The 55,956-nt window shown below is 60.1% G+C and carries 53 protein-coding genes (1 of these 53 only partly in view); 19 read left to right on the top strand and 34 right to left on the bottom strand.

Annotated elements, in window-relative coordinates; translation table 11 throughout:
* The 5 genes from AC27VO_RS07515 to AC27VO_RS07495 all read right to left on the bottom strand — a co-directional run.
* Window positions 1-562: the 5' portion of an ABC transporter ATP-binding protein gene (locus AC27VO_RS07515; protein WP_488666092.1), read on the bottom strand. The gene continues 152 nt to the left of window position 1, outside the view; only the first 562 of its 714 coding nucleotides appear in the window; its start codon is at window positions 560-562; the stop codon falls past the left edge of the window.
* The gene (locus tag AC27VO_RS07510) at window positions 555-1,307 is read right to left on the bottom strand and encodes an ABC transporter ATP-binding protein (RefSeq protein ID WP_488666091.1); all 753 of its coding nucleotides are present in this window, start codon (window positions 1,305-1,307) and stop codon (window positions 555-557) included. Before AC27VO_RS07510 ends, AC27VO_RS07515 begins: the two co-directional genes overlap by 8 nt.
* On the bottom strand, window positions 1,304-2,233 hold the full coding sequence (locus AC27VO_RS07505) for a branched-chain amino acid ABC transporter permease (protein ID WP_488666090.1): 930 nt from the start codon (window positions 2,231-2,233) through the stop codon (window positions 1,304-1,306). The genes AC27VO_RS07510 and AC27VO_RS07505 overlap by 4 nt, the downstream gene beginning before the upstream one ends.
* On the bottom strand, window positions 2,230-3,105 hold the full coding sequence (locus AC27VO_RS07500; RefSeq protein WP_488666089.1) for a branched-chain amino acid ABC transporter permease: 876 nt from the start codon (window positions 3,103-3,105) through the stop codon (window positions 2,230-2,232). Before AC27VO_RS07500 ends, AC27VO_RS07505 begins: the two co-directional genes overlap by 4 nt.
* Window positions 3,106-3,326: 221 nt before the next feature.
* On the bottom strand, window positions 3,327-4,547 hold the full coding sequence (locus AC27VO_RS07495; RefSeq protein ID WP_488666088.1) for an amino acid ABC transporter substrate-binding protein: 1,221 nt from the start codon (window positions 4,545-4,547) through the stop codon (window positions 3,327-3,329).
* Window positions 4,548-4,803: 256 nt separating this feature from the next.
* On the opposite strand from AC27VO_RS07495, the gene AC27VO_RS07490 reads away from it, so the two are divergent.
* From AC27VO_RS07490 to AC27VO_RS07480, 3 genes are all read left to right on the top strand, one after another.
* The gene (locus tag AC27VO_RS07490) at window positions 4,804-5,781 is read left to right on the top strand and encodes an AraC family transcriptional regulator (RefSeq protein WP_488666087.1); all 978 of its coding nucleotides are present in this window, start codon (window positions 4,804-4,806) and stop codon (window positions 5,779-5,781) included.
* A 114-nt stretch (window positions 5,782-5,895) separates the two neighbouring features.
* Entirely contained in the window at window positions 5,896-7,023 is a 1,128-nt protein-coding gene (locus AC27VO_RS07485) for a JmjC domain-containing protein (RefSeq protein ID WP_488666086.1), read from the top strand.
* 177 nt (window positions 7,024-7,200) lie between these two features.
* Window positions 7,201-7,509 carry a hypothetical protein gene (locus AC27VO_RS07480; RefSeq protein WP_488666085.1) on the top strand — a complete coding sequence of 103 codons (309 nt, stop codon included), beginning with the start codon at window positions 7,201-7,203 and terminating at the stop codon, window positions 7,507-7,509.
* Between the two features lie 227 nt (window positions 7,510-7,736).
* Here the strand turns inward: AC27VO_RS07480 and bamC are convergent, their stop codons facing one another.
* From bamC to AC27VO_RS07460, 4 genes are all read right to left on the bottom strand, one after another.
* Entirely contained in the window at window positions 7,737-8,846 is a 1,110-nt protein-coding gene (gene bamC, locus AC27VO_RS07475) for an NlpB/DapX family lipoprotein (protein WP_488666414.1), read from the bottom strand.
* A 49-nt stretch (window positions 8,847-8,895) separates the two neighbouring features.
* Window positions 8,896-9,792: a 4-hydroxy-tetrahydrodipicolinate synthase gene (gene dapA, locus AC27VO_RS07470; protein ID WP_488666084.1), complete on the bottom strand. Its 897-nt coding sequence runs from the start codon at window positions 9,790-9,792 to the stop codon at window positions 8,896-8,898.
* Window positions 9,793-10,121: 329 nt separating this feature from the next.
* A complete protein-coding gene (locus AC27VO_RS07465; RefSeq protein ID WP_488666083.1) occupies window positions 10,122-12,275 on the bottom strand; it encodes a DUF6630 family protein in 2,154 nt (717 codons plus the stop codon).
* A gap of 183 nt (window positions 12,276-12,458) precedes the next feature.
* On the bottom strand, window positions 12,459-13,016 hold the full coding sequence (locus tag AC27VO_RS07460) for a class I SAM-dependent methyltransferase (protein WP_488666082.1): 558 nt from the start codon (window positions 13,014-13,016) through the stop codon (window positions 12,459-12,461).
* 144 nt (window positions 13,017-13,160) lie between these two features.
* On the opposite strand from AC27VO_RS07460, the gene AC27VO_RS07455 reads away from it, so the two are divergent.
* Window positions 13,161-14,072: a hypothetical protein gene (locus AC27VO_RS07455; RefSeq protein ID WP_488666081.1), complete on the top strand. Its 912-nt coding sequence runs from the start codon at window positions 13,161-13,163 to the stop codon at window positions 14,070-14,072.
* 76 nt (window positions 14,073-14,148) lie between these two features.
* On the opposite strand, the gene AC27VO_RS07450 is transcribed toward AC27VO_RS07455, so the two are convergent.
* The 3 genes from AC27VO_RS07450 to AC27VO_RS07440 form a co-directional block, all read right to left on the bottom strand.
* A complete protein-coding gene (locus AC27VO_RS07450; protein ID WP_488666080.1) occupies window positions 14,149-14,625 on the bottom strand; it encodes a type III secretion system chaperone in 477 nt (158 codons plus the stop codon).
* Between the two features lie 124 nt (window positions 14,626-14,749).
* Window positions 14,750-14,917 (bottom strand): hypothetical protein, encoded by a 168-nt coding sequence (locus tag AC27VO_RS07445; protein ID WP_488666428.1) that lies wholly within the window; start codon window positions 14,915-14,917, stop codon window positions 14,750-14,752.
* Window positions 14,918-14,927: 10 nt separating this feature from the next.
* Window positions 14,928-16,169 (bottom strand): MFS transporter, encoded by a 1,242-nt coding sequence (locus AC27VO_RS07440; RefSeq protein WP_488666079.1) that lies wholly within the window; start codon window positions 16,167-16,169, stop codon window positions 14,928-14,930.
* A 170-nt stretch (window positions 16,170-16,339) separates the two neighbouring features.
* Between AC27VO_RS07440 and AC27VO_RS07435 the strand changes: the two genes are divergently transcribed.
* From AC27VO_RS07435 to parC, 3 genes are all read left to right on the top strand, one after another.
* Window positions 16,340-18,319, top strand: coding sequence for a DNA topoisomerase IV subunit B (locus AC27VO_RS07435; protein ID WP_488666078.1), 1,980 nt, complete (start codon window positions 16,340-16,342; stop codon window positions 18,317-18,319).
* Window positions 18,320-18,458: 139 nt separating this feature from the next.
* Complete coding sequence (locus tag AC27VO_RS07430) at window positions 18,459-19,331, top strand: lytic transglycosylase domain-containing protein (RefSeq protein ID WP_488666077.1); 873 nt, start codon at window positions 18,459-18,461, stop codon at window positions 19,329-19,331.
* A gap of 82 nt (window positions 19,332-19,413) precedes the next feature.
* Window positions 19,414-21,819, top strand: a complete 2,406-nt coding sequence (parC, locus tag AC27VO_RS07425; RefSeq protein ID WP_488666076.1) for a DNA topoisomerase IV subunit A — start codon at window positions 19,414-19,416, stop codon at window positions 21,817-21,819.
* 103 nt (window positions 21,820-21,922) lie between these two features.
* Here parC and AC27VO_RS07420 read toward each other — a convergent pair whose 3' ends face one another.
* Genes AC27VO_RS07420 through AC27VO_RS07410 form a run of 3 tightly spaced genes read right to left on the bottom strand, consistent with a single transcriptional unit; the run spans window position 21,923 to window position 25,740 of the window.
* The gene (locus tag AC27VO_RS07420) at window positions 21,923-22,867 is read right to left on the bottom strand and encodes a hypothetical protein (RefSeq protein ID WP_488666075.1); all 945 of its coding nucleotides are present in this window, start codon (window positions 22,865-22,867) and stop codon (window positions 21,923-21,925) included.
* A gap of 2 nt (window positions 22,868-22,869) precedes the next feature.
* The gene (locus tag AC27VO_RS07415) at window positions 22,870-24,990 is read right to left on the bottom strand and encodes a hypothetical protein (RefSeq protein WP_488666074.1); all 2,121 of its coding nucleotides are present in this window, start codon (window positions 24,988-24,990) and stop codon (window positions 22,870-22,872) included.
* Window positions 24,991-25,008: 18 nt separating this feature from the next.
* Complete coding sequence (locus tag AC27VO_RS07410) at window positions 25,009-25,740, bottom strand: phospholipase D family protein (RefSeq protein ID WP_488666073.1); 732 nt, start codon at window positions 25,738-25,740, stop codon at window positions 25,009-25,011.
* 707 nt (window positions 25,741-26,447) lie between these two features.
* Between AC27VO_RS07410 and AC27VO_RS07405 the strand changes: the two genes are divergently transcribed.
* The 3 genes from AC27VO_RS07405 (at window position 26,448) to AC27VO_RS07395 (ending at window position 28,519) form a co-directional block, all read left to right on the top strand.
* A complete protein-coding gene (locus AC27VO_RS07405) occupies window positions 26,448-26,606 on the top strand; it encodes a hypothetical protein (protein ID WP_488666072.1) in 159 nt (52 codons plus the stop codon).
* A gap of 352 nt (window positions 26,607-26,958) precedes the next feature.
* Window positions 26,959-28,038 carry a porin gene (locus AC27VO_RS07400; protein WP_488666071.1) on the top strand — a complete coding sequence of 360 codons (1,080 nt, stop codon included), beginning with the start codon at window positions 26,959-26,961 and terminating at the stop codon, window positions 28,036-28,038.
* A gap of 106 nt (window positions 28,039-28,144) precedes the next feature.
* Window positions 28,145-28,519 (top strand): RidA family protein, encoded by a 375-nt coding sequence (locus tag AC27VO_RS07395; RefSeq protein ID WP_488666413.1) that lies wholly within the window; start codon window positions 28,145-28,147, stop codon window positions 28,517-28,519.
* Window positions 28,520-28,639: 120 nt separating this feature from the next.
* On the opposite strand, the gene AC27VO_RS07390 is transcribed toward AC27VO_RS07395, so the two are convergent.
* From AC27VO_RS07390 to AC27VO_RS07355, 8 genes are all read right to left on the bottom strand, one after another.
* Window positions 28,640-29,374: a hypothetical protein gene (locus tag AC27VO_RS07390; protein ID WP_488666070.1), complete on the bottom strand. Its 735-nt coding sequence runs from the start codon at window positions 29,372-29,374 to the stop codon at window positions 28,640-28,642.
* Between the two features lie 39 nt (window positions 29,375-29,413).
* Window positions 29,414-29,902, bottom strand: a complete 489-nt coding sequence (locus AC27VO_RS07385) for a type III secretion system chaperone (protein ID WP_488666069.1) — start codon at window positions 29,900-29,902, stop codon at window positions 29,414-29,416.
* 102 nt (window positions 29,903-30,004) lie between these two features.
* On the bottom strand, window positions 30,005-30,955 hold the full coding sequence (gene lhpI / locus AC27VO_RS07380) for a bifunctional Delta(1)-pyrroline-2-carboxylate/Delta(1)-piperideine-2-carboxylate reductase (protein ID WP_488666068.1): 951 nt from the start codon (window positions 30,953-30,955) through the stop codon (window positions 30,005-30,007).
* A gap of 263 nt (window positions 30,956-31,218) precedes the next feature.
* Complete coding sequence (locus AC27VO_RS07375; RefSeq protein WP_488666067.1) at window positions 31,219-32,241, bottom strand: tripartite tricarboxylate transporter substrate-binding protein; 1,023 nt, start codon at window positions 32,239-32,241, stop codon at window positions 31,219-31,221.
* Between the two features lie 52 nt (window positions 32,242-32,293).
* A complete protein-coding gene (locus AC27VO_RS07370; protein ID WP_488666066.1) occupies window positions 32,294-32,581 on the bottom strand; it encodes a hypothetical protein in 288 nt (95 codons plus the stop codon).
* A 150-nt stretch (window positions 32,582-32,731) separates the two neighbouring features.
* Window positions 32,732-33,736, bottom strand: a complete 1,005-nt coding sequence (locus tag AC27VO_RS07365; RefSeq protein WP_488666065.1) for a dioxygenase family protein — start codon at window positions 33,734-33,736, stop codon at window positions 32,732-32,734.
* Between the two features lie 220 nt (window positions 33,737-33,956).
* Window positions 33,957-34,706, bottom strand: a complete 750-nt coding sequence (locus AC27VO_RS07360; protein WP_488666064.1) for an SDR family NAD(P)-dependent oxidoreductase — start codon at window positions 34,704-34,706, stop codon at window positions 33,957-33,959.
* 125 nt (window positions 34,707-34,831) lie between these two features.
* Window positions 34,832-35,476: a YiaD family glycine zipper/OmpA-like lipoprotein gene (locus AC27VO_RS07355; protein ID WP_488666063.1), complete on the bottom strand. Its 645-nt coding sequence runs from the start codon at window positions 35,474-35,476 to the stop codon at window positions 34,832-34,834.
* A 190-nt stretch (window positions 35,477-35,666) separates the two neighbouring features.
* On the opposite strand from AC27VO_RS07355, the gene AC27VO_RS07350 reads away from it, so the two are divergent.
* On the top strand, window positions 35,667-36,359 hold the full coding sequence (locus AC27VO_RS07350) for a P-loop NTPase family protein (protein ID WP_488666062.1): 693 nt from the start codon (window positions 35,667-35,669) through the stop codon (window positions 36,357-36,359).
* Between the two features lie 40 nt (window positions 36,360-36,399).
* Here the strand turns inward: AC27VO_RS07350 and trhA are convergent, their stop codons facing one another.
* From trhA to AC27VO_RS07310, 8 genes are all read right to left on the bottom strand, one after another.
* Complete coding sequence (trhA, locus tag AC27VO_RS07345) at window positions 36,400-37,032, bottom strand: PAQR family membrane homeostasis protein TrhA (RefSeq protein WP_488666061.1); 633 nt, start codon at window positions 37,030-37,032, stop codon at window positions 36,400-36,402.
* A gap of 101 nt (window positions 37,033-37,133) precedes the next feature.
* Window positions 37,134-37,850, bottom strand: coding sequence for a hypothetical protein (locus tag AC27VO_RS07340; protein WP_488666060.1), 717 nt, complete (start codon window positions 37,848-37,850; stop codon window positions 37,134-37,136).
* A gap of 69 nt (window positions 37,851-37,919) precedes the next feature.
* Entirely contained in the window at window positions 37,920-38,273 is a 354-nt protein-coding gene (locus AC27VO_RS07335; protein WP_488666059.1) for a hypothetical protein, read from the bottom strand.
* Window positions 38,274-38,387: 114 nt separating this feature from the next.
* Complete coding sequence (locus tag AC27VO_RS07330; RefSeq protein WP_488666058.1) at window positions 38,388-38,759, bottom strand: nuclear transport factor 2 family protein; 372 nt, start codon at window positions 38,757-38,759, stop codon at window positions 38,388-38,390.
* A 189-nt stretch (window positions 38,760-38,948) separates the two neighbouring features.
* The gene (azu, locus tag AC27VO_RS07325) at window positions 38,949-39,404 is read right to left on the bottom strand and encodes an azurin (RefSeq protein WP_488666057.1); all 456 of its coding nucleotides are present in this window, start codon (window positions 39,402-39,404) and stop codon (window positions 38,949-38,951) included.
* A 344-nt stretch (window positions 39,405-39,748) separates the two neighbouring features.
* A complete protein-coding gene (locus AC27VO_RS07320; RefSeq protein ID WP_488666056.1) occupies window positions 39,749-40,330 on the bottom strand; it encodes a plasmid pRiA4b ORF-3 family protein in 582 nt (193 codons plus the stop codon).
* Window positions 40,331-40,554: 224 nt separating this feature from the next.
* Window positions 40,555-41,526 (bottom strand): Bug family tripartite tricarboxylate transporter substrate binding protein, encoded by a 972-nt coding sequence (locus tag AC27VO_RS07315; protein ID WP_488666055.1) that lies wholly within the window; start codon window positions 41,524-41,526, stop codon window positions 40,555-40,557.
* A 227-nt stretch (window positions 41,527-41,753) separates the two neighbouring features.
* Entirely contained in the window at window positions 41,754-42,791 is a 1,038-nt protein-coding gene (locus AC27VO_RS07310) for a CDP-6-deoxy-delta-3,4-glucoseen reductase (protein ID WP_488666054.1), read from the bottom strand.
* Window positions 42,792-42,909: 118 nt separating this feature from the next.
* Here AC27VO_RS07310 and AC27VO_RS07305 point away from each other — a divergent pair, with 118 nt between their 5' ends.
* Complete coding sequence (locus AC27VO_RS07305) at window positions 42,910-43,848, top strand: SDR family oxidoreductase (protein ID WP_488666053.1); 939 nt, start codon at window positions 42,910-42,912, stop codon at window positions 43,846-43,848.
* A gap of 28 nt (window positions 43,849-43,876) precedes the next feature.
* Here the strand turns inward: AC27VO_RS07305 and AC27VO_RS07300 are convergent, their stop codons facing one another.
* On the bottom strand, window positions 43,877-44,392 hold the full coding sequence (locus AC27VO_RS07300) for a DUF4124 domain-containing protein (protein ID WP_488666052.1): 516 nt from the start codon (window positions 44,390-44,392) through the stop codon (window positions 43,877-43,879).
* 191 nt (window positions 44,393-44,583) lie between these two features.
* On the opposite strand from AC27VO_RS07300, the gene ppk2 reads away from it, so the two are divergent.
* Entirely contained in the window at window positions 44,584-45,735 is a 1,152-nt protein-coding gene (gene ppk2, locus AC27VO_RS07295; RefSeq protein ID WP_488666051.1) for a polyphosphate kinase 2, read from the top strand.
* A gap of 172 nt (window positions 45,736-45,907) precedes the next feature.
* On the opposite strand, the gene AC27VO_RS07290 is transcribed toward ppk2, so the two are convergent.
* The gene (locus AC27VO_RS07290; RefSeq protein ID WP_488666050.1) at window positions 45,908-46,825 is read right to left on the bottom strand and encodes a LysR family transcriptional regulator; all 918 of its coding nucleotides are present in this window, start codon (window positions 46,823-46,825) and stop codon (window positions 45,908-45,910) included.
* A 108-nt stretch (window positions 46,826-46,933) separates the two neighbouring features.
* On the opposite strand from AC27VO_RS07290, the gene AC27VO_RS07285 reads away from it, so the two are divergent.
* The 3 genes from AC27VO_RS07285 to AC27VO_RS07275 all read left to right on the top strand — a co-directional run bounded on the left by AC27VO_RS07285 (window position 46,934) and on the right by AC27VO_RS07275 (window position 49,888).
* Window positions 46,934-47,596 carry an NAD(P)-dependent oxidoreductase gene (locus tag AC27VO_RS07285; protein WP_488666049.1) on the top strand — a complete coding sequence of 221 codons (663 nt, stop codon included), beginning with the start codon at window positions 46,934-46,936 and terminating at the stop codon, window positions 47,594-47,596.
* Between the two features lie 99 nt (window positions 47,597-47,695).
* The gene (locus AC27VO_RS07280; RefSeq protein ID WP_488666412.1) at window positions 47,696-48,592 is read left to right on the top strand and encodes an MBL fold metallo-hydrolase; all 897 of its coding nucleotides are present in this window, start codon (window positions 47,696-47,698) and stop codon (window positions 48,590-48,592) included.
* Window positions 48,593-48,709: 117 nt separating this feature from the next.
* On the top strand, window positions 48,710-49,888 hold the full coding sequence (locus AC27VO_RS07275; protein WP_488666048.1) for a sugar transporter: 1,179 nt from the start codon (window positions 48,710-48,712) through the stop codon (window positions 49,886-49,888).
* 79 nt (window positions 49,889-49,967) lie between these two features.
* On the opposite strand, the gene ppsR is transcribed toward AC27VO_RS07275, so the two are convergent.
* A complete protein-coding gene (gene ppsR / locus AC27VO_RS07270) occupies window positions 49,968-50,801 on the bottom strand; it encodes a posphoenolpyruvate synthetase regulatory kinase/phosphorylase PpsR (protein ID WP_488666047.1) in 834 nt (277 codons plus the stop codon).
* 218 nt (window positions 50,802-51,019) lie between these two features.
* Between ppsR and ppsA the strand changes: the two genes are divergently transcribed.
* From ppsA to AC27VO_RS07255, 3 genes are all read left to right on the top strand, one after another.
* The gene (gene ppsA / locus AC27VO_RS07265) at window positions 51,020-53,410 is read left to right on the top strand and encodes a phosphoenolpyruvate synthase (protein ID WP_488666046.1); all 2,391 of its coding nucleotides are present in this window, start codon (window positions 51,020-51,022) and stop codon (window positions 53,408-53,410) included.
* Window positions 53,411-53,494: 84 nt separating this feature from the next.
* Window positions 53,495-53,722, top strand: a complete 228-nt coding sequence (locus AC27VO_RS07260; RefSeq protein ID WP_488666411.1) for a DUF4212 domain-containing protein — start codon at window positions 53,495-53,497, stop codon at window positions 53,720-53,722.
* A 29-nt stretch (window positions 53,723-53,751) separates the two neighbouring features.
* Complete coding sequence (locus AC27VO_RS07255) at window positions 53,752-55,842, top strand: VC_2705 family sodium/solute symporter (protein WP_488666045.1); 2,091 nt, start codon at window positions 53,752-53,754, stop codon at window positions 55,840-55,842.
* Window positions 55,843-55,956: the final 114 nt, after the last annotated feature.

Genomic DNA, 55,956 nt, shown 5'->3' with positions numbered 1-55,956 from the left:
CGCCCATGCCCAGGGTTTTGATTTGGGCCAGTGAGGCAAACAGTTCTTTGCACATCAGCGGGGACAGGCCCAGTGACGGCTCATCCAGCAGCAGCACATCGGGCTGGCTCATCAGCGCGCGGCCCACGGCCACCATTTGCTGCTCGCCACCGCTCATGGTGCGCACACTCTGGTGCAGCCGGTCGCGCAGCTTGGGGAAAAGCTGAAAGACGCGTTCCAGATTGTGCGCCTCATGGGCACGGGCGCGCTGCGGCTGGGCACCCAGGCGCAGGTTTTCCTGCACGGTCAGCTCACCAAACACCCCGCGCCCCTCCGGCACCAGGGCCAGACCGGCCTGCACGATGCGGTGGCTGGGCAGCTGCATCAGCTCTTGATCGTTGAGGCGGGCGCTGGCACCGGGGGCGGGCGTTACCATGCCGCCCAGCGCCTTGAGCAGGGACGACTTGCCGGCACCGTTGGCCCCCAGCATGACCACCAGTTCACCCGGGCGCACCTGCAGATCCACGCCGTGCAGTGCGGCGTGCTTGCCGTAGTGCACGGACATATTGCGCACATCAAGCATGGGCCACCTCGCTTTCGCTGTCTCCGCCCAGGTAGGCGCGTACGACTTCCGGGTCTTTCAATACTTCGGCCGTGGGGCCGTCGGCAATGGGGCTACCCGCATTCATCACCACGCAGCGGCTGCACAGGGCGTGCACCGCGTCCATGACGTGTTCCACCATGACCACGGTCAGCCCGCTGGCGTGCAGCTGGCGGATCAGGGCAATGCCCTGCTGCAGCTCGGTCGGGTTCAGCCCGGCCAGCCACTCGTCGAGCAGCAGCACCTGGGGCTGCAGCGCCAGGGCGCGGGCCAGCTCCAGGCGTTTTTGGTCGATATAGGTGAGTTCAGCAGCGGGCAGGGTGGCCTGTGCGCCCAGGCCCACACGCTCCAGCAGGGCCTGGGCCACGGGGATGGCGGCCTTGCCAAACAGCGGCTGGGGCTTGAAGGCCATGCCTGCGATCACGTTGTCCAGGCAGCTGAGCGTGCCCAGCACCTTCACCAGCTGGAAGGTGCGGGCGATGCCCATGTGGGCAATCTGGTGGCTTTTGCGTGTGTGGATGGGCTGGCCGTTGAGCAAGATGGCGCCGCCATTGGCGGGCAGGGCGCCCGAGATCAGGTTCATGGCCGTGGTCTTGCCCGAGCCGTTGGGGCCCAGCAGGCCCACCACTTCACCGGCATGCACATCGAAGGACAGCTGGTTCACAGCCACCAGGCCGCCAAAGCGCTTGCTGACGTTGCGTACGGAAAGCAAAGGCGTGCTGCTCATGGCTGACCTCCGGTTTTGCGCGTGTGCTGCTGTATCCAGCCGGCAATGCCTTGCGGCACCAGATACACAATCACGATGAACACCAGCCCCAGCAGGATGGAGAAATGGTTGGGGAAGTTGGCGCCCAGGTACTCAAACAGCAGCACCAGCGGCACGGCACCCAGGATGGGGCCAAACAGGGCGCCTGCCCCGCCCAGCAAGGCCATGATCAGGGTCTGGAACGAGATGACGGGGGCAAAGGCAATGCTGGGGTCAATGTACGTCCAGCGCGGCGCCATGATGGCTCCCACGACGGTCATGAACACGGCGCTCACGGCGAACAGCACCACCTTGGCGATGGTGATGTTGATGCCCACGTGCGTGGCTACGGTTTCGTCTTCGCCGATCACGCGCAGGGCCAGGCCCAGGCGGGAGCGGTTGATCAGCGCGCGCAGCACCAGCACCAGCACGAGCAGCGCCAGCAGCTGGAAATAGATGTCCAGCTGCGTGATTTCGACAAACACATAGCGGCCCAGGTCTTTGGTGATGTTCACCTCCCACCAGGTCACGAGCTGCTTGACCAGCTCGGCCAGGCCAAAGCTGAAGATCACAAAGTACACGCCAGACAGGCGCAGGGTGGACAGGCCCACCACCAGCGCCATCACTAGGCCAATGCCCGCGGCAATGCCCAGCACGGCGGGCCAGGGCAGTTGCTCGCCCAACACGGCCGTCACATAGGCGCCCACGCCAAAGAAGGCGGCGGTGGCCAGCGAGACATAGCGCGTAGGCCCGGAGAACAGGGCCCAGGCCGTGGCCAGCGTGCTGTACATCAGGACGCTGATCAGCAGCGAGAGGTAGTACTCATCCTTGAGCCACAGCGGCAGCAGGGCCAGCGCCAGTGCGGCGGCGGCACCCAGGCTCCAGCCCAGTATTTCGTTGCGGCTCATCGGGCAGCCCTCCCGAACAGGCCGGTGGGCTTGAACAGCAGCACCAGCAGGAAGACGGCGTAGTTGACGGCCAGCGTCAGCCCGGGGTCTAGCAAAGAGGCCACCAGGGTTTCGGCAAAGCCCAGCAGCATGCCGGCCGCCAGGCAACCCATGAGGTTGCCCACGCCGCCCATGATGACGACGATCAGCGCCTTCATCGCAAACATGGTGCCCATGCTGGCCGAGAAGGGCAAAAACATGCTGACCAGCACGCCGCACACCGCCACCATGGCACCGCCCAGCCCAAAGGCCAGGGCAGCGGTGTGGCGCACATCAATGCCGACCAGGTGGGCAAACTGCGGCGCGACCGAGACGGCACGCACCACCGCGCCAGCACGGGTGCGGGTGAGCAACAGGTACAGCCCACCACCCAGCACCAGGGCCACCACCAGCACCAGCAAGCGGTTGGCGGCGACCTTGCTGCCCAGAATGTCGATGGGCTCCGACAGGAAGGAGTAGCTGTGGTAATCGCCGCCAAAGTTCACCAGCATCAGCCCTTGCACCACAAACAGCATGCCGAAGGTGGCGAGGATGGAGTCCACCTCCAGCGAAGCCCCACCCTTGGCGCGGCGCACCAGCGGGGTGAGCAGCACCTGGTAGATCAGCCACTGCACGGCAAAACCCAGCGGCACCACCAGCAGCAGCAAGAGCAGGGGCGAGATGCCCCAGGCCGTGACGGCGAAAAAGGCCAGAAACGCCGGCGCAATCAGAAATTCGCCGTACGAGAGATTCATGATGCGGGCCACGCCGTACTGCAGCGTCAGCCCCATGGCGATCAAGCCATACAGCCCGCCGAGCATGCTGCCCGCTAAAAGGATGTCTATAAAGTTCATAGCTGCTAGCGCTGGTGTTTGCTAGTTCTTAGGTGCTAATCAATGCAAAATGCAGGCACTGCGTGCGCAAGGTGCTTTGGTTTTTGAAAATAACTGGGGGCGCTGCGCCCCACGCCGCACAGGGCATGGGGTGGCGCTGCTGCGCAGAGAAAGGCAAAGCGGGTGTGCCCACGCCTTCATCTGCAGGGCATGCGCGCATGGCCATGCCCCAACGGGCGCGATTACCAGACCGGTTTGGGGATGACCGCTGGCTTGGCACCCGCACGGGCGGCAGGGGCCACGGCATTGAACTGGCCGTTTTGCCACTGGCCCACGTGCCACAGTTGCTTGAGCATCTGGTTCTCCAGCTTCACCGTGCCCAGCACCGTGTCAAAGCTGCCAGTTTTCAGCTCTTCGGTGATGGCGGCTCGGTCGATCTTGCCCACGCGCTCCACCGACTGCTGCAGCATCTGCAGCGAGGTGTAGACGATGGAGCTGGCAAAACCGTCGGCATCGTGGCCCGCCACTTCCTTGAAGCGCTTGAGGTAGTCCTGCATCTTGGGATTGCTGTAGTCCAGGCCACCGGGGGCCATGATGCCCTCGGCTGCCGCACCAAACTTGCCCTTGTACATGGGGAACTGCGTGCCCACACCGGTAAACATGACCTTGGGCGCCATGCCCAGGGTGCGCGCCTGTTCGGTGATCAGCATGGTGTCTGGCGGGTAGGAATAGGCCACAAAGGTGTCGGCTCCCTTGCCCTTGGCTTCGTTGATGACCGGCGTCATGTCCTGGGTGCCAATCGGGTAGCTCTTGTCGTAGACTAGCTCAAAGCCATGCTGCTTGGCCGCCTTGCGGGTGGCATTGGCCAGCTCCACACCAAAGCCGTCGGCAATGTTGACCATGGAAATCTTGTTGTTGATCTTGCCCTCGGCCTTGGCTTTTTCCAGCAGCGCCACCAGGTCTTCCGCGTATTCACCGCCGGTGCCCAGGAAGAAGAAGGCGTGCTTCCAGCGCTTGACCAAGTCCGGTGCCTTGTCGGTCACCGAGGTGGACGCCAGCAGCGGGAACTTGTATTTCTCGTAGGTGGGGCCGACGGCCAGGTTGGAGCCCGTGCTCCACGGCGGCAGCAGCAGATCCACCTTGTCCTGGGTGATCAGGCGCTCGGTGGCGCGCACGGCTTCTTCGGTGCTGGAGCGGTCGTCATACTCCACCACTTCAATCGGCACACGCTTGCCGTATTGCTTGAGCATGATGCCGCCGGCATCGTTGATTTCCTTGACCCAGAGCTTGTAGTTCGGGGCGGTGGTCACCGAGGTGCCGCCGGCATTGATGCCGGTCTTGGCAATGGCCCAGCCAATGCGGATGGACTTGGGGGCCTCTTGGGCCCAGGCGGCGGTGCCCAGCAGGCCGAGTGCGCAAGCACCGGCAATCTGGCGCAACCAAAAGCGTTTGGTCATTGGCATGGTCTTGTCTCCTTGTCGCCCTTGGTATCGGTTTCTGCAGGGATGGGCGTGGGATTGATCCTAGGAGCGCAGCCCCACCTTGGCGTGACCAGCAGTGCACAAACTGTTTGATGGTTTGCGCACAGAGGGCGGGGTTTTCCCTTGATTTGGCGCAAAGTCAGGGAAAACAGTGGTTTCACCCAGGCAGATGCGCACAATGGAGCGCTTGCTAGACCCGCACTGCAGCGGGGGCTGAGCACAGCGAAAGGATGCGTGAATGACCCAGGGCTTGGCTTTGAGCACGGATGGACTCAGCGGGCGCGAGGCAGCCCAGGCCTGGCGTGACTGGATGGCCGACGTCTTCCATGGCCTGCACAGCGATTTGTATGGCGACGCTGCGTTTGAAGGCCATTTGCGTGTGGCCCATGCGGGCAGCGTGGTCATGACCCGGCTGGAGGCCAGCCGCCACCGAGTGATGCGCAGCGTGCACGGCGTGCACGACCGCAGTGGCGACTATTTGAAAATCGTGGCCCCGTGGGAAGGCATTGCGGCGGTGCGGCAAAGCGGCCAGGAATCCTGCGCGCGCGATGGCAGCTGGGTGATTTATGACACCTCCTTACCCTATGAGGTTGCCAACCCCGTCTGGTCAGAGCACCTGATCGTCATGCTGCCCAAACAAGACATTGTGGAGCGCGGCATTCGCCTGGAAGGATTGATGGGGCGCAACGTGGGGGGCAGCAGCGGCATGGCCCGGATTGCGCTGGAGACCATGCGCAGCACCTACCAGGAGCTGCCGGCCATGGCTCCGCACGTGGCGCTGCGTGCCGGGGATCTGCTGGTGGACATGGTGTCTCTGTCCTTGCAGGAGCTGATGGGCCAGTCCACCGCCATGACACAGCAACTGGCGCTGAAAGACCGTATCTGCGCCCATGTGCGCAGCCATCTGCGCGAGCCGGATTTGTCGGTCGAGAGCGTGGCTCTGGCCATGAATTGCAGCAAACGCCATGTGCACAATGCGTTTGCCGACAGCCAGACCAGCTTGGGTAGTTTTATCCAGCAAAGCCGCCTGGAGCTGTGCATGCGGGAGCTGCTGTTGCCAGCGCTGAGCGCGCGCACCATCACGGAAGTGGCCATGGGCTGCGGCTTTGTCAGCAGCGCGCATTTCAGCCGTGCGTTCAAGGCGTATACCGGCCTGTCACCGAGCGAATTTCGCGCCATTCGGGTCAAGGTTAGCAAGGCCGCAGCAGCGGCTTGAGCGCGGGCCATAGGCCGGGTGCTTCTATGGTTGAGCTGTGCTGGGTCAAGCCGCCGGGAGGTGGGCATACGACAATACGGGCTGTTTCTTTGAATCTTTGCTTGCTTTACATCCATGGACACCACACTTCCTATCGCTTTGCTCGGTGGTATTTCGCCTGAGAAATTCATGCGGACATACTGGCACAAGAAGCCGCTCTTGATCCGTCAGGCCATTCCCGGCTTCAAGCCTCTCCTGAACCGTGCACAACTGCTGGCTTTGGCAGGGGAAGAGGGCGTGGAAGCACGTTTGATCGAGCAACTGGGTGGTGGGCAGTGGAAGCTCTCGCACGGCCCGTTCCCCCGCCGCAAGCTGCCTTCGCTGGCCAAGCCAGGCTGGACAGCCCTGGTCCAAGGGGTGGACTTGCACAACGAAGCGGCCCACCAGTTACTGCAGCAATTCCGTTTTGTTCCCGATGCACGCATGGATGATCTGATGATCAGCTTCGCCACCGACCAAGGTGGCGTGGGCCCGCATTTCGACAACTACGATGTGTTCTTGCTGCAGGCCCACGGCAAGCGCCGCTGGCGCATTGGCCGCCAGAAGGACTTCAGCTTGCAGCAAGGTGTGCCGCTGAAGATTCTGACGAACTTCGAGCCTGAAGAAGAGTTTGTGCTGGAGCCCGGTGACATGCTGTATTTGCCCCCTAAGTGGGCGCACGACGGTATTGCCGAAGGCGAGTGCATGACGTATTCCGTTGGTTTCCGCTCGCCCAAACAGGACGAAATGGCGCGTGAGATCTTCCTTCGCATGTCGGACGCCCCTGACGAATGCCCCAAGGATGTGGTCTACAAGGATCCCAAGCAAGCCGCGGTGGCCACTCCTGGTCTGATTCCGGCTGACATGTATGACTTTGCCCGCGAAGCACTGAAAAAAGCCCTGGCAGAGCCCCTGGCGCTGGAGCGTGCATTGGGCGAGTACATGACCGACCCCAAGTCCAACGTCTGGTTTGAGCCGGCTGAAGGCTTCGCCATGATTGAAGGCGTGCGCTTGAACCGTCGCACCCGCATGATGTATGACGCCAAGCACATCTTCATCAACGGCGAGAGCTATCTGGCAGGCGGCAAAGACGCCAAGCTCATGCAAAAGTTGGCCGATGAACGCATGCTCAGCCACCGTGAGGTACAGCAGTTCAGCGATGACGCGCTGGAATTGCTGTCGGAGTGGGTGGATGCGGGCTGGGCGGACAGCACGAACGCGTAAATATACATATTGTTACAAACTCTGGCGTCAAACCCTGTAAACCAGAGTTGTAACGTCGGCGTTGAGGGAGAGAAGCCAGCGTAAATACGATGCCCATTTCGGGTGCCACGCTGGCCGCAGACCCAGTGCGCATGTGCGTGCTACTGCAAACCTTTCTCAACCTTTAGAGGTATAGATATGAAGAACGCTTTCATCTTGGCTACCGTTATCGCTTCTGCTGCTCTGGTCGCTTGCGGCAAGAAGGAAGAAGCTCCTGTGGCGCCTGCTGCTCCTGCTGTCGAAGCACCAGCTCCTGCTGCTGAAGTTCCTGCCGCTCCTGTTGTGGAAGCTCCTGCAACTGAAGCTGCTCCAGGACCTTTGGCTGATCAAGCCGCTGAAAAGGTCGAGCAAGCTGCTGAGAAGGTGGAACAAGCTGCTGACGCAGTGAAGGCTGAAGCTGACAAGGCTGCTGACGCTGCCAAGTCCGCTATCGAAGCTAACAAGTAATTCAGCACGGCCCGGTGCATACCGGGTGTGATGATAGAAAAACCCGCTGTGCGCAAGCACAGCGGGTTTTTCTTTGTCCTGCGCAATGACCGAGCCGGCAGGCGTGTGGAGCGGCAAGCAAGTGCCGGAGGCTGAGCACAGATGCAGTGTCTGATCGGTGACGCAACTACGGACATAAAAAAACCGCTCAGCCAAGCGGCGAGCGGTTTTTTGGAGAGAGCGCTGAATTACTTCAGTTCTTCGGCAATCACGCGCACGATGCGCTGAGCCGCTTGGGTGGTCTCGGGCTGGCCCTTGGCATCCAGAACGGTGACTTGGGTTTGGTTGCCCTCGCCACGCACGGCAATCTGGTACTGACCGGGCTTGTTCTCGGGCTTGGAGCTGAACCAGCCGCTGAACCAGCCCTTCTTCTTGGCTTCGGTGTCTGCATTCGGTGCGACATAACGCACGAAGTACACGCCCTTGGAGCGGTCACGGTCTTCCACGGTGAAGCCGGTGCGGTCCAGTGCGACGCCCACACGGCGCCATGCGCGGTCAAACGGCTCTTCCAGCTGCACAGCAGGCTGGCCATTGACGGTGGCGACCTTGGCGGTGGCCGCATTCTGTACGGTGGTGGCCTTATCGGCGGCGACCAAGGCCCGAGACTGCTCTTCGGTCGTGCCCAGCTTGATCATCAGGCGGCGCAGGAATTCGGTTTCCAGCTCTGGATCGGCTGCGCGGGGCTGCCAGATGGTGGCGTCCTTGTTGCTGTTGCTGTAGACCTCTTCCATGCCGCGGTGCGTCACGTAGATCTCGGTCTTGCCATCGGCGCGGCGCTCCAGGCGGGTGCGGAAGCGGTCGCGCTCGCTGGTGGAGTACAGCGAGTCGAACACCTTGCCCAGGGTCGAGCGAATGATGTCCTGTGGCAGCTTGGCGCGGTTTTCAGCCCAATCGGTCTCAATGATGCCCAGATCGGGCTTTTCTTGCGACAGGTTAAAGCCGTGGTCCAGCCAGAATTCGCGGGTGGGTTCCCACAGCTGGTCGACAGGACGGCTGACCACCAGCCAGCGCTTGTCGCCATCACGCTTGATTTCCACATCACCCACTTGCAGGGGGGCGGCGCGTTCCACGGTGGGTACCTGTGCCTGGCCAGCTTGCAGCGCCACGGCAGAGACCGAGCGGTCTGGTGCAGCGGTGTAGCGGGTGTCTTTGGTCAGCTGTGTCAGGTCTGGAGGGACTTCCAGCGTGCTGGCCTTCTTGGCGCTTTTGTAGTCGATCTTGCTCTCTTCGACGATGGAGCAGGCGGACAGTGCGACAGCCAGGCCAATCAGGCTGAGGCGGGCAGTAGTTTGGGTCACTTTCACGCGGAAATTCCTCGGGTGATGCAAAGACAAAAAAGCAGTGCGATTAAATCAAGCCAGCATTGCGCAGCGCGGTTTCTACCACAGGCTGGTGCGCGGCTGACAACTCGGTCATGGGCAGGCGCAGCGTGCCGCCGCAGTGGCCCATGCGGGAGACTGCCCACTTCACGGGGATGGGGTTGGCTTCGACGAACAGCTGCTTGTGCAGCGGCATCAGCTTGAACTGAATTTCCATGGCGCGCTGGATGTTGCCAGCCAGTGCGGCCGTGCACAGCTCGCTCATCAGGCGGGGCGCCACGTTGGCGGTGACGGACACATTGCCGTGGCCGCCCACCAGCATCAGGGCTACGGCAGTAGGGTCATCGCCGGAGTACACGCCAAAACCTTGAGGTACATCACGAATCAGCCATTGCGCACGTTCGATGTTGCCGGTGGCTTCTTTGATACCAAAGATGGAGTCAATTTGCGCCAGGCGCAGCACGGTGTCGTGCTGCATATCGGCCACGGAGCGGCCAGGCACGTTGTAGAGCATCATGGGCAGGTCGCCCACGGCTTCGGCGATGGCCTTGAAGTGCTGGTACTGGCCTTCTTGCGTAGGCTTGTTGTAGTAAGGCACTACTTGCAGCTGGCTGTCGGCGCCCACCTTTTTGGCGAACTTGGCCAGCTCAATGGCCTCGTGGGTGCTGTTGGCACCGCAACCGGCCATCACGGGCACACGGCCTGCGGCCTGTTCCACGGCCACGCGAATGATCTCGCAGTGCTCTTCAACATTCACCGTGGGCGACTCGCCCGTGGTGCCCACGACGCCAATGCAGTGGGTGCCTTCGGCAACGTGCCAGTCGATCAGTTTGCGCAGGCTGGGGTAGTCGACGCTACCGTCCTCGTGCATGGGGGTGACAAGGGCGACGATGCTGCCTTTCAAGGCGACTGTAGATGAGGTCATGACCGCAAGAGAAAACGGGAAAAGTGCATTCTAACGACTGTGCCTGCATTTGCTGCGTGCGTTTTATGCATGCAGACGTGAAAGCCGGCACAGAGCAAGACACGGTGTCACAGGATGTTTGAAAAAACAGAGCATTGAGCGCTGTTTACACCTGCGATAGAGGTCGAAATTGCAGCAAAAGTTCCGCCAAGCTTGCACAAAGTGCTCTGCTTTTAGGCAGTCAGGTAAAACCACGTTGCCGCCCTTTGCACTCGCCCGCTGGGCCGGCGCAGTGCCTGCCATCGTGCCAAGCCTTCGCAAAGCCGCAGCCCAACCGTGGTGAGGGCGCTTCAGGGTGCCACTTCGACGTCTTCGACCCAGGTGCGTCGCACCGCTTGATCTAGCAAATCCAGCCACTGCGGTACATCGGCACTGCGCACGACGCCAAAGCACCGCGAGTCGCCGTCGGTGGCCAGGTGCACCAATGCCAGCCCTTGGGGCGCCAAGTGCTGCGCCAGGCTGGCAAAACCGTCGCTGATCCCGTCGCCTTCGCTGGCGTGGTCCCATTGCCAGTCCTGTGCGCCGGGCAGCCAGGTGCTGTTGGCCAGTGATGTAGCGTCTTTCCAGTCGATGTGGGCAAAGTGCGTGGCAATGGCCTGCAGGTGCACCCAGTACAGTGTCAGCAGGTTTTCGTCGGCGGGCAGCTCCATATGGTCGGGGTCAAACTCGTCTTCATCGCTGTCCCAGCCCAGATCGTCCGGGTCCGGGTTGGCCACGCATTCGCGCCATTGCTGCAGCAAGTCTGCGGTTTCTGCCGCATCGCCCAGTGACAGTACTTCGGCCACAGCGTGCATCCAGTGCGGGTCTTCGCCATCGATCAGCGTCTGGCGCGTGACCGTGCTAGTGGCAGCAGGCTCGGTCAGGCGGCGAAAAACGCCACGCAGCGCATCGGCGTATTCCTGCCAGCTCTCCCCAGTGGGGGTGAAGCTGTAGTCCTTGATGGAGAACATGCCCATTTCTGCGTCCGGTCGTTCTCCCCGGAAGGTCAGCAGTGCGTGGTTTTTGACGTTCCGATTCAGCGGTGGGCACCAGATGTCCGGGGCTGCCAGCAACTGCCCCTGGGTGTTGTAGATGCGGGGTTCGCCCGCGTGGGTGAAGGCCAGCAGCTTCTTGCCGGGGAAGACCTTGGGGGGCGAGTCGTTGAAGCCACGCTCAATCAGCTCGAACTCGCAAGGCACGATTTCTCGGCCGCTGATGTGCAGCACGCCTTCGTAGGTTTGGCTGTAGGGCTCACCTTTGGCGTCGGTGGTGGGTACGCGGACGGTGGCCACGGCCAAACCGGTCTTGGCATTAAAGGCGTTGACGCGCTCGTAGCGGCTGCTGTCAAACAAAGGCTGCCCCCGGGTGTTGAGCATCAATATCTGGGGAAACTGGTGGTCGCCTGCCGAGGCGCGCAGAACGCCATCACCTTCCGGGTTGTATTCCACCTGGAAAACCGCTTCGTGCAGCAACTCCAGCCCCGGCAGGCTGCGCAGGTCTTCACGGCCTGGCACCTGGGGGTTTTGGCAGACCATGACATGCGGGGTGACGGCATAGGCATCACGGTAGCCCGCACTGCGCGGAATCACCCAGACACCGTTCAAGTCCTTGAGGCCGGATGGGGCGCCTTCGCCCGGCGCAGCCTCTGGATAGCGCACGCTGATGTAGCCCCCGGATGCATACGCCATGCTGGCACCTTCCAAGGGCTTGAGCAGCCAGCGCCCATACGGGGTGACCATGCCCACGGGCCAATCTTCACGCTCGTCTTCGCCCGGCAACTTGGCGCCGGTGCGCGGGTGGATCTTGGGCATCACGTAGTAGGTGTCTACCTCCTCATCCCAGGCGCCGTGGTAGCGCTCCACATAGTGGTCTTGGAGCCAGGCCGGCCAGTCATCGTCGTTGGCGCGTTCGATGACCTCGGTGCGGGCGATCACCGCCGGGCTCCACCAGCCCAGTTGCGAATCCGGTGATTGATGCAAATTTTGTAGCGATTCAGGCAGGCTGGTTGCGCTGCAATCCCATAAAAGGCATTGATCGCGCAGGGCGTGCAAGAAGGTGGTGAATTCCGGTTCGTCAAAGTCGTGCGGGCACAGCGTAGCGCAGTCCAGCAGTAGCCATTGGCGGGTGCTAGAGGTGATGGTGGCGTCAATGGCTTGCCATTGTTTTTGGATGGACGCAGGCCATTGCCCGGCCCATGGCGCCATCTGCTTTTTCAACCACTGCCAGCGCTCTTTCACGCTCTCCATGGGGGCTGCCAGAGCCGAGGGGTGCTCTTTGTCCTGGTAGGCGCTGCAGGGCACCAGCAACGGCAATTGCTGTGCATCACCCAGCAGCAGCTGAAACAGCAGTGGTGTGTGATCAAACCATTCCGCCCAGCCATCACAAGCGCCGCCGGGCTCCGCAGGCCAATCGGTGGTGGCTGTGGGGAATTCATCGTGGGCAAGTAGCAGGGCGTAGCGGGGCATGGGGCGTGTTGCAGCGGGGGAAGGACAGAGAGACGGGATATGGGGCGTGGAGGGGCGCACGATCTTGGCACCAGAGCGGAGTGCAGCGCTGCGTGGCCCCGCGTCATGCCTGCCGCTTTAGTCGTAAGCAAGTGCAACCCCTTGGGCTGCGCTGCAGGGCGGTGGTGCAGCGTTGCCAGGCGTTCAGGGCAGTGCGCGTGGCGTGTACTCGCCACCGGGGCAGATGGCAGCAATGCGCTGCACGACGCGGTCGGGCTGGCTGCGCAAGCCATGCTCGTAGGCCACGATGTGCCAGCCTGCACATACCTGCAGCAGTTCACCCGGTGCCAGCAAAAAATCCGGGCGGGATGGCTTGCCGTAGTGCTCGTTGCCTTGGGCGAAGGTTTCGTACAGCAGCACGCCGCCTGCCCGCACGCTGGACAGTATTTGTGGCCACAGCGGGCGCCACAGGTAGTTGGTCACCACCACCGCATCAAACTGCTGACCTGGCAGAGGCCAGGGGGCATTTTCGATGTCGACCTGTAGCACCTTGCCAAATGAACAGGCCGCCTGTACTGCATCTGCAGAGCGATCTACTCCTGTTACGGTATGTCCGTGTGTTGCAAGCCACTGCATGTGCCTACCTTGGCCACAGGCAATGTCTAAAACTTTGCCATTTTCAAAGAGTAAATGTGTCCATTGGCGGACCCAACTAGAAACTATGAGCTGGCTGTTTGGGGGAAATGAAGGTGAAGTGCTCATTGAGGTGGAATAAACCGCTGAACCTTGCAGCGGGAATAAATTTCGTACAGCGATAAGGTTAGCGGTTGGAACTCATCGCGTCCTATTGTTACTTATTGGTATCCCATCTCATCCGTTTTTGGGGAATCAAGAGAGGCATGCGCCATGGTGACAAACAATGTGGGCGGAACACCTGTTCAGCAGTACACGGGTATCAGCAGAGTTGATCAAGATGCTCAAGACAGCCAAGTTCCAGCAAACGCTGATGGCCAGTCAGTAACATCAACTTCTAGTGTATTCAGACGGTTTTTTAATTGGATTTCTGGAGCAAATACAGGGGCAGTTCCAGCGTTTAGTGCATCGTTGGCGAATAATTCCAATTCATCGCATGTTGACGATGCGTTCAAACTTACAGAGCCTTCCCAGACATTGAACAGCTTCTTGGGTGAGTCGAGTGGCGGCGGTAACGTAGGAGATTCTCGCGCCTTAGATTCGAGAGCCTCGTTTCCCGGTAAAGATGATGATGGCCCACCGGCCTATGGGACGCTGTTTTCTGCTTCAGAGGGGCGTGCGCAATCTCCGACTTATGAAGGGCATGGGCTTCCAAACACGGGAATGAACCCTGCGTTTGCTGCATTGTTGGCAAACAATGTCAGTTCATTACTCGTTGATGACACCTTTAGGCTTTCCGAGCCTACTCAGACGCTGGACAATTTTTTAGGGGATACGGAAGAATTGCTTGCTAGCCAGACGTTAGATAGTTTTCTAGCTGCCTCGGAAGATGTGGTTGTTCCACAAACATTGGAAGGTTTCTTGGGCGAATCGAGAGAAACTGCAAATCAGATAGGTTCTGATGATGAGCTTCCTTCCTATGAGGCTTCATCTACTGCTTTGGAAGAGGGCGCGCATCCTCCGGTCTATGGGGATCCGCCGCCCGCATATGAGGGCACAACTCTTCCTCCAGCCTATGGGGATCTACCACCCGCATATGAAGGAGATGCTCTTCCTCCAGCCTATGGGGATCTGCCCCCGGCTTATGAGCAGGAGGGGCTTCCGAACGGTAATGAGAAAATCTAACGACTACTCCAATGTTTAAAACTTGAATCCCTTTTTTTAAGTGCAGTGTGCAATAACACGCAGCCATCTATCTGGGTTATGCGAGATGGCTAACTCTGCCTTGGCTCATCAAGGAAAAAAGGGATTCATCTGGTATGGGAGTCGGAGCAGCGGTGTTGGTGGAAACTAGTGCACGTGCCTGCTCGGCCACGCGCAGGAAGGCCTCGAAAGAGGTTTCAAGATCGTTGACCTCCATGTGTCGGGCATCAATGCGCCGAGATAGCATGATTTCACCAGTCTTAGGGTGAATGCCCAGAGTGTGGCCTTCAGTGCCAAGACCACCGTAGTTGGCAGCCATCATGCGTGAGAGCAATTGAACAGGTGGACTGTTGGGGTCACGCAGAGAGCCTACCGCACCGTAGAGCATCATTTGCGGGCTGCTGGGTGAAGTTTGTAAGTGCACTTGCTGATCATCGAATGTCAGCAGGCAATGCCCTTGGTCATCGAGCCGGAGTCCCTCGATACCCATGGACCTACCAAAATCTTGCAATACTGGACTGATGAATGCTTTCATGGCTACTTGCCCCTGTTGGTCGCTGGTGGATCAGTTGAGCAATTGAGTAACGGGCGCCGTCGAAAGGTTCCTTGAGCATGAAGCTAAAAGGTGTGCGTTATGGACCTCCCTAGCTAGTGCCGCGCTAGAAGCAGGCCCAAATCTGGTCTGCCAGTGTGCGCATGAATTCCGGGCGTGTGTACAGGGCAAACACCGCCAGCAGCACGGCCAGAACCACGGCCCAGATCAGCACCCGCTGCCATGTGGGCAGGGGGTGTGGCGTGGCCATGGGGGCATCTGGGTGTGGGGTCATGGCGCTGATCTTACGTCGCAGCCACGGGCTGCTTGCGCTGTAAGGGGGATTCGTTCACCGGCAGGTTCACCAGGGCGGCAAACACACCCAGGGCGATGGACAGGTACCAGACCATGTCGTAGTTGCCGTTCAGGTCGTACAGATAGCCGCCCAGCCACACGCCCATGAAGCTGCCAATCTGGTGGCTGAAAAACACAAAGCCACCCAGCATGGACAGGTGCTGCACACCAAAAATCTGGGCGATCGTCGCATTCGTCAGTGGCACGGTGGACAGCCACAGAAAGCCCATGGCTGCGGTAAACATGTACACCGACCAGGGCGACAGCGGCGCCAGCAGGAACAGCACCGTCACCACCGAGCGCATGCCGTAAATGCCCGCCAGCACATGGCGCTTGTTCAGTGGGTATTTCTGGCCGAGGTTGCCCGCCAGGTAGGTACCAAAGATGTTGAACAGCCCCACCAGCGCCAGCCCGATGCTGGCCACGTGCGGGGCCATGCCAAAGTCCTTGAGGTAGCTGGGCATGTGCACTCCGATGAACATCACCTGAAAGCCGCAGACAAAGTAGCCCGCCGTCAGCCAGACAAAGCTGGGCGTGGTCCAGGCTTCTTTGAGTGCCTGAGCAATCGTCTGCTCGCGCTGGGGCGCTGCACCGCTGGCAAAGCCCGGCTCACGCAGGCCAAAAGCCAGCACGCAGATGATCAGCGCCATCACAGCCAGAATCAGCAGCGCGTTGCTCCAGCCAAAGGCGCTGATCAGACCACCTTCCACCGGCACCATGAAAAACTGCCCGAAGGAGCCTGCCGCCGCCGTCACGCCCATGGCCCAGCTGCGCTTGTCGGCAGGAATCTGCCGCCCCAGCACACCGTAGACCACGGCATAGGTGGTGCCCGCTTGGGCGGCGCCAATCACCAGACCGGCGAACACGGCAAACAGCAAGGTGGTCGGGGCCAGTGCCATACCGGCCAGCCCCAGGGCATACAGAACAGCCCCGCCAATCAGCACCTTGAAGGCGCCAATGCGGTCGGCCAGCATGCCCACAAAAATACCAAAAACACCCCACGAGAGGTTTTGAATGGCAATCGCCAGTGAAAAACTCTCGCGCGTCCAGCCCATGTCCTGCGTAATGGGTTGCAGCCACAGACCAAAGCCGTGGCGAATGCCCATGGCCAGGGTGACGATCAGGCCGCCGCACAGCAGCACTTGCAGCATGGGCAAACGGGCAGGGGACGATGGTTGTAATTGGTTTTGCATGGGCAGCAATGTAGCGAAATGCTTCGCGAAAAGCTGCAACATGCGGGATACGCATTGCGCAAACCCGCCATCGGATGGCACGATGGATGTTTTGCGCTAGCCGGAGTCCGCGATTGGTTACTGTGAATTTATCCAGCACTGAGCTGTGGCCGGAACTACAATCCGCCCCCATGGCAGCTAAACCCTCTACTTCTGCATCCGCCTATTCGGAAGGCTCAATCCGCGTGCTCAAGGGCCTGGAGCCCGTCAAGCAGCGTCCTGGCATGTACACCCGTACCGACAACCCCTTGCACATCCTGCAAGAGGTGATCGACAACGCGGCGGACGAAGCCCTCGCCGGATACGGCAAGAAAATCAAGGTCACCTTGCACACCGACGGCTCTGTCAGTGTGGAAGACGATGGCCGTGGCATTCCCTTTGGTCTGCACCCCGAAGAAAAGGCCCCCGTGGTGGAACTGGTCTTCACCCGTCTGCATGCGGGCGGCAAGTTCGACAAGGGCAACGGCGGGGCTTACAGCTTCTCCGGCGGCCTGCACGGCGTGGGTGTGTCGGTGACGAATGCCTTGTCCACCCGCCTGGAAGTGGCGGTGCACCGCGACGGCAAGGTCGCCACCCTGGCGTTTTCGGGCGGCGATGTGGTCGAGCCCCTGACCACCCGCACCATGGCCAGCGGTGACCGCAAGCAAGGCACCACCGTGCGCGTATGGCCCGACGCTAAATATTTTGATAGCGCCAACCTGCCCATGCATGAGCTGGTGCACCTGTTGCGCTCCAAAGCCGTGCTCATGCCCGGTGTCAGCGTCACGCTCACCAACGAAAAGAACAAAGACGTTCAGCAGTGGCAGTACAAGGGCGGCCTCAAAGACTATCTGTCGCAAACGCTCCACGCTGACCCGGTCATTCCTTTGCTCGAAGGCGAAGGTTATGCCGACAAGCACAATGACACCTTCAGCGAAGGCGAAGGTGCCGCATGGTGCCTGGCGTTCACCGAACTCGGCGCGCCCATGCGCGAGAGCTACGTCAACCTGATTCCCACCACCGCAGGCGGCACGCATGAAAGCGGCCTGCGCGACGGCCTGTTCCAGGCCGTCAAGGGTTTTATCGAGCTGCATGCGCTGTGCCCCAAGGGCGTCAAGCTCATGCCGGATGACGTGTTCGCACGCGCCAGCTTTGTGCTGTCGGCCAAGGTGCTCGATCCGCAGTTCCAGGGCCAGGTCAAGGAAAAGCTCAACAGCCGCGACGCCGTACGTCTGGTCTCTGGCTTTGTCAAACCCGCCATGGAGCTGTGGCTCAACGCCAATGTCGAGCACGGCAAGAAGCTGGCCGAACTGGCCATCAAGGCCGCGCAAGTGCGCCAAAAGGCCGGCCAGAAGGTGGAAAAGCGCAAGGGCAGCGGCGTGGCCGTGTTGCCCGGCAAGCTCACCGACTGCGAAAGCCGTGACATTGCCGACAACGAAGTGTTTCTGGTGGAGGGTGACTCCGCCGGTGGCTCGGCCAAGATGGGGCGTGACAAGGCCACCCAAGCCGTGCTGCCCCTGCGCGGCAAGGTGCTCAACACCTGGGAGGTCGATCGCGATCGCCTGTTTGCCAACAACGAAGTGCACGACATTTCCGTGGCCATTGGCGTCGACCCCCACGGCCCCCATGACGAGCCCGACCTGTCCGGCCTGCGCTACGGCAAGATTTGCATCTTGAGCGATGCGGACGTGGACGGCTCGCACATCCAGGTGCTGCTGCTCACGCTGTTCTTCAAGCACTTCCCCAAGCTGATTGAAGCCGGCCATGTGCACATTGCGCTGCCGCCGCTGTTCCGCGTGGACGTGCCAGCACGCGCCAAAAAGCCTGCTGTGAAGGTGTATGCGCTGGATGAGGGTGAACTCAACGCCATCCTCGACAAAGCCGCCAAGGAAGGCGTGCCGCGTGAGAAGTGCCAGATCAGCCGCTTCAAGGGCTTGGGCGAGATGAATGCCGAGCAGCTGTGGGAAACCACGCTCAATCCGGACACGCGCCGCCTGCTGCCCGTGCAGGTGCAGGGGCTGGATGCGGCGGCTTCGGCCGAAATCTTCGACCAGCTCATGGGCAAAGGCGAAGCCGCCTCGCGCCGCGAGCTGATGGAAGTGCACGGCGACGCTGTGGAAGTGGACATTTGATCTGCACACGCGGCATGCGCCAGCGCCTCGCACCTGGGCACGCCTGCGCTGGCAAGCGCGGGTGGTCAGCGCCGAATCTCGATACGGCGGTAGGGTGTGGCACTTGGGGCATTGCGCCAGTGGTGCTTAAATGTGAGTGATGACTAACACCTCTTCACCCCTCATAGCCATAGTCAATGTCTGCCGCCGCCCACTGGGGCGGTTGCCGCATTGGCTGGCGCGCGCAGCCTGCGCGGTGGGGGTGGTGGCTGGTGCTTCACTGGCACAGGCGCAAACCTGGTTTTTTGTGGATAACGACGGCGTGCTGCACTATGCCCAGGAACAGCTCGATGCGCGCTACCAGCGCTTTTCGATGACCACCCTGGAGCCCGGTGACGGCCCGCTGTTTGTCGACATCCGCAATGCGGCCAACCAGCTGGCCCTGGCGTCTGAAAAAGACCGCCACGCTGCCACGCGCTACTTTGCCAACAGCAGCGGCTACAAGCTGCATGCCAAACACATTCAGGCTGCGGCCCACAAAGTGGGCGTGGATGAGCAATTGCTCAAAGCCATTGCCACGGCAGAGTCGGGTTTCAACGCCTCGGCCGTCTCGCCCAAGGGCGCGATAGGGCTGATGCAGGTCATCCCCGACACCGCTGCCCGCTTTGGTGTGGAGGGCGATCGCAAACGCACCATCACGCAAAAGCTCAAAGATCCGGCCATCAACGTGCCTGTCAGCGCGCGCTATGTGCGCTACCTGCAAAGCCTGTTTCCCGGCCGCACCGACCTGGTGGTGGCCGCCTACAACGCTGGCGAAGGGGCGGTACAACGCTATGGCAACAAAATTCCGCCTTTCAAGGAAACCCAGAACTACGTCAAAACCGTGATGACCCTGTACGCTAGCCTGCAACCCACCCTGTTTGCCGAGCCCGGCATCAGCCTGTATGGCGGCAACGCACGGCTGACGCACAGCCCGGCGGACGACCACCGCCTGCGCATGACCATTCCCGCAGTCGCAGACAGCAATCCCTGATCTGCGCTGCCGCACCAGTCAACCCAGCAGGGCCAGGGCGTTGGAGGAGACGCCCACCACTGCTGCCAAGAACTAAGAAACTATGAGCGATCACGACCAACCTGAAGCCGAAGTAGAAGTTTCCACCCCCGCACAACCCCCGGCCAAGCCGCCTTTGTTGGACTTGGCCACCCAGGCCGCCGGCGACGCGCTGGAGCTGGGCCAGTACGCCCAGCGTGCGTACCTGGAATACGCGCTCAGCGTGGTCAAGGGCCGTGCTCTGCCCGATGTGGCCGACGGCATGAAGCCCGTGCAGCGCCGCATTCTGTACGCCATGGACCGCATGGGCCTGAGCTACTCGGGCACCAACAACAACACGGCCGCCAAGCCCGTCAAATCGGCCCGCGTGGTCGGTGATGTGCTGGGCCGCTTTCACCCGCACGGTGACCAGTCGGCGTACGATGCCCTGGTGCGTATGGCGCAAGACTTCAACCAGCGCTACCCGCTGATCGACGGCCAAGGCAACTTCGGCAGCCGCGACGGTGACGGCGCCGCCGCCATGCGTTACACCGAAGCGCGCCTGTCCAAAATCACCACGCTGCTGCTCGATGAAATCGACGAAGGCACGGTCAACTTCGTGCCCAACTACGACGGCAGCACGCAAGAGCCCAGCCAGCTGCCCGCGCGCCTGCCGTTCTCGCTGCTCAACGGTGCCAGCGGCATTGCCGTGGGCATGGCCACGGAAATCCCCAGCCACAACCTGCGCGAAGTGGCCGATGCCTGCGTGGCGCTGCTCAAAAAGCCTGCGCTGACGGATGACGAGCTGTTTGCCCTCATCCCCGGCCCCGACTACCCCGGTGGCGGCCAGATCATCAGCAGCACGCACGACATTCGCCACGCCTACAGCACCGGCCGCGGCAGCCTGAAAGTACGCGCCCGCTGGACCATTGAAGACCTGGCGCGCGGCCAGTGGCAAATGGTGGTCAACGAGCTGCCCCCGGGCGTCTCGGCCCAGAAAATCTTGGAAGAGATCGAGGAGCTGTCCAACCCCAAGGTCAAGACCGGCAAAAAAGCCCTCACGCAAGACCAGCAGCAGCTCAAGGCCACCATCCTCAGCGTGCTGGACGGCGTGCGTGACGAATCCAGCAAAGACGCCCCCGTGCGCCTGGTGATCGAGCCCAAGACCGGCAAAACCCCGCAGCAAGACCTCATCACCACCTTGCTGGCACACACCAGCCTGGAGAGCAACTCCAGCATCAACCTGACCATGATTGGCTTGGATGGCAAGCCCGTGCAAAAGTCGCTGCGCCAGATGCTGCAAGAGTGGGTGGAATTCCGCCAGACCACCATCACCCGCCGCTCGCAGCACCGCCTGGAGAAGGTGCAGGCCCGCATCCACATTCTGGAAGGCCGCCAGATCGTCTTGCTCAACATCGACGAGGTGATTGCCATCATCCGCGAGAGCGACGAGCCCAAGGCCGCGCTGATTGCCCGCTTTGACCTGAGCGACCGCCAGGCCGAAGATATTCTGGAAATTCGCCTGCGCCAGTTAGCCCGCCTCGAAGCGATCAAGATCGAGAAAGAGCTCAACGAGCTGCGCGAAGAAGAAGGCAAGCTGCAAGACATCCTGGCCAACCCCAAGAGCCTGCAGCGTCTGATGGTCAAAGAGATCGAATCCGACGCCAAAACCTTCGCCGACGAGCGCCGCACACTCATTCAGGAAGAGAAAAAAGTCACCGCCGAAATCAAGGTGCCCGACGAGCCCATCACCGTCATCATCTCGGACAAGGGCTGGGTGCGCACGCACAAGGGCCACGGCCACGAGGCGGGCAACTTCAGCTTCAAGGCCGGTGACCAGCTGTGGGGCACGTTTGAGTGCCGCACGGTGGACCAGCTCATCGTCTTTGGCAACAACGGCCGCGTCTACAGCGTGCCCGTGGCCACCTTGCCCGGCGGCCGTGGCGACGGCCAGCCCATCAACACCCTGATCGACCTGGAAGCCGGCAGCAAAATCGCCAGCTACTTCGCCGGCCCGGTCAGCGCGCAACTGCTCATCAGTGGCAGCGGCGGTTATGGCTTCATCGCCAAGGTCGAATCCATGTGCGCCCGCAACAAGGGCGGCAAGGGCTTTGTCACCATCCAGGACGGCGAAACCCTGTGCCAGCCCTCCGTCATCGGTGGCACCAACGGCAGCGTGGAACTGCCCGACGCCACCCACGTCGCCTGCCTGACGGCCAGCGGCAATGTGCTGACCTATGCCCTGTCCGAACTCAAGCTCATGACCGGCGGGCGCGGCCTGCAGCTGATGAAGGTCGAGGACCAGGACACCCTGGTCGGTGCCGCTGCCTACACCCGCTCCGTGCGCATCACCGGCGTGGGCCGCGGCGGCAAGGAGCGGGAGGAGTCGCTGGAGATCCGCTCGCTGAATGCCGCACTGGGCAAGCGCGGCGCCAAGGGCAAGACCACGGGGTGGACGTTCAAGCCCACGGGGATTTTCCGGGCGGAGTAAGTTTTCTTTGTTTTGATAGCTGGTGGCGCTTGCTGGATCAGCGCTAGAGGCTAAAAAGGCTGTTAACTATCTTGAGGTTAACAGCCTTTTTTTAATATTTCATTTAAATGGCCAATATTTTCACAGATGAAGATTCATCATATTTTTTAAATTCATTTTGTTCAATATTGTTTTCTTGGTTATTTTTGTAGTTTTCTATAATCAAGTTTGGTGTTAAATTTATTATTTCTTGGTTGTTTGCACTAATTAGATTCCAAATAAATACACAATTGCTGATGCTAACTGGAATTCTAAGGGAGGAGCGGCAAAAAGCGTCTATGATTTTTTCTCTTTCGAGACGTAAAAATTTTTTTGCTACCTCGTTGTTTGCAGTAAAAATCTTATTCAAATTTTCATTAAATTCTTCACTTAATCTTAATCGAAGTTTAAACAATAGCATTGCTTTCCAGTTTTTTTGCTTGTAATGGCGATATGCTAAATCATCAAATATTTTTTTCATACCCCATTCGCTTGTCTCTAACGTTGCAACAATACCATTTAATGATCGCGATAAATCAGGACTAGAGTCCCAAAAGCTTTTTTGCTTATACCGCATGTCATGCTCTACCTCATGCCAGCCTTCGGATAAAACACTGCGAATTTGAACTTCAAAAGTAGTATCGATTGGATTGTTATTTCTAATGCTGATTACGGCTGATTTATTGTGATTATTGCAATCAAAAATTAAGTTATACCTAGTAACAGAGAATTCTTCACCTTTAGGTGTATCTATGGCTGAATCTTCTTCTCTGTAATTATATTTTGAGCTTAATATTTTCTTTACATTTTTTATATCTTCGAAAAAATATAAAACTACGCGAATGCCGATAGCATCTTGAATTTTTTTTCCATTTAAACTGTATTTTTCAGGATTTTTTTTAATTTTTTGCATTAATGATTCATTTGCTTTGCCCCTGCCGAAAACTCTACACATAATTCCACAAGTTTCTAAGTGGTTTTCTATATCTCTTCGGATTTCTTCTGCTATATATTTGTATTCGCTGTCCATTTTTATCTGCCTAATAATTCTTTTATTTCTATTGTTTTTTCAAAGTTGATTTCTACAAAAGAAGAAGATCTTGGTTCCAGAAGAATTTGTTTTCTTTTTAGAGAAAATATAGCTTCGTATAAATTTTCTGGTGAGATATATCCATTATTTGTGCAGATGCCTTTTATTGGACGATGCTTGAATGTGATTGTGTCTCTTCCTTTGGGCCAAAACTTCTCTAGAACGAATTTCTCTGCTTCGTTGATTTTTTCTTGTTCTGGTGTGTCTTCTAGAGTTTCTGAGCGAATAAGCTCTCTTAACTGAGAAATAAAAGCGGCATCCCCATCAGGGGCCAATAAATAAATGGAGTCATTTTTTGTTTTGCTAATTATTGTGCAATTAAAAAATCTACAATTTAGAAATGTTGTGTGCACTATTTTTGATAAATCTAATTCACAGGTGTTAAAAGTGCACTCATTGAAGATCGTGTTTTTTATATAATTTTCTCCAACAAATACATTTTTTAATTCTATTGATTCTATTTCTCCATTTTCGATTGGTAAATCATAATTTTTCTTAAGAGTTAAATTTGTTATTGATCTGTTGGTGTAGTTTAAAAATTTTGAAGATTCTTCTAATTTTTTCCAAAGCTTAGTTCTTGTGCTATTTGATCTAGGGCTATAAGCTAAAAGCGCAGGCTCTAAGAAACTCCAGTCATCATTAAGCCATTCACGTTGCTTAAGAATATTTCTGGCTACATAATTTCCAAGAACGAATTCATTCACAAAACCAATTTTGTTGGGATTTCGTGAACTTCTATCTAGCAAAGCATGGCTGGCTAGTTTGTTTGCAACTTCGTCTCTTGTCGGTTTGTTATGAGGTGGGTAGTTTTTTATTGCTTTATCGATTAGGTTTGAATTTTTCTCTAGAATTAAGGAAACAATATATTCTCTTTCTTCTGATTTATATTGAAAATCGATCATGTCTCCTGCAATATTTTCTAGTACGATGTTTTGACTTTCTATATCTAGATATAATTCTTGTCTAACTTTTTCACGTTCTAGCATGAACGTGAAGTAGCTTTCGACAATATTTTCTGGGTCATTGCATATGTTCTTAAGTTTTTCTAGTGGAATACATCTTAAAAACGATAAGAGTACAGGGTTCGCAATATTGTCTATTTCAATTCCAGTTGATTTGAGTGTTTCAAGTCTTTCATAATCTAACCAGTCTTTAATACGTGGTTCACTTATTTTTATTTTGACTAACTCAAATTCTGTTTCATTCTTCTCAACCCATTTGTGAAATTCATCACCTTCGAAAAGAATAGTTCGTCGTGTTGTAAGAATTATTTTGGCATTATTTTTTAAATATTCTCCGATTGTCTCTAACATTGGTTCTCTGTTATTGAAATCGTTAATCTCACTACCATCTCTTAGAAGTTCATCAAAACCATCTAAGATAGTGACGACTCTGCCATTTAAAATTTCTTGCTGAACCAATCTAGAGGATAGCAAAGGAAAGGTTCTATCTATTTCATCTAATAAAATATGTTTGAAAATTCTGGCCTGTCTATTTCTTGATAGCTCTGCAAAAAGTGGAATCTTTCCTTCCATTGAATTTATTTTCGAAACTAATTCGTAGGATGCACATGTTTTTCCAAATCCAGCAGCAGCTTCGATAAGAATTAATATTGGTTTTTTTATTTTAATTTTTTGTAAAATTTCTTCAACTAATCCTTTTTCTCCACTCTTTCCGTCAATCGTATATGGAGACGTTAAGTATTCGTACGATGCATTTTCATCGTAATTTTTTACAATAGATGATGTAAATCTTTCATAATCTTGCTCTAGTCTTTTTTTATTTGAATCTATGGAAAAAAAACCATTAAATAAATTTCTTTCTACATTTACTGGATCAGTATATTCTCTTACGGTGCACGCATACCCTAACTGTGTGAAATCGCTGAAAGCTTTTTTATGACAATAATTGATGGATATAGGTATTATGTCTATATTTGAAAAATAACCTGCTTTAAGTGAGAAAACTATTACGTTATCTTCGTCGTAAGTTTTTTCTTCAATAAATCCGTATCTGGAGTAAATGTCTTTAATTTGTCTTTTGGTTATATTTAATTCATTCATTTTGAGTATGCATTTAAATCAAATTTTAAAATCCTCAGGCCACAAAAAATAAGGCCCAAACTTGGACTTCGCCACAAACTCAATCCCAGCTTGCTTGGCTGCTGGAGTGAGGTAATGGCGTCCGTTTTCTGCGGTCAGTAATTGCACGGCCACCGCCTTGGCCAACCATTCACCGGTTTTCATGCCGTGCTTCTGGGCGATGCGGGAGGTGGAGAGTTTTTGCGGGCCGTTGCCGCTGGGGCGGGCTTCGTCGTCAGATGCATCGGCACTGTCGCTGGCGGCGGTGGCTTCGTCCACGGTGCTGACGCGTTCCATGCTGATGCGGACTTCGTCACTGATGCGGATGATGCGTTGCGCTTCTTCGTAGGTGTCTTTGTAGAGTTCAGCGTCGTCCTCGCGGCGGATGAGGATGCCCATCTCGTTGTTATTGATTTGGCTGAATTCGTAAAGATTCAGGCTGGTAACAATCGCGTCCGACTCATTCAGGTAGCACTTGGCATGCAGGTTTTTGCAAAAACTGGTGCGGATATAGCTTTGCGCTTTGAGCCATTCCAGCTCTAGTGGCTGCAACTCGCTTTTGCCGTAGACGATGCGCACATCAATCTTCAAGCGGTTTTTGTCTTCCAGCAGCTCTTTCATGCGGTCATTGAGCTTGAGGAAGGGGCTGATCAGCACCAAGCGGTCTTTGGCGCTTTTGATGAGTTCTTCGAGGAAGTAGTTGGTGGCGGAGGTGTTGAGAAACTTGGCCATGTCGCCTCGTAAGGGTTGCAGGATTTGTCTTACATGACAGTCTAGAAACCCCAGCAGTAATTGCCTAGCAGCGCGTTGTTTTTGCTATGCAATTCGATTTCAGGCTTGCATTGCCGCCAAGAATCCGCAAGGCGTATCCAAAGCGTTAAGCATCAAAATGGCCTCTAGCGCTTATTTAGAAAGCGCTAGCAGCCATCAAAAATCTATAAATATTCAGCGCGCAAACCTATTTCTCATCCCTTCTACCTGCGCCGAGGCGCGCAGCTTGTGGGGTGGCGTGTGTGCCGAGTGGCACACACGCTGCGTAATCTGACTCGCCGCAGTTGTTTGAGCGGAACGGCGCAGCCGTGCAGCGAGTTCTGCGGCGCACCCCGCAGGCAAGCACCGCAGGAACAACGCAGGTAGCAGGGTGCCCTTTGCTTTGCTTACTTTGCTTTGGGCAAGCAAAGGAAAGTAAGTCGCCGCCGCGCGATAAGCGGGCTCGAAGATCAAATACCCGGAAAAAGCTAAAAAACCAATAGCTATCAGCGCTTGCTACATAAGCCTTACACCCCAAAAACACCCATAAACCCTCTGCAGAATGGGTGGAATTAACCCAGCGCTTTCTCCAGGCACCGCCAGCCAATATCAATAAATATAGGTAAAAACCCTAAGCTTTGAGCGAAGTCGCTCACCTTGTTTTCCCTCATCTTTGGAGTGCATGTGCCATGCTGATTCGTTGGACTTTCTTGTGCGCAGCCGTGGCTGCTTTGACTGCTTGCTCTGCTGTAAGCCCCATTGCGAAGGACGATGCCCAGTCGTCTACCGTCAGCGCTTGGAGCTACCCCGGCGAGCACAACCAAATGCGTGAACTTGGCTGGGAATAAGCCGCCAACAAGCTGAAAACTAAAAAGCCTTCTGGGTTGTGCCAGAAGGATTTTTTCATAGCTGCCAGCGCTTGCTGCATCAGCGCAAAACCCTAAAAAAAACACCAAAATTCCAAAAAAACCAGCGTTGCACACCAGATATCGGTCTGGAGACCGAAATATCACTGATTTCAGTGATTGGCGACATGAGGCAGAAGGCGTAGCTTTGTGTACGAGCTGACAGCAGTACCGGCTGTCCCGAAGCTGTCGCTTGCCCCCATACATTGATCCCCCCTGTAATTGGCACAACTGCGCAGCACTTTGCAGCGCGGCGCAGCCATGCAGGGGTTGTTGATTTCAAGGAATTTTTTTGATGCGTATCCCCTATCTTTCTCGCGTGGCCGTGGCCGCGCTCACCGTGTGCAGTGCGGCCTGTGTGAACGCGCAAAGCAGCGTGCAGCTGTATGGCCGCGTGAACATGGCGTTGGAATACCAAAAGCTGGGCGGGCACAACGTCACCGGTCTGCAGTCCAATGGCTCTTTCATCGGTTTGCGTGCGCAAGAAGACTTGGGTGCGGGCCTGAAGACCGGGATGGTGCTGGAGGCTGACATCAACGCGGACACCGGCGCGGGCCGCGATAAATGGGGCGCTGACACTGGGCTGTCCTTCCAACGCCATAGCGAACTGTATGTGAGCAGCAGCTGGGGGACGCTGCGTTTGGGCGCGTTCAAGTCTGCATCGTATGAGGCAACGGCGCAGGCTATTCAGTGGCACACCGATGAAGGCACGGCCTTGAGCGACGGCTTTGCCTACCCTGACACGCCACGTGGCAATGTGCTGGCTGTGCGCAGCGCCTCCTTGGGTGGGTGGACGGGCGAGTTGCAATACGCTTTTGGTGAAAAAAAGGTGCTGAACGGTGCTACGTTGAAGCTCCGTGGTGAGGTCGATGCCGCCCTGCGCTACGCGCAGGGGCCTTGGGGGCTGGGGTTGGGCTACAACCTGTACCGCAACAAAGACACGGTGTGGGGTGATACGACCCGTGATGCAAGCTATAGCGTACGCGCCAGCTACGACAACGGTACATGGGCACTGGGGGCGTATTACCAGCAGCGCAAAGACGCTTCGAACGGGGTGAACTACGGTCACTCCGATCGCCGCAGCAAGGTGTTGCGCGTGGCGGCCAAGTATGTGCAGGGTGCGTCGGAGTGGCACGCCAGCATTGGCCGCCGTACCGGTCATTCATACTATGAAGACGCAACAGTCTCTGAACGTAATGGCCTGGGTGCTACCGAGTGGATGGTGGGCTACCACTACAACCTCAGCCGACGCAGCAAGCTGTATGTGCAGTATGGCCACCAAGACCTGCTGAACATGCACAGCATGCCTGCGCTGTGGGTGGGCAATATGGATCATTTCCAGGTCTTGTCGGTAGGCTTGCGTCACCAGTTCTAAAGCAGGGGCAGCACTAGGCTGCACTTTGTGGTGCGGGTGGGCGATGCCTGCTCGCACATGGTTTACCCTTGGGGTTTTGTTGGATCAGCGAGTTTTTTGTATGAGCATGTCGACCTCCGGCCCCATCACCCGCCACTACGTAGGCAAGCGCGTGTCTGAAATCGCCATTCACAACGGCACCGTTTATCTGGCAGGCCAGATTCCTGAAAACAACCCCGGCGCGGATATGCGGGTACAGACGCAAGAGGTGCTGGGCCATGTAGAGCGCCTGCTGGCCGAGGCGGGCAGCAGCAAGGCGCACATGCTGTCGTGCCAGATTTTTATTCGCGATGCGGCGGACATCACGGTGATGAACGAGGTCTGGGATGCGTGGGTGGTGCCTGGCCACACCCCGCCCCGTGCGACGGTGGTGGCACCGGCCATCAACCCCGGGTATTTGATTGAAGTGGTGGTGACGGCTGCGCAGATTCAGCCAGCTTAAGCGCTAGTTTTAGGCATAAAAAAAGCTGCTAACGCCCGTGTGATAAGCGTTAGCAGCTACCAAAAATACCAGAACCCGGGCAAGCCCCGGTGCCGGTACAGGGGAAAACAAAACAGGTCTCTACATCAGGCCGCTTTCGCGCAGCGCCGTTTGGATGGCCGTATCGCGCACGGCTTGCACGTTGGCATCAAACTGAACGATGTCCTGCGCATGCAGGGGGACGGCCACGCCTTCGGCCTTGAATAACTGGGGCAGCAAGCCGGTCAGTGTGTGTATCTGGGTAGCGTTGTGCGTGGCCTGGTGCAGTTGGCCCAGGGCCTGGTCTTTGGCGAGCCTGGCGTTGTCATTGTTCTGGCGCGCTTGCTGAATTTGTGCGGGCGAGTATTTGCTGGGTGACGTACTCATCTGAAACCAGACTTTGAACGTCTGGCGGTGCGCGTTCATCGCCAGTCCCACATTGCGGTTGGCTTGGAGCATGGCCTTTTGGGCCGCGATGGCCTGCTGTGGCAAGGATTGGGTCGACGCGTTGGGTTGTTGGGCCTGCAGCACAATGGCCTGGCGCACGGCCTGCCGTACATCACGGCTGCGCAGGGGTTTGTGGTCCCCCGTATGCAGGCCGTTTTGTTGCAGCACCTGGTTGGCAATCTGGCTGCCGAACTGCTGCGTGAGCGATGCTTTGAAGCTGTTTTTGGCCGACTGGTTGATCTGCGCGTCGCTGCGCCCGGGCAGCCAGGAGGTGACGCGCCCCCACAGTGCGCCCAGACGCGACTGGGACTGCAGCTCGCCTTGGTTGTCGAGTTTGACGTGGGTGTGCTGCGTAGCGGTGTGGACAAAGGTGTTGAGAGATATGGACATGGCGATGGCTCCGTCAACAAAAAGGATGGCGGAGCGGGCTCAGCCGCGAATCCAGCTGGCGGTTCCCAGGTCTGCGTGCGGGGCCGACGGCGCAGGGGCGGCAGCAGCGGCATCGGCACTGGCGGGCTGCAGGTGGGCGGCCAGCAGTGTCTGGCTCCATTGCTGGGCGACGTTGACAAAGCTTTCCACGCAGCGCTCAAACATTTCGGGGGATTTGCCGTTGCACTCCAGCACCTGGGTCAGCACCACCAGCCCGGCTTCTTTATCCAGGCCCAGCGTGGCACCTGCGGTGCCGTTGAAGAAGAAGTTGGCCTCCAGCAGCTGGGCATACAGCGCCGCAGTGGGGATGGGCGGCACGGTGCCCATGACGGCGTAGATCAGCAGGGTGTCGGTGTGGTCCACGTGCTCAAAGTTGACGAGCAGCTCATCAAACTCCAGGCAGGCATAGCCTTCTGCATTCAGCGCGAAGTCCGCAATGCCCATGCTTTGGGTGAATTGTTGGAGAAGGGCTGTGATGTGTGCATGCATGGTGGCTCCGCAAAAGACCAGAGGAATGCGGAGTAAGTAACGCCAGGTGCCCAGGAGTTCCCTGCGCTGGCGCAGCGGTGCACGGGTGCCCGCGCAGGGCGTTCAGGCGCTGGTGGGGCTGTAGCCATCGTAGGCCAGCGAGGCGGCGGCCAGGTCTTCCAGCGCAGTGCCCACGGATTTGAAGAGCGTGATCTCTTGCGCGTTGCGGCGGCCCGGGTGCTGGTGGCGGCACAGCTGCTCTAGCGTGGCGGCCAGCTGGTCGCTGGCCCAGGCGCCTTCGTCGATGGCGGACAGCAGGTCGCCCGCTTTGAGCAGGGCCTCGGTGGTGTCGCTGAACACGGTGGCACGGCGCAGGCAGTGGCCGTCGCTCTCGCGCATGGCGGGGGTGAAGCTGCCAATCAGATCCAGGTGGGTGCCCGGCTGCAGCCACTCGCCGTGGATGAGCGGGGTGGTGGAGAGGGTGGCGCAGCTGACGATGTCAGCGCGGCGCACGGCGGCTTCCAGATCGGGGGCGTGCTGCGCGGCCATGCCCTGGGCGCGCAGTTGTTCCACCAGGGCGTGGGCGCTGGCGGGGTTGCGGTTCCAGACATCCACGCGCTCCACGGGGCGCACGCAGCGGTAGGCATGGGGCAGCAGGCTGGCGACGCGACCTGTGCCCACCACCAGCAGGCGCCGCGCATCGGGCCGGCTGAGCCAGCGTGCCGCCAGTGCCGAGGCCGCGGCCGTGCGGCGTGCGGTGATGGTGTCGCCGTCGAGCATGGCCAGCGGCTGGCCGGTGCAGGCGCTGTACAGGGTGTAGACGGAGTGCAGCCCGGGCAGGCCGTAGCGGTGGTTGCCGGGGAAGATGGAGACGGTTTTGACGCCCAGGCGCTTGCCCTGCTGCCAGGCGGGCATGAGCAGTAGGATGCCGCTGTCCGCTTCCTGCGCGCCGGTGATGGCGTGGTTGTGGCGCAGCGGCACTTCGCAGCCTTCGATGAACATGCGCTCCAGCGCCATCAGCAAGGCGGGGAAGGGCAGGTGGTGTTCGGTCTGGGGCTGGCTAAGGATGAGCATGGGCGTGGAACGGCGTGAAGCGGTACGGAGCGCTGTCGAGCGGCTGGAGGGGGAGGGCTGCCCCCATCTTAGGCAGCCCGCCTGGCCCGCAGCAAGGGCGCAGACCCTGTATGACGCTGCGGTATGTGCCAGAAAATATAAGCTTAAAGTGCTGAAAACCTAGGTGTGGATTACGCAGGCAGATATCAAAAATGCGGTGTTGGCGCGCTGCAGCGGTTGTGTTGCCGCAGCGCCGTGGCACAGCTGGCGCACGGCGCGGGCGCTCAGCGCTCTGGGTTGGGCGCGGTGCGTGCGGTGGCGGCGGGGTTCCACTGCATCAGGTGCAGCACGGACTGCCAGGTGGTCTTGTAGTTGTCCAGGTACTGGCGCGATTGCGCATGGCTCCAGCGCAGCGGGGTGAGGTTGGCGGCAGTCAGTGCCTGCACCACCACGGGCGCGTTGGACGTTTGCTCCAGCGCCTGAATCAGCTGGGCCTTGGCGGTGGGGTTGATGTCTTTGGGCGCAAAGGCGGCCACCCAACTGGGGGGCAGCGGGGGCAGGCCCAGATCGGTGAACAGCGGTGCGGGCGGCAGATAGGCGGCACGCAGTTTCTGTGCCGTGGCCAGCAGGCGTACCTTGGGGCCCAGGTAGGCGTAGTGCCAGCAGGGGGCCAGTGCCATGTCGGCATCCTCGCGCCAGGCCATGGCCTGGTTGTGGGCGCCCCGGTAGCTCAAGGGCACGATCTTGGCCGGGCCGGGCGGGGCCGCACGGGTGGCCTGCGAGAGCGCGTGCAGCCAGAACATGGACTGCCCGCTGCGGGCACCAATGCCAATGCGCACCGAGCGCGGCTGCTGCACGATCCAGTTTTTAATATTTTGCCGCTGCAGCAGCGGTGAGCCTTCCTGCACAAACAGGCACCAGGGCAGCTCAAAAAACACCATGAGGGGCGTGAGCTGGTCCAGCTGGCGCAGGGGGGCAGCCCCGTGGTCGCCGAGGACGCTGGTGGTTTCGCTCATCAGCACGATCAGGGGGCGCTGGTTGTTGGTGTGCAGCGGCTGCGCGGGCTGCTCATCGTCAAAATGCAGCTCCACGGGCTTGCGCAGTGCCTGCTGAAGCTGCTGGTGCAGCGTCAGAAACAGATCGCGCGCCTGCGGCATGGGGCTGGCCACCATGCGCCAGCGTTCGGGCGCTTCCTGGCTGTACGCATGCGGCGCCAGACCCATCCAGCAGGTGATGATCACCGCCAGCAGCCAGCGTGTGCGCAACAGCCAGAACCAGCGCGAAAGCCTCTCAGTTTTTTTAGACATATGGCTATCTGAAGAAGATAGAAATGAAAACAATAAAACTGCCCAGGACGATTTAAAAAAATAATAAGCCATGCTTTGCAGAAAAAAATAGCACTACGGATAAGCGGTGGCAGGGTAAATATTGATTGAGGATGGTGCGATCACAGTGCAGCGATTCACCTTGTTTGGTGGTTGCGGCGCTGTTGGAGCGGTGGGTGACGGGCGGCTTCGCTTTCTGTGTGAAAGCGTCAGAGCGGCCGTGTTTGCGCATCGGCATGGCATGCCCGCTGCGGCCAATGTTTGCACCGTTTGTGGACGTTTGTGGCCGTTGTTGGCACGGGTGGTACAGCGCGAAGGTCACGGTGATGCACCCACGCGGTGCTGGCAGGGCGGCCTGCCTTGTGGGATGAAAATATTGGTCAAAAACCGCTGCAACCGTGATGCAGTCTGCGGAGTTAGCTCACAAAAAACAGCCCGCAAGCAGCGGGCCGTGTGGCGGTTACGGGCGGGCTCAGGTGCGTGGAGGCATGGCCGGGCGGCCCATGCCGCGCACCGGTGGTGTGCCGTTGGCGGGAAAGCCGGGTGGGGGCCCACGGCGCCCGTTGGGCCCGCCGGGGCCCAAGTCCGGCATCTTGCCCTGGGCCTGGCAGCTGGCGGCGTCCAGGCGGGTGCGGATGGTCAGGGTTTTGCTGGCCACCATCACCCCGCCCACATTGCGCACCTCAAAGAGGTAGGGCGATGGGTCGGCCTCGTTGCCAATCACATTGTCTTGGGCCAGCGTGGTGTCGGGCTGCCCCTTGGCCTTGTACAGCGGCTGCCGCGCAAAGATGGCCTGATTGAGCGCATCCGGAAACAGCAGCTGGGTGATGGACCAGGCTTGTGCGCGGTCGTCGGCGTTGTAGCTGCCTTTCAGGATGCGCAGGTGCACGTGGTTGGCGCGGCCGTTGTACCAGCCGGGGTAGCAGCTGTCGAAGTGCACCACGCCCTGCACATCGGTGCGCTGGTAGCCCCGGAAGAACTGCTTGTTCAGGTCATCCTGGTGGTTGTTGCACATCTGCACGATCTGGCCGGAGTAGCCCCCCGTGTGGTTGGTGTGCCAGATTTCCACGATGGCGTCTGACACGGGCTGGCAGTCCGTGTCGACCACCCGCAGCACCATGTGCAGGGGCAGGCCGTCCCAGCCGTCACTCACATCCACGCGCTGTGGGGAGGTGGTGTGGCAGGGGCCAATCGTGGCCTCACAGGTCAGCATGCAGCGGGTGGCCCCCAGTATGAAGGGGTTGGCAGCGCGCGCGGCGGCGCTGATGGCCTGGGTGCCGCCCGTCAGCCACTGTGCGGCGGTGAATTGCTCGGCGGTGCCCAGTGCAGCCACGGTGCTGCCTGTGCCTGCGCCGGTGGCGCTGCTGGCACAGCCACCCAGTGCGGCCAGCAGGGGGCTGGCTGCAGCGGCCTGCACCAGCTGGCGGCGCGAGAGCGCGCCAGGCTGCATGGGGAAATGCTGGGGGGATGTGGGCATGCTCATACCTCGGAGGTGGTTGCGTGGGATGACCATGCTAGTGCCCGCATGCCGCCTGGCGTGTAGGCGCGCCAAGATGCATGGTGACAGGTCGTAAAAAAGACATCAAAACGGCTTGTAGCGCCGATGTGGTCGGTGCAAGCAGCTATGTTTTTTAACAAAATGCCGGGCCTGTGCAGCTTGCCGAGCTGCACGGATGCGCAGGTGCACGGATGCCGCGTTACTGCGGCTGGCGGTGCACGCTCAGCCCACCAAAGCTTTGCTGCACGGGCATGATTTCAATGCTGTTGACATTCATGTGGGCCGGAGCCTGGGCCACCCACAGCGCGGTATTGGCAATGTCTTCAGGGGTGATGAAGGCCACGCCCTCATATACCTTCGCGGCCTTGTCGGCATCGCCAAAGCGCACATTAGAAAACTCGGTGCCACCGCACAGCCCGGGCTCGATGTTGGTCACGCGCACCGGGGTGCCAAACAGGTCGGTGCGCAGGTTGCGGCTGAACTGCTTCACAAAGGCTTTGCTGGCACCGTACACATTGCCGCCGGCATAGGGCCAGCTGCCTGCGGTGGAGCCAATATTGATGACATGCCCGCGCTGGCGCTGCACCATGCCGGGCAGGAAGGCGCGGCTCATGTGCACCAGGCCTTTGCAGTTGGTGTCGATCATCGTGTCCCACTGCGCCAGATCAGCGCTTTGGGCGGGGCCCAGACCCAGCGCCAGACCGGCGTTGTTGATCAGCACGTCCACCTGCGCCCAGTCGGCGGGCAATTGTGCAGGCAGGGCAGCCACGGCCGCGGCATCGGTCACATCCAGCTCAATGGCCAGCAGGGCCTGGCCCAGTTCGGCGGCCAGCGTGTCCAGCTTGTCTTTGCGGCGGGCGGTGGCAATCACGCGGTGGCCTGCCTGTACAAAACTGTGCGCCATGGCTGCGCCAAAACCAGCCGATGCGCCGGTAATAAGAACGATCATGAAGAAGCCTCTTGTCTTGGAATGGGGGAGTGTGCGAACGGTGTCTCGTGCCGCATTGTCGCGACAGGCGGCACGGTTGGGCAAGCCCTGCGGTGGGGTGCAGGCGGCGGTGCCGCGTGGGCCCGTCAGCGGGATTCGGCCACAAACACTTCGACGCGGCGGTTTTTGGCGCGGCCCCAGGCGCTGTCGTTGGAGGCAATGGGCTCGCGTGCACCACGGCCTTCGGTCTGAATGCGTGGGCCGCGCACGCCCTGGCTGAAGATGTACTGGCGCGTGGCGTTGGCGCGCTGCAGCGACAGCGGATCGTTGATGCGTGCGCCGCCGGTGCTGTCGGTGTGACCGATGATGACCACGCTGGTGTTCGGATTGCGGCGCAGGCTGCCCACAAAGCTGTTGAGCACCGGGCGGAACTGGCGCTTGATGGTGGCGCTGTTGCTGTCAAACGAGATGTCGGCCGGAATGGCCATCTTGAGCTGGTTGTCGCTGGTGCGGCTGATGGTGACACCGGTGCCGCGTGTGGCGGCTTCCAGCTCCTTGCGCTGGCGCTCCATGTGCGCCGACCAGATGTATGCCCCCACGCCACCCACGGCCGCACCAATCAAGGCCCCTTGTCCGGCTTTGCCCCCGGTAGCCTTGGCGACGCCTGCGCCCACGACCGCGCCAGCCCCCACGCCAATGGCGGTATTGCGCTGGGTTTCGGTCATGGTGTCACAGCCACTCATCGCCAATGCAGCCGCCAGGGCCAGGATGGTGCCGGTTTGGATAGACATGTTTTCTCCCTGTAACAAATGTGAAGAATGTATAACCATTTGCCGACGTGACAGGGCATTCAGGGGCAGTTTGATAGGGTGTGGGTACATCTCAAAAAAGTGAACCATATGCACACAGAGGGATGCCAGTGCCCACAAGGCGCTGGTGTGACACTGGTGGGCGGCATCACCAAGCCATACAGGAAGACGCATGAATCACATTGCCAATGGGCAACCCGCCTCACCACCAGTGCGGATGTACTGGGAGGATTTGCGCCCGCAGGGGGCACCGGGACCGGGCTGGTCGGAGCAACTGCAGCCCGGGGTGTGTGCGCTGGTGGATGAAAGCGGCGATGCCGCCGCGCACTGGCTGGGCGCGTTGACTGGCTATGCGCTGCCTGCACAGGGCCGTGTGGTGTGCGGCCCGCTGACCAACCCGCCAGACAGCCCGCTAGACAGCGCGGCCTATCAGGCACAGGTGTGCTGGCACAACCCGCGACTGCCACTGGCCAGTACGGAGCGTGAAATCACGGCGCAGCATTGGGTGCAGCGCATGGCCCAGCGTTGGCCCAGTTGGGACGACAGCGCCTGGGAGGTGCATTGCGCGGGGTTTGCGCTGCAGCCACATATGGACAAACCGCTGTGGCACCTTTCCACCGGGAGCTTGCGCAAGCTGGGCATGGCTGCCGCACTGGCCAGCGGGGCGCGGCTGACGGTGATTGAAGAGCCCGTGGCCGCACTGGACAGCAGCAGCATTCGCTACCTGAGCCAGGCGCTGGACGCGCTGGGCGAAGCCCTGGCAGGCGCAGCCACCCCGCGCTGGGTGCTGGTGGCCCACTGGGAGCCCTTGCCCGGTGTGATGTGGGATGAGGTGCTGGCACCGCCCGCGCTGACCGCGGCCTAGGGTGGTGCCGGCGACATGTGCGGCCGGCTAGGGCGGTGTGTCAGTCCAGCGGCGCGGGCAGCACATAGCCCACGATGGTGATGAAGTGCAGCAAGCTGCCGCCGATCACAAACAAGTGCCAGATGCCGTGAAAGTGGCGCACCCGCGTGTCCAGCACAAAAAACACAACGCCAATGCTGTAGAGCAGGCCGCCAGCGGCCAGCCAGACAAAGCCCGCCGTGCCCAGGGCCTGCAGCAGCGGCCCGGTAGCAACCAGTACCACCCAGCCCATCACGGCGTAGATCACCAAAGACAGCACACGGGCCTCGCTGCGCGGCTTGATTTCTTGCAGCATACCGATCAGCGCCAGCCCCCAGATCACGCCAAACAGGCTCCAGCCCCAGGCCCCGCGCAGACTGATGAGGCAAAACGGCGTGTAGCTGCCCGCAATCATCAGGTAGATGCTCAGGTGGTCGCACTTTTGCCAGATGCGTTTGGCGCGGCCGCGCACGCTGTGGTAGGTAGTAGAGATGGCATACAGCAGCACCAGCGCACCGCCGTAGATGCTGACACTGGTGATGGCCTGCGCATCCGCACGCAAGCTGGCCAGCACGATCAGCCAGACAGCCCCCGTCAGTGCCAGCAGGGCACCGACCAAATGGGTCCAGGCGTTGAAGCGTTCACCGTGATACATGCTGCTTATGGTGGGGACGATGTCACTGCTTGCAAGCCAGAACAAGGCAAGCAAAAGTGTCAGCGAGCGGCGCGGCCCGTTGGCGCACGCATGGGTAAGGGCTAGCTGTTCTGGCTCCAGCGGTAGTTGGTCGTTATGCCCTGGGCGTCCGTCAGCGTGAAATGTTGGGCGTCATGGATGCGCAGTTGAATGTGCTGCTCGCCGGTCGATGCGCTGCCGTCATAGTGTTCCCAGGCCACGGTAGCCAGGATGCAGCCATCGACCAGCGCTTGCATCTGGCACAAGAAACTGATGCCCCAAGGGGTTTGCCAGACCGGCTCGCCCATGACATCGAGCCACTCCAGTTGGGTCATCTGGGGCGTCGCCGGGCCTTGCGCGAAGTAGTGACCCGGCTGCAGGGGTTCGGGCCAGAAGCGCACCTCGGGCGCGGCTTCTGCCGCGTGCAGCACATACCGGTTCGCCCGGCCTTGGGCATCGCACAGTGTGAAGCGGGTGTCGCTGTCGATCTGCAGCCACAAGGTGTTGGCGCGCAGCGTGCCACCGCCGTCGTCCCACTCCACCTGCCAGCACTCCCACCACTGGTTGCCGTGCTGCACACGCGCAGTGCTGCGCACATAGCCCGAACTGCCATCGCTGGCCAGACCGGGGGCTCCTGCCCAGCGGCACAGGTGCAGCGTCTGCCATTGCGGCAGCGCGCAGTTATCAAAGTCACTGCGGTACTCGCCGGGCGGCAGCATGCCGGGCCAGCTGGGTGGGGACGTGGGGGTGGTTGGTGTGTCCAGCAACAGATGCAGTGCGGCAAAGTGTTCGGTATGCATGGCCGCAGTGTACGCAGGGGCGGGCGAGCGGTAGGCGGCCGCGCACCGCCGCTGCCTGTTGGCGTGCTTTTACAGCGCGATGGCCAGCAGATCGCTTTCCACGCAGATGCCGTTGTCCAGACCTGCACGCACCAAAAAGCCTTCGTCCAGTGCCACGAGCTGGGCGCTTTCGACGTTGAAGCCTTCATTGCCTTGGGCCGTCTTGAAGCTGAAGTAGCCGCGCACAGGCAGCTCGGCTGCGCATTCCATGTCGATGGCAGCGTGCTGTTCGGTCAGCCACTGGCGTGCCGATTGCAGGGTGGCGGCCACGGGCAGGCAGTCGGCAGGAATGTCGATGTGGGCGCTGCGGGTGACGTCGTCACCGCTCAGACCGTCGATGTCGCCGATGGTGAAAAATGCAACTGCAAAGCTTTGCTGGCTCATGGTGAAAGTTTTTTGCTATCAAAAAAAGTGCATTGTGCGCGCTGCTGCAAATGCTTTGAGCCAGTAGGGTATGAAGTGCAGTGCGCACCAGGCGCCAGGCACTGCACGCGATGTTTACTGCGGCTGGGCGTGGAAGGCCTTGTTGGCAATCTTCCAGCCGTGCTCCGTTTTGAGCAACACAAAGTAGTCGGTGAAGGTGACGCTGCCGTGCACCAGGGTGACTTTGGCCATGGCCGAGGTGCCGGTGATGTCCAGCCAGTCAATGCTGCGCCGGCGCGTGGCCTCGTCGGGGGCGGGGGTGTTGCGAAAGCGCTGGCAGTAAAAGTCCAGGTCCCAGGAGGTCAACGGCCCCTCGCGCACGCTCTCCAGGCGCGCGGTGGGCAAAAAGGCGGCGCGCATGTGTGCGGCGTTGTCTTCGGCGTGGCCGCGCAGGTACAGCTCCAGGGGAATGCGTGCGGCGCTGTCTTCGGGGTGGGTGTGCGGCATGCAGCGGCTCCGGATAGGGTTGGGCAAAAGCTGTCGCATGCTAGCGGGGCGCGCCGGGCCGATTGCATGTGCGCAGGTCACAGGTGTTTCACCAGCGGCGCTGCGTGCGCCCAAAACAAAAGCCCCGGCCATGGGCACGGGGCTTGAGGTGGGCTGCCGGGCGAGCGCCGCGGCAGCTGCGTGGGCGTATTAAGCGCCCAGCTTCAGGGCGCCCTTCATGATGAAGGAGTGGCCAGGGAAGGAGCAGAAGTAGGTGTAGTCGGTGCCAGCCTTGAGCTTGGCCACGTCGATCACGACCTGGGTCGATTCACCACCGCCAACGACCTTGGTGTGAGCGATCACGCGGGTGTCGCCAGCCTTCACGTAGTCGGCAGCAGCGCCAGCCTTCATGCCGTCCGCAGCGGTGGCGGTGGCATCAGCGGCGGTGGTCAGCACCAGGTTGTGGCCCATGGAGGACTTGGGCATCTTGCCCACGTGCTTGAGGGTGACGGTGTAGTTCTTGCAGGCCTTGGGCACTTCAATGTTCTTCACATTGAATTGCATCTGGTCATTGCCTTCGACGGTCACAGCGCAGTCCGCAGCCATGGCGGGGGCAGCCACTCCAGCAGTAGCCAACAGAGCGAGCGTCATCAAAGTCTTTTTCATAGCGCGAATCCTTCCGAATCAATCTGGGTGAAGTGAGAGGTGCTCGGCAGTTACCAGCCTTAGACCGGGTCTAACTGAACTGTCCAGTTGGGCCTCATTGTGACCTTGAATTTTCAGTGTTTTGTGAAATTAAAGAAATGCATACAGCGCTTGCGTGCTTTTTGCATGCAGGCATGACGCGGATCAATAAATCGGCGTCCGGTGAACGGGCTGGCAGGGCAGTTTTTATCAAAAAAAGAGCAGCTTTCGCTGATTTTTCAATGACTTATCGATAGTTTGTCTATGGAAGCCTTGGTGAATAAGCGCTGGCTGCTCTGGTTTTGAGAGAAGGCGACAGGCAAGCCTTAGGACAAGACCGCTTCTGGCTTGCTGGCCATGGGGGCGGTGCCGCGCAGCAGTGCCAGCGAGTGCAGGCGCGCCTGCGCACGTTGCAGGTCAAACTGCTTGGCATCAAAGCCGGTGGCAGCGGTCTCGGGCGCTGCCAGCAAGGCATTCAAGCCTGCAATACCGCCGCAGTCTTCGGGGGGGCAAGCATTGCGCCCGCCCAGGCACATGGGCAGGCTGTGCAGCGCCGCATCGCTGCCAACAGCGGCCAAGGCCTCCAGCTTGATGCGGTGCAGCCAGTGATCGCCAAAGTCGTACAGATAGCGCACGGCCAGGGCCTGGCCTTGCAGCAACTGACCCAGCGTGTAGCGGCGCGCATCCATGGTGGGATCTTCGGGCGTGTCTGCATCGGGCTGGCCGTAGCGCTGGCCCGCAATTTCAAACTCATACAGGTGGCGGTTCTGCCAGCCCATTACGGCCTGGATGGCGCGGTGCAGCTGCGCCAGGGTAATCGAATCTGCTACGACGAGGCGGCGCCAGACGGCGGGCTTGGTATCGCACAGCTGAATATGCAGTTGGTAGCTGCTGCGGGTTTTGGTCATGGGGTAGTCTCCTCCCAGTGGCAATCACAGTTCTGCGGCGTGCGCAGTTATTTCATGCCCATGTTTTAGCGCAGCTCGCATGGACGTGTGGCGGGTGCGGGTAAGTACTGGCTCTGCGGGTGCAGGGGATTTGGCCGTATGGCTGAAGCCATCGGCAATTTATGGTTGGCGTAAAAAAGGCACCCGAAGGTGCCTGTGAAAGTAGCAATCGATGCGGGCGATGCTCAGTCCACGCTGGCGCCCGAGGCTTTCACCACGGGCTCGTACTTGCTGCGCTCAGCGGCCATGAAGCTGTCGAACTGCTTGCTGGTGGTGGGCACAGGCTCGGCCATCAGGGCGGCAAAGCGCTTTTGTGTTTCGGGGTCCTTGAGCGCCGTGGTGAAGGCATTGTTCAGATCGGCCACCACGTCGGCAGGGGTGCCAGCGGGCGCCACCAGGCCCCACCACGTATCAATGGCAAAGCCCTTGATGTTCTTGGACAGTGGAGGCACGCCAGGCAGCAGCGGGCTTTCGCTCAGGGTGGTCACAGCCAGGGCCTTGAGCTTGCCGGACTTGATGTTGGCAGAGGCAGCGGCCAGGTTGTCGATGTTGAAGTCCACTTCACCGGCCAGCAGGGCCAGCTGTGCGGGGCTGGCACCGCGGTAGGGAATGTGCACGGCGGTGAAGTCCAGCCCTTGCTTGAACATTTCACCAGCCAGGTGGCCGGCGCTGCCGTTACCGCCGCTGCCATAGCTCAGACGGCCAGGGTGGGCCTTGCCGTAGGCCACGAGGTCGGCCACGGAATTGATCTTCAGTTCCTTGGCGCGGTCGGCATTGACCACCAGGACATTGGGCACGCGCACCATCTGGGTCACGCCGACAAAGTCCTTGTTCGCATCAAAGGGCAGCTTTTTGTACAGCCAGGGGTTGACGGCGTGGGTGGCCACGGCAGCCAGGCCAATGGTCTTGCCATCGGGTGCAGCCTTGGCAATGGCGTCAACGCCGATATTGCCGCCCGCACCGGGCTTGTTTTCCACAATCACGGTGCCCAGCGTTTCGCGCACACGTTCGGCCAGGGCGCGGGATGTCACATCCAGCGGGCCGCCAGGGGCGTAAGGCACGATCAGGCGAATGGGCTGCTCAGCAGCTTGGGCCAGGGGAGATGCCATTGCAGCAGCAAAGGCCACGGAGGTCAGCAGGATGTTTCGACGGTTCATGCAGGATATTGTGCAAGATTCGTGTGTGGGGACTACGTGCACCCCCTTGTTTTGAATTTTTCATGCGCGTTTTATGTTTTTTGTCTATGAATAGTGTTGCTTGCTTGTTAAATGTGCATTTTTGATGCGCTCTACACCCAAGAAGACTTGCTGTCCAGCAGAGGGTTTTGTAAGTTTACGTAAAAAAAGCCGCACAAGGCGGCTGGGCAGGGGTAGTGGGCGGTGGCTTACTTGTCGGCAGCGCTGGTGAACGCATCGGCAAAGAAGGCCTCTTCAGGCAGGCCGCGCTGGCTGGTATAGCTGGTGCGTGCGGAGTCGACCACGATGGGCGCGCCACAGGCGTAGACCTCGTGCCCCGAGAGATCGGCAAAGTCATCCAGCACCGCCTGGTGCACGTAGCCGGTGCGGCCTGTCCAGTGGTCTTCGGGCTGGGCGTCCGAGACCACGGGCACATACCGCAGATGGGGCATGTGGGTGGTCAGCTCCTGCAGCCAGGCATCGCGGTACAGGTCCTCAGGGCGGCGGCCACCCCAGTACAGACTGACCGGGCGGGTGTTGCCCTGGTGCTGCATGTGGGTCAGCAAGCTTTGGATGGGGGCAAAGCCCGTGCCGGAGGCCAGAAACACCAGCGGCTTGTTCGAGTCTTCACGCAGAAAGAAGCTGCCAAACGGGCCTTCGGCGCGCAGGATTTCCTTTTCCTTCATGGCACCAAACACGTGGTCGGTGAACACGCCGCCAGGCATGTGGCGGATGTGCAGCTCCAGCCCCGGGGCGCTGTCTTGCACGTGGGGGGCCGTGGCGATGGAGTAGGCGCGGCGTGTGCCGTCGCGCAAGACAAACTCAATGAACTGGCCCGCAAAGTACTTGAACACATTGTTGGCGGGCAGTTGCAGCTGCACGCGCATGACATCGTGGGAGAGTTTGTCCAATGCGGCCACGCGCACCGGCATTTTCTTGACGGGGAAGGTCGTGCCATCAGTGACCTGGCGCGATTCCAGCACCACGTCGCTGTGGGCGGTGGCGCGGCAGGTCAGCACCATGCCATCGGCCAGCTCCTGGGGCGTCAGCGCCTTGTCGGAATAGCTGTCATGCGTGACCTCGCCGCTGAGCTTTTTGCACTTGCACGAACCGCACGCCCCATCCTTGCAACCGTAGGGCAGGCCCACGCCCGCACTGATGGCTGCGGCCAAAATGGTCTCGCTGTCGGACGCGGCAAACTGGCGTCCACTGGGCTGAACGGTGATCTGGAAGGCGGGGGTGCTCATCTTCTGGCTATCCTTGGCGTTTTGTAGTGTCCGCACCCGTCGCCTTGCAAAGCTACAAAGGCAATGGGCCGCTTGCGGCGGCCCGGTGCGTGACAGTATTCAATGGGGATGATCGATTTTGCCTGTAAACCAATTCCCTCATCGCGCTTTGCCAGCGCGTTTTCGGCGCACCCGCGTGCTTATCGTCGGCTGTGGTGACGTGGGTCTGCGCGTGGCCAAGACCTTGCAAAGCAGTGCGGGGGCAACAGCGCAACGTGGCCCGCGTGTGCTGGCGCTGACTTCACAGGCCGACAAGCTGCCCGCGCTGCGGCAGTTGGGCATCACCCCCTTGCTGGGGAATCTGGACGATGTGCGCAGCCTGCGCCGCTTGCGCGGCCTGGCCCAGCGTGTGGTGCACATGGCGCCGCCGCCCGGCCAAGGGGCTGTGGACACACGCACCGCCCATCTGGTGCAGGTGCTGCGCCAGGGGCGACTGCCACAGGCGCTGGTGTATGGGTCGACCACTGGCGTGTATGGCGACAGCGGTGGCGCGTGGCTGGATGAAACGCGGGCTGTGCAGCCCGGCACCGACCGCGCACGCCGCAGGGTGGATGCCGAGCAGCGGCTGCGGCGCTTTGGAAAAGAGAGCGGCTTGCGTATACAGATTCTGCGTATTCCGGGGATTTATGCCCCGGACCGTGAGGGCGGTACGCCGCGCAACCGTCTGCTCAAAGGCCTGCCCGTGCTACAGGCTGCGGACGATGTCTTTACCAACCACATCCATGCCGACGATCTGGCCCGCATTGCCGTGGCTGCACTGTGGCGCGGCAAGCCGCAGCGCGCCTACCACGCCAGTGACGACAGCATGCTGCGGATGGGCGAGTACTTTGATCTGGCGGCCGATCTGTACGGCCTGCCGCGCCCACCGCGTGTGACGCGGCAGGAGGCGCAGCGCACGCTGCCACCCATGATGCTGAGCTTCATGGGTGAATCACGCCGCTTGCGCAACACCCGCATCAAGCAGGAGCTGCGCGTGCAACTGCGCTACCCGACGGTGCGCGAGGGGCTGCAACCCTGATGGTGGGATGCCCTGTGGCGCTTGCGCTTCAGGGGCGGCCCCAGGTGTTGCCCTTGCCGTCGTAGCACTTGAACACATTGCAGTTGTAGCCCGGTGCCTGCGGGTTGGGGCCCGGCGGCAGGGGGGCGGGGGGGCGCACATGTGGTGGCCGCGGTGGGTAAAACGGCACGTAGCTGGGCTCTGTGCTGGTGCTAGGCGGCACCTGCACGATGACGGGGGCGGGCGGTGGGGCCGGGCGCCGTGCTGCCTGCGCAGCGGCGCGTGCCGCTTCGGCCTGCTGCTGCGCGGCATCGCGCTCAGCCAGGCGTTCTTGCTCGGCCTTTCTGTGCTCCAGCGCTTGCTGGTACTGCGCATCTTGCTGCGCTTTTTCAGACTCGCTTTGGCGCGGCACCACTTCTTTGATGGCCTTGCTGTGTGGGCAGGCGGTGTTGGTATAGGTCACATGGCCCTGGGCATCTTCGCAACGCAGCACCTGGGCGCTGCTGATGCCGGGGGCGCAGACCAGCGCCAGCCAGAGGGCGCAAAGTGGGCGTTCATAGGTCATGGCAATAAGTCCCTTGGTGCAGATAGCTGAACTCTGTGATTCGGTGGGTGCCCGGGCAAGGGCGAAGGTCCAGGGCGCTTGTCAGGTTCCTGCGCAGGCGCTGGTCGGCCAATGGTATCTTTGTCGCTGCATCTGATGTTTTTTCGCGGTCGTGTGGCCACCACAGGCGCGTGCCGCAAGGAGTTTTGCGTATGGTCGATCAATCCCCCCCCAGCTCGAACAAGAAGAACCCCGAAGCACCGACCGAACACGGTCGGCGCAAAGCCCAAGCGGGCGATGTGGCCGTGGGCACGAACGTCAAATCGATTGAGAAGTTCGTCGCCGGTCAAGCCACGCAGGCCGCACAAAAGCGCCGCGTGGCGGCCGTGATGGACGTGCTGGACCAGCCGGGCAGCGACAAAGAACGCGCCAAGGCGCTGCGCGCACTGATTGAAGGCTCGGACCCCGAAGACCAGAAAGCCCTGCGCAGGGCGCTGAACAAGCTCGACGGCAACCGGCCTGATCCCAAGTTGAACCCCGATGACGAGCTGAGCAAAGACTGGAAAGACGGTGGCTACCCCTATGCCAACCTGCTGCGCCGCTCGGTGTACGAAAAGGAAAAATTCCGCCTGCAGGTTGAGTTGCTGAAGCTGCAAGCCTGGGTCAAGGAGACGGGCCAGCGCGTGTGCATCATCTTTGAAGGTCGTGATGCGGCGGGCAAGGGCGGCACCATCAAGCGTTTCATGGAACACCTGAACCCCCGTGGTGCGCGGGTGGTGGCGCTGGAAAAACCCTCGGCCAGCGAGCAGGGACAGTGGTACTTTCAGCGCTATGTGCAGCACCTGCCGACGGCCGGTGAGATCGTGCTGTTTGACCGCAGCTGGTACAACCGCGCCGGGGTCGAACGCGTGATGGGTTTTTGCACCGATGCGCAGTACCGTCAGTTTATGCAGGATGCGCCGCAGTTTGAGCGCATGCTGGTCAACAGCGGGGTGCACGTCATCAAGTTCTGGTTCAGCGTCAGCCGCAAGGAGCAGCGCCGCCGCTTCAAGGAGCGCGAGACCCACCCGCTCAAGCAGTGGAAGCTCTCGCCCATTGACCAGGCGTCGCTCGACAAATGGGACGACTACACGCGTGCCAAGGAGGCCATGTTCTTTGAAACCGACACGGCCGATGCACCGTGGACGGTGGTCAAGAGCGACTGCAAGAAGCGCGCGCGCCTGAATGCCATTCGCTATGTGCTGGCCAAGCTGCCCTATACCAACCGCGAGCTGAACAAGGTGGGGCGGCTGGATGCGCTGATTGTGGGGCGTGCTTCGGCCATTTATGAGCGCGGTGAAAAACAGGAAGATAAAAAATCATGAAAAAGGCTGCTAGCCCTTGCTGTGCAAGCGCTGGCAGCTCCTGAATTTCATGGGCGCAAGCGCCCAACAAGCAGCGGCCATGGGTACGCTGCTTTTTTTTATGCCCGTGGTGTGCGTCAGCAGCTGTGGTGCAGGGCGGGCCGATGGGCTGCCGTGCGCTGCGTCAACTGTGTCAGCCGCTGTGCGTGCCGCGCGCCACAGCCAGGTAGGCCTGCAGCTCTTGAATGGCCTGGCGCACCTTGGCAGGCTGGGCATCGCGCTGGGGGGTGACGGCCCAGATGTCGAGGTGTCCCATCTCCCACTCGGGCAGCAGCCGCACCAACAGGCCGTGCTGCACAGCGCTGGCCACATCCAGGGCGGACAGCAGGGCCACGCCCAGCCCTGCCTCGCACAGCTGCTGCACGGCACCTTGGTGGTTGCTGACGATGTGGGGGCTGGCATGCAGGGCATAGGTCTCGCCCGTTGCGGTGTGCTGCGCGGGCACATGCACGGTGGCGGCGGGGTCGTGGCGGCTCAAGGTCAGCCAGGGGGCTTGGGCCAGCTGGGCCGGGTGCTGCAGCGGGCTACTCTGGGCGCGCAACCACGCGGGGGCGGCGCACAGCCAGTTCGGGGTGCGGGCCAGTTTGCGTGCGGCAAAGCTGGAGTCGGCCTGCGGGCCAAAGCGCAGGGCCAGGTCGACGCGGGCCTGGATCAGGTCGATCGGGGCATCGTCCAGCAGCAGGCGCAGGCGCAGCTGTGGAAAGCGCGCCAGCCACGCGCCCAGCGCAGGGGCCGCATGGCGGGCAAAACCCACCGGGGCGGCCAGGCGCAGCTCGCCACTGGGGTCCTGGTGCTCGGCGGCCAGCTCGGCACGTGCGCGCTCGGCGGCAGCGGTCATGGTGGCGCACTGCGCGTAAAAGCGCTGGCCCGCATCGGTCAGGGCCATTTGCCGGGTGGAGCGGTGCAGCAAGGTGACGCCGCCTTCGCGCTCCAGCTGGCGCAGGTGCTGGCTGACGGCCGAGGGGCTCATCCCCAGCGCCCGGGCGGCTGCGGTGAGGGAGCCGTGCTGCACCACGGCGGCAAATACGGCCATGCGTTTGAGATCATCCATCGCTATATTGTGAAGTATGACTTCAAAGTGTTGGCGAAAAATCGATGGTTTATGCAGTTTTTAAACGCCTAAGCTGACGGTATTCGTTTTTCAACACAAGGAGTTGTCATGCAAGTTGCTTTGATCGGTGCTACAGGTTTTGTCGGTGCAGCCTTGCTGCAGGAGTTGCTGCAGCGCGGCCACAGCGTGGTGGCCTTGGTGCGCGACCCGGCCAAGCTCGCCGCACAGCCCGGGCTGCGCGTGGTGCAGGCCGATGTGATGGATGCCGCAGCGGTGGCCCAAGCCGTGCATGGCAGCGATGCCGTGCTCAGCGCCTACAACGCGGGCTGGGCCAATCCCAACATCTATGACGACTTCATGCGCGGCTCGCGTGCCATTGTTCAGGGGCTGAAGGCCGCAGGCGTGGCGCGTTATCTGGTGGTCGGGGGCGCAGGCAGCCTGTATGCCGCGCCTGGCGTGCAGATTGTGGACACGCCCGCATTTCCTGCGGCGATCTTCCCCGGTGCCTCGGCGGCGCGTGACATGCTCACAGAGTTGCAGCAAGAGCACACCCTGGATTGGACGCTGCTCAGCCCGGCCGTGGGCTTCCATGTGGGATCGGCAGCGCAAAGCCAGGGGCGTACCGGCCACTACCGCACCGGCGGTGATACCCCGCTGATGCAGGCCGATGGTCAGCCCGGTGACATTTCGGCGCAGGACCTGGCCGTGGCGCTGGTGGATGCGCTGGAGCAGGGCAGCCATGCGCGTGCCCGTTTTACCGTGGCCTATTGAAGCCGCCGCACATTCCCAACACCACTTCCGGTCCTGGAGGCTGCTGACCGTGGTAGCACGCCAAACCCCATGACCGACCAGAACCGAAAGGACGCAATGATGTTCAACCGACGCACGTTTTTACAGACCGCAGTGGCCGCCAGCGCCCTGCCCATGGCCGCCATGCAAGGCGCGCAGGCGCAGCGCGCACCGCTGCAGTGGCAGCACTTTCCGGCCGATGCCGCAGGCTTTTCTCGCGCGCCGGTGCTGCTCAGTGCTGCCAAGGAAGCGGTGTTGATTGACGGGGGCTTTCGCTTGTCCGATGGGCGGGCGCTGGCGGCGTCGATTGTGGCCACGGGCAAGCAACTGACCACGATCTACATCAGCCAAAGCGATCCGGACTATTACTTTGGCCTGGCGCCGGTGCTGCAAGCCTTCCCGCAAGCCCGCGTGCTGGCGGCGCCGGAGACGGTGGCGGCGATTGCTGCCAATGTGGACAAGAAACTGGCGGTATGGGGCCCACAACTGCAAAGCGACGGGCCACAGCGCCGCGAAGACGTGGTGTTTGCCCAGCCGCTGGAGGCGTCCAGCCTCATGCTGGAAGGGCAACGCATCGAGATTGTGGCGGCGCAGGGCATGCCCAATCGGCGCTACCTGTGGGTGCCGGACTTGCAGGCCATCATGGGCGGCGTGCTGGTGTTTGCCGGCTTGCACGTGTGGACGGCAGACACCCCATCGGCCAGTGCCCGCGAGGCCTGGCGCAGCAATCTGGACGCCATGCTTGCGCGCCAACCGCAGCACGTGGTGCCCGGTCACATGGCGGCTGGCAGTGCGCTGGATGCCTCGGCCATTCGTTTCACCCGCGACTACCTGCAGGCCTTTGAGCAGGCACGCAGCCAGGCCCGTGACAGCGCCGAGCTGGTGGCGGCCATGCTGCAGCGCTACCCGGATTTGGGCGGCAAAGACTCCCTGACCCTGGGTGCCAAGGTAGTGATGGGTGAGATGGCCTGGGGCTGATGCCCCTGCGCACAGCACTGGGGCAGGGGGGCGGGCGCAAGCGCCCCTGCCTGCTGCCACAATGGCGGCTGAGCGACCTGATGCGTTGCACTTCGACTGTTCCTCTGTGCTTTTTCTGTGAAAACTTCCACTTCTGACTTACGTGCCTGGCTGAGCGTGTGCGCTCTGGCGCTGGGCGCTTTTATCTTCAACACCAGTGAATTTGTGCCCGTGGGCATGCTCAGTGACATTGGCGCCAGCTTTGGCATGCCGACCGAGCATGTGGGCCTGATGCTGACCATTTACGCCTGGGTGGTGGCGCTGGCTTCGCTGCCGTTCATGCTGCTCACGCGCAAGATCGAGCGGCGCAGGCTGCTGATGGGCGTGTTTGCGTTGTTCATCATCAGCCACGTGGTCTCGGGCATGGCCAGCAGCTTCGAGATGCTGGTGGCCAGCCGCCTGGGGGTGGCGCTGTCGCATGCGGTGTTCTGGTCGATCACGGCGGCGCTGGCGGTGCGTGTGGCGCCCGCCGGAAAGAAGGCGCAGGCCCTGAGCCTGCTGGCCACGGGCACCACGCTCGCCATGGTCATGGGTATCCCCCTGGGGCGGGTGGTAGGCGACTGGCTGGGCTGGCGCACCACGTTCTGGGCCATTGGGGCGCTGGCCGTCGTTGTGATGGGCGCGTTGGCACGGTTGCTGCCGCTGCTGCCCAGTGAGAACGCAGGCTCGGCCTCCAGCATTCCGTTGCTGCTGCGTCGCCCGGCACTGATGGCAATTTATGCGCTGCTGATTTTGGTGGTGACCGCGCAATTCACGGTCTACAGCTATATCGAGCCCTTTGTGCAGCAGGTGGCCGGCCTGAGCGCCCATGTCACCACCTTGGTGCTGCTGCTGTTTGGCGGGATGGGCATCATGGGTAGCGTGCTGTTCAGTGCCTATGGCGCGCGCTTCCCCTGGGGATTTCTGCGCGTCTCGATTGGAGGTATGGCCGCCAGCTTGCTGCTGTTGCTGCCCGCCAGCCAGTACGAAGCGACGCTGTACCTGCAGTGCGTGGTCTGGGGCAGCGCCATGATGTGCATGGTGCTGGCGCTGCAGGCCAAGGTACTGGCACTGGCGCACGATGCGACCGATGTGGGCATGTCCCTGTTCTCGGGCATCTTCAACATCGGTATCGGTGCGGGGGCGCTGCTGGGCAGTCAGGTGAGCTTGGGTGCTGGTATGCAGCACATTGGCTGGGTGGGCGGGGTGCTGGCCACGCTGGCCTTGCTCTGGTGCATTTATGCGCAACGCCGCTGGGGACAGCGCCCCGGAGTTTAAAAAAACTCATAAAAAAATAGCTGCCAGCGCTGGATACATCAGCGCTGACAGCTATTTTTATGCTTAAAGCCTCGCGGTTTTAGCCGTGCAGACCCACGCCCAGGCGGTGGGGCAGCACTTCTTGCAAGATGGTGGTGGAGATTTCTTCGATCGATTTGGTGGTGGTGGACAGCCAGTTCACCCCGGCGCGGCGCATCATGGCTTCGGCCTCGTGCACCTCGTTGCGGCAGTTTTCCAGGCTGGCGTAGCGCGAGTTGGGGCGGCGTTCGTTGCGGATGCTGGACAGGCGCACCGGGTCAATCGTCAGACCAAACAGCTTTTTCTTGATGGGCTCCAGCGCTGGTGGCAGCTTTTTGCGCTCGAAGTCTTCCGGAATCAGGGGGTAGTTGGCCACTTTCAGGCCAAATTGCATGGCCAGGTACAGGCTGGTCGGGGTCTTGCCCGAGCGGCTCACACCGATCAACACCACATCTGCGCCGGTCAGGTCGTGGTTGGTCTGGCCATCATCGTGGGCCAGCGTGTAGTTGATGGCCTCCATGCGGTCCAGATATTCCTTGCTCTGGCTGATGTCCGAAAAACGGCCCACACGGTGCTGGCTTTTCAGACCCAGCTCGTCTTCCAGCGGTTTGACGAAAGTGCCAAACATGTCCATCAACAGGCCCTTGCAGCCTTCGTTGATCACCGCCACCACCTCTTGGTTGACTAACGTGCTGAAAACGATGGGTTTTTTACCTTCTACTTCACCGGTGTGGTTGATCTGGCGCACGGCCTGGTGGGCCTTGTCCACGGTGTCCACAAAGGGGATGCGCACGATGCGGGGTTTGATGTCGAACTGGGTCATCAAAGCGGTGCCAAAAGTTTCAGCAGTGATGCCAGTGCCATCAGAAATTACGTATACGGTGCGCGAGTGCATGGGCCAACAATTCCATTCAAGTCAAACACCCAAGCTTGCAGCGAGATTGCCAAGCCGGGACTAGAATGACGCCCATTATTCCCAATTTCGCTCGCGTGCAACGTGATGACCGACAACCAGAACAACGAAGTTGTCATTACCAAGCATGTGGGACAGCCAGCAGGTGCGCTTGAAGGGCGGCCGCTGGGGCATGTCGGTTTTTAACTTTGGAGCTTCCCATGTCTAACCGTTTCGAAGCGACCGCTTTGGTCGTGCCTTTCGAAAACTTGCGTATGAGCGACGTTGAGGTTGTTGGCGGTAAAAACGCCTCCCTCGGCGAAATGATTTCCCAGCTGCCCCAGGGCGTGCGCGTGCCCACAGGCTTTGCCACCACCGCCCACGCTTTCCGCGACTTCCTGGCCTATGAAGGCTTGGCTGACAAGATTTCCGCCAAGCTCAAGGCCCTGGATGTGGACGACGTCCGCGCACTGGCCGCTGTGGGCGCCGAAATCCGCGCCATGGTGGAAGCACAGCCTTTCCCTGCCGACCTGGAAAAGGCCATCCGCGAAGCATTTATCACGCTGCAAGGTGGCAACGAAGCCGCTTCGTTCGCCGTGCGCTCCTCTGCCACCGCAGAAGACCTGCCTGACGCTTCGTTCGCCGGCCAGCAAGAAACCTTCCTGAACGTGGTCGGCATCGAAGACGTGCTGCACAAGATGAAGGAAGTGTTCGCGTCGCTGTACAACGACCGCGCCATTTCTTACCGCGTGCACAAGGGCTTTGAACACGACGTAGTGGCCTTGTCCGCTGGCGTGCAGCGCATGGTGCGTTCCGACTTGGGCGCTGCCGGCGTGATGTTCACCATCGACACCGAATCGGGTTTTGAAGAAGTGGTGTTCATCACTTCCAGCTATGGCCTGGGCGAAACCGTGGTGCAAGGCGCCGTGAACCCCGACGAGTTCTACGTGCACAAGCCCATGCTCAAGGCTGGCAAGAGCGCGCTGATCCGCCGCAACCTGGGCTCCAAGCTGATCCAGATGGTGTTCTCGACCGCCGAAGAAAAAGCGGCTTCCGGTAAGCTGGTCAAGACCACCGATGTGGCCCCTGAGCTGCGCAATCGCTACTCGCTGACCGACGCTGACGTGCAAGAGCTGGCCAAGTACGCGCTGGTGATCGAAGAGCACTATGGCCGTCCCATGGACATCGAGTGGGGCAAGGATGGCACTGACGGCCACCTGTACATCCTGCAAGCACGTCCTGAAACGGTGAAGAGCCAGTCCAAGGGCCAGGCAGAGCTGCGTTACAAGCTCAAGGGTACGGGTAACGTGCTGGCCGAAGGCCGCGCGATTGGTCAAAAGATTGGTACCGGCCCCGTGCGTCTGGTGTCTGACATCTCGCAAATGGACCAGGTGCAAGCCGGCGATGTGCTGGTGACCGACATGACCGACCCCAACTGGGAACCCGTCATGAAGAAGGCATCGGCCATTGTCACCAACCGTGGTGGCCGTACCTGCCACGCTGCGATCATCGCGCGTGAGTTGGGTATCCCTGCTGTGGTGGGCTGCGGCGACGCGACTGCGCGCCTGAAGGACGGCACCCTGGTGACCGTGTCCTGCGCCGAAGGCGACACCGGCAAGATCTATGACGGTCTGATCGAGACCGAAGTGACCGAAGTGACTCGCGGTGAAATGCCCGAGATCGACACCAAGATCATGATGAATGTGGGTAACCCCCAGCTGGCCTTTGACTTTGCCCAGCTGCCTAACCAAGGTGTGGGTCTGGCCCGCCTGGAGTTCATCATAAATAACAACATTGGTGTGCACCCCAAGGCCATCCTGGACTACCCAGCGGTTGACCCAGACTTGAAGAAGGCTGTGGAATCCGTGGCCCGTGGCCATGCATCCCCCCGTGCTTTCTACGTGGACAAGGTCGCCGAAGGCGTGGCCACCATTGCCGCGGCTTTCTGGCCCAAGCCTGTGATCGTGCGTATGTCGGACTTCAAGTCCAACGAATACCGCAAGCTGATCGGTGGCAGCCGCTACGAGCCTGAGGAAGAGAACCCGATGCTGGGCTTCCGCGGTGCGGCACGTTACATCTCCGAAGACTTCGGCGAAGCCTTCAAGATGGAATGCGAAGCCCTGCGCCGCGTGCGTGAAGACATGGGTCTGACCAACGTGCAGATCATGATTCCTTTCGTACGTACGCTCAAGCAAGCTGAGCGCGTGACCACCATGTTGGGCGAAAACGGCCTCAAGCGCGGTGAGAACGAGCTGAAGTTGATCATGATGTGCGAAGTGCCTTCCAACGCCATCTTGGCCGAAGAGTTCCTCGAGTTCTTTGACGGCTTCTCGATTGGCTCGAACGACTTGACACAGCTGACGCTGGGTCTGGACCGTGACTCCGGTCTGGAACTGCTGGCCCAAGACTTCGACGAGCGCGATCCTGCGGTCAAGAAGATGCTCGAGCGCGCCATTTCGGCTTGCTTGGCACAAGGCAAGTACGTCGGTATCTGCGGCCAAGGCCCTTCCGACCACCCTGACTTCGCCAAGTGGTTGGCTGACAAGGGCATTGTGTCGATCTCGCTGAACCCCGATACGGTGATCGACACCTGGCAAAACCTGGCAGGTTAATTCACCTGCAATGAAAGGCCTGTGATGCAGTTTTCGGACAACGAGGTGCATGACAGGTCTTCACCCACTGCAAACGGGGGGCAGATGCCGCCCGACTTGCACGACACACACCACCTGTGGCTCAAGGCAGTTTTGCTGGCAGTCTGGGTGGTGTCTTCATTTGGGGTGGTGTTTTTTGCGCGGGACTTGCAGGCATGGGTGCAAGGCTGGCAGCTGGGCTACTGGATGGCCGCCCAAGGGGCAGTCCTGATGTTCATGCTGATCGCGCTGGTTTACTGTGTGGTGATGGATATGCTCGAGCGCTCCGCCTAGTGGCAGCGCCGCCTTCTTTCCCTTCACCCATGCCTATTGCTCCCGGCACCCGTGCCGTTTTACCGTCACGTGCGCGTGCCTACCAGTGGCGCATCCACCGCCTGGTGGGGCTGTACTGCCTGTGCGTGCTGGCTTTTCTGCTGTTGATGACCTGGGCCGAAGAGCGCGGGCTGCCGCGCCAGTGGATTGGGCCGATCTTTTTGTTTGTGCCGGTGATGGTGTATGCCGGTATCGGGGTGTGGAGTCGCACCAGCGATGCGGATGAGTACTACGTTGCTGGCCGCCGCATTCCGCCCATGTACAACGGCATGGCGGCCGCTGCCGACTGGATGAGCGCGGCCTCCTTTATCAGTCTGTCTGGGGCGCTGTACCTGCAGGGCTTTGGCGGCAGCAGCGGCCAGCCTGGTGGGCTGGCCTATCTGCTGGGCTGGACAGGGGGCTTTTGCCTGGTGGCCATGCTGGTTGCACCGCATCTGCGGGCCATGAATCTCTACACACTGCCTGATTTTTTTCAGGTGCGATTTGGCGGGCACTGGCCGCGCTCGATTGCCGCATTGGCGTCGGTGGTGTGCTCGTTCACCTATGTGGTGGCGCAGATTTACGGGGTGGGGCTGATTGCTTCACGCCTGACCGGCGTGCAGTTTGAAATTGGCATCATGCTGGGCCTGGGCGGCGTGTTGCTGTGCTCGTTCTTGGGGGGGATGCGCGCGGTCACCTGGACGCAGGTAGCGCAATACGTGGTGATTTTGCTCGCGTTTTTGATACCGGTGTCCTGGTTGGCGTACAAGCAGCTGGGCAATCCGGTGGCGGCCGTGGCCTATGCCAGTCAGCTGCAGAAAATTGCCGAACTGGAGGAGCAACTGCTGGCCTCGCCCCATGAGTTGTCGGTGCGGCAAACCTACAGCGAGCGGGCCGACTTGCTGGAGGCCAAGCTGCAGGATGTGCCCCTGGCGCTGGAGCGCGACCGCCTGGTGCTGCACGAGCGATTGCGCTATCTGCGCTCCATCAACAGCGATGTGGGGCAGATTGCGGCGGTCAGCCGTGAGTATGCGAATTTGCCGCGCAGCCCGCAGGTGGCCGAGCAGCAGTGGCGCCAGCAGTTGCAGGACTACCGCGAGCGTGCCAAGCCCCTGTCGGGTTTGCCGCGCCACAGCCAGCCGTTTGGCGGCGACCCGGATGGCACGCCCCAGGAGCGCCAGCAGTTCAACGACGAGCGCAACAACTTCATGGCGCTGATGTTCTGCCTGATGCTGGGCACGGCGGGCCTACCGCATTTGCTCACGCGCTACTACACCGTGCCTTCGGTATCCGGCGCACGCACGTCTGTGGCATGGACGCTGTTTTTCATCGCCGTGCTCTACCTGACGGCGCCAGCGCTGGCCGCGCTGATCAAGCTGGAGGTCATGAACAACCTGGTGGGGGTGCGCTTTGATGAGCTGCCTAGCTGGATTGCCCAGTGGGCGCGGGTCGATGCCTCGCTGCTGTCGGTCGAAGACGTCAACCGCGATGGCATTTTGCAGTTTGGCGAGCTGCGCCTGGGCGCGGATCTGATCATGCTGGCCACCCCTGAAATCGGCGGCCTGCCGTATGTGATTGCCGGGTTGGTGGCTGCAGGTGGGCTGGCGGCGGCGTTGTCCACGGCCGATGGTTTGCTGCTCACCATCAGCAGTGCGCTGGTGCGTGATGTGTATGTGAGCGCCAGGGTGCACAAAACTTCGCCTGAGCAGCGGGTGATTCTGTCCAAATTTGTGCTCATGGCCGTGGCCTTGGTGGCCGCCTGGGTGGCTGGCCAGCGTTCTTCCGACATCTTGCCGATGGTGGCTGCCTCGTTCTCGCTGGCGGCTTCGGCGCTGGTGCCCGTCATGGTGCTGGGCATCTTCTGGCGCGGTGTCACGCGCTACGGCGCGGTCGCCGGCATGCTGGCAGGGCTGGGCATCACGGCGTATTACATGCTGTCGCACAGCAAATGGGTACAGCACACGGTGCCGCAAATCTTGCTGGCCGATGGCCTGTGGTGGGGCCTGCAGCCGATCTCGGCCGGGGTTTTTGGTGTGTTGCTGGGCGTGCTGGTGACGGTTGTCGTCAGTGTGTTGACACCGCACGCCTATCAAAAAAAGTAGCTGCTAGCGCTTGGCTTTGAATGGTTTCAACATAAAAGTATTTTGAAATGCACATATTTCATGCGCTATGCGCTCATGAAATAGGAGTGATGAAGCGTTGCCTCAACATGGATT

The organism is Comamonas sp. 14P8.1.4 (genome assembly GCF_057799285.1).
The sequence above is the reverse complement of the archived record's forward strand: the minus strand, read 5'-3'. Positions and strand labels throughout refer to the sequence as shown.

Bases quoted from the DNA above. Each gene is read 5' to 3' on its own strand.
- ppsR (WP_488666047.1), bottom strand. From the start codon at position 50,801: ATGCACTCGCGCACCGTATACGTAATTTCTGATGGCACTGGCATCACT.
- trhA (WP_488666061.1), bottom strand. From the start codon at position 37,032: ATGTATCACGGTGAACGCTTCAACGCCTGGACCCATTTGGTCGGTGCC.
- AC27VO_RS07505 (WP_488666090.1), bottom strand. From the start codon at position 2,233: ATGAGCCGCAACGAAATACTGGGCTGGAGCCTGGGTGCCGCCGCCGCA.
- AC27VO_RS07365 (WP_488666065.1), bottom strand. From the start codon at position 33,736: ATGCCCACATCCCCCCAGCATTTCCCCATGCAGCCTGGCGCGCTCTCG.
- AC27VO_RS07410 (WP_488666073.1), bottom strand. From the start codon at position 25,740: ATGGCCAAGTTTCTCAACACCTCCGCCACCAACTACTTCCTCGAAGAA.
- AC27VO_RS07350 (WP_488666062.1), top strand. From the start codon at position 35,667: ATGAATCACATTGCCAATGGGCAACCCGCCTCACCACCAGTGCGGATG.
- AC27VO_RS07500 (WP_488666089.1), bottom strand. From the start codon at position 3,105: ATGAACTTTATAGACATCCTTTTAGCGGGCAGCATGCTCGGCGGGCTG.
- AC27VO_RS07390 (WP_488666070.1), bottom strand. From the start codon at position 29,374: ATGTCCATATCTCTCAACACCTTTGTCCACACCGCTACGCAGCACACC.
- dapA (WP_488666084.1), bottom strand. From the start codon at position 9,792: ATGACCTCATCTACAGTCGCCTTGAAAGGCAGCATCGTCGCCCTTGTC.
- AC27VO_RS07405 (WP_488666072.1), top strand. From the start codon at position 26,448: ATGCTGATTCGTTGGACTTTCTTGTGCGCAGCCGTGGCTGCTTTGACT.
- AC27VO_RS07455 (WP_488666081.1), top strand. From the start codon at position 13,161: ATGGTGACAAACAATGTGGGCGGAACACCTGTTCAGCAGTACACGGGT.
- AC27VO_RS07375 (WP_488666067.1), bottom strand. From the start codon at position 32,241: ATGTCTAAAAAAACTGAGAGGCTTTCGCGCTGGTTCTGGCTGTTGCGC.
- AC27VO_RS07490 (WP_488666087.1), top strand. From the start codon at position 4,804: ATGACCCAGGGCTTGGCTTTGAGCACGGATGGACTCAGCGGGCGCGAG.
- AC27VO_RS07320 (WP_488666056.1), bottom strand. From the start codon at position 40,330: ATGACCAAAACCCGCAGCAGCTACCAACTGCATATTCAGCTGTGCGAT.
- AC27VO_RS07420 (WP_488666075.1), bottom strand. From the start codon at position 22,867: ATGGACAGCGAATACAAATATATAGCAGAAGAAATCCGAAGAGATATA.
- AC27VO_RS07330 (WP_488666058.1), bottom strand. From the start codon at position 38,759: ATGCCGCACACCCACCCCGAAGACAGCGCCGCACGCATTCCCCTGGAG.
- AC27VO_RS07360 (WP_488666064.1), bottom strand. From the start codon at position 34,706: ATGATCGTTCTTATTACCGGCGCATCGGCTGGTTTTGGCGCAGCCATG.
- ppsA (WP_488666046.1), top strand. From the start codon at position 51,020: ATGTCTAACCGTTTCGAAGCGACCGCTTTGGTCGTGCCTTTCGAAAAC.
- AC27VO_RS07280 (WP_488666412.1), top strand. From the start codon at position 47,696: ATGTTCAACCGACGCACGTTTTTACAGACCGCAGTGGCCGCCAGCGCC.
- AC27VO_RS07260 (WP_488666411.1), top strand. From the start codon at position 53,495: ATGCCGCCCGACTTGCACGACACACACCACCTGTGGCTCAAGGCAGTT.
- AC27VO_RS07415 (WP_488666074.1), bottom strand. From the start codon at position 24,990: ATGAATGAATTAAATATAACCAAAAGACAAATTAAAGACATTTACTCC.
- AC27VO_RS07255 (WP_488666045.1), top strand. From the start codon at position 53,752: ATGCCTATTGCTCCCGGCACCCGTGCCGTTTTACCGTCACGTGCGCGT.
- AC27VO_RS07510 (WP_488666091.1), bottom strand. From the start codon at position 1,307: ATGAGCAGCACGCCTTTGCTTTCCGTACGCAACGTCAGCAAGCGCTTT.
- parC (WP_488666076.1), top strand. From the start codon at position 19,414: ATGAGCGATCACGACCAACCTGAAGCCGAAGTAGAAGTTTCCACCCCC.
- AC27VO_RS07460 (WP_488666082.1), bottom strand. From the start codon at position 13,016: ATGAGCACTTCACCTTCATTTCCCCCAAACAGCCAGCTCATAGTTTCT.
- AC27VO_RS07400 (WP_488666071.1), top strand. From the start codon at position 26,959: ATGCGTATCCCCTATCTTTCTCGCGTGGCCGTGGCCGCGCTCACCGTG.
- AC27VO_RS07385 (WP_488666069.1), bottom strand. From the start codon at position 29,902: ATGCATGCACACATCACAGCCCTTCTCCAACAATTCACCCAAAGCATG.
- AC27VO_RS07485 (WP_488666086.1), top strand. From the start codon at position 5,896: ATGGACACCACACTTCCTATCGCTTTGCTCGGTGGTATTTCGCCTGAG.
- AC27VO_RS07340 (WP_488666060.1), bottom strand. From the start codon at position 37,850: ATGCATACCGAACACTTTGCCGCACTGCATCTGTTGCTGGACACACCA.
- ppk2 (WP_488666051.1), top strand. From the start codon at position 44,584: ATGGTCGATCAATCCCCCCCCAGCTCGAACAAGAAGAACCCCGAAGCA.
- AC27VO_RS07440 (WP_488666079.1), bottom strand. From the start codon at position 16,169: ATGCAAAACCAATTACAACCATCGTCCCCTGCCCGTTTGCCCATGCTG.
- lhpI (WP_488666068.1), bottom strand. From the start codon at position 30,955: ATGCTCATCCTTAGCCAGCCCCAGACCGAACACCACCTGCCCTTCCCC.
- AC27VO_RS07355 (WP_488666063.1), bottom strand. From the start codon at position 35,476: ATGTCTATCCAAACCGGCACCATCCTGGCCCTGGCGGCTGCATTGGCG.
- AC27VO_RS07300 (WP_488666052.1), bottom strand. From the start codon at position 44,392: ATGACCTATGAACGCCCACTTTGCGCCCTCTGGCTGGCGCTGGTCTGC.
- AC27VO_RS07445 (WP_488666428.1), bottom strand. From the start codon at position 14,917: ATGACCCCACACCCAGATGCCCCCATGGCCACGCCACACCCCCTGCCC.
- AC27VO_RS07395 (WP_488666413.1), top strand. From the start codon at position 28,145: ATGTCGACCTCCGGCCCCATCACCCGCCACTACGTAGGCAAGCGCGTG.
- AC27VO_RS07465 (WP_488666083.1), bottom strand. From the start codon at position 12,275: ATGCCCCGCTACGCCCTGCTACTTGCCCACGATGAATTCCCCACAGCC.
- AC27VO_RS07285 (WP_488666049.1), top strand. From the start codon at position 46,934: ATGCAAGTTGCTTTGATCGGTGCTACAGGTTTTGTCGGTGCAGCCTTG.
- AC27VO_RS07315 (WP_488666055.1), bottom strand. From the start codon at position 41,526: ATGAACCGTCGAAACATCCTGCTGACCTCCGTGGCCTTTGCTGCTGCA.
- AC27VO_RS07495 (WP_488666088.1), bottom strand. From the start codon at position 4,547: ATGCCAATGACCAAACGCTTTTGGTTGCGCCAGATTGCCGGTGCTTGC.
- AC27VO_RS07450 (WP_488666080.1), bottom strand. From the start codon at position 14,625: ATGAAAGCATTCATCAGTCCAGTATTGCAAGATTTTGGTAGGTCCATG.
- AC27VO_RS07430 (WP_488666077.1), top strand. From the start codon at position 18,459: ATGACTAACACCTCTTCACCCCTCATAGCCATAGTCAATGTCTGCCGC.
- AC27VO_RS07290 (WP_488666050.1), bottom strand. From the start codon at position 46,825: ATGGATGATCTCAAACGCATGGCCGTATTTGCCGCCGTGGTGCAGCAC.
- AC27VO_RS07335 (WP_488666059.1), bottom strand. From the start codon at position 38,273: ATGAGCCAGCAAAGCTTTGCAGTTGCATTTTTCACCATCGGCGACATC.
- AC27VO_RS07310 (WP_488666054.1), bottom strand. From the start codon at position 42,791: ATGAGCACCCCCGCCTTCCAGATCACCGTTCAGCCCAGTGGACGCCAG.
- azu (WP_488666057.1), bottom strand. From the start codon at position 39,404: ATGAAAAAGACTTTGATGACGCTCGCTCTGTTGGCTACTGCTGGAGTG.
- AC27VO_RS07435 (WP_488666078.1), top strand. From the start codon at position 16,340: ATGGCAGCTAAACCCTCTACTTCTGCATCCGCCTATTCGGAAGGCTCA.
- AC27VO_RS07480 (WP_488666085.1), top strand. From the start codon at position 7,201: ATGAAGAACGCTTTCATCTTGGCTACCGTTATCGCTTCTGCTGCTCTG.